Origin of the sequence: Streptomyces sp. NPDC050418, assembly GCF_044458745.1 — a bacterium.
In the GTDB taxonomy this organism is placed as follows: Bacteria; Actinomycetota; Actinomycetes; order Streptomycetales; family Streptomycetaceae; genus Streptomyces.
The window spans coordinates 165,824-223,494 of the sequence record NZ_JBITIG010000006.1 but is presented as its reverse complement, the minus strand read 5'-3'; the positions used below and the strand labels follow the sequence as shown (position 1 = coordinate 223,494).

46 protein-coding genes (2 of these 46 running past the window's edge) are annotated in these 57,671 nt (G+C 70.8%); 27 read left to right on the top strand and 19 right to left on the bottom strand.

Going from position 1 to position 57,671, the window contains the following annotated elements; translation table 11 throughout:
• Positions 1–238, top strand: partial view of a methyltransferase domain-containing protein gene (locus ACIBI4_RS16295; protein ID WP_399204537.1) — the final stretch only. Its footprint begins 557 nt before the window's first position; only the last 238 of its 795 coding nucleotides appear in the window; its start codon lies beyond the left edge, outside the window; its stop codon occupies positions 236–238.
• Positions 239–268: 30 nt separating this feature from the next.
• Here the strand turns inward: ACIBI4_RS16295 and ACIBI4_RS16290 are convergent, their stop codons facing one another.
• The 3 genes from ACIBI4_RS16290 to fdhA form a co-directional block, all read right to left on the bottom strand.
• Complete coding sequence (locus tag ACIBI4_RS16290) at positions 269–1,189, bottom strand: carbohydrate kinase family protein (protein WP_399204818.1); 921 nt, start codon at positions 1,187–1,189, stop codon at positions 269–271.
• Entirely contained in the window at positions 1,186–2,085 is a 900-nt protein-coding gene (locus tag ACIBI4_RS16285) for a pseudouridine-5'-phosphate glycosidase (protein ID WP_399204817.1), read from the bottom strand. The genes ACIBI4_RS16290 and ACIBI4_RS16285 overlap by 4 nt, the downstream gene beginning before the upstream one ends.
• 142 nt (positions 2,086–2,227) lie before the next feature.
• Positions 2,228–3,454 (bottom strand): formaldehyde dehydrogenase, glutathione-independent, encoded by a 1,227-nt coding sequence (gene fdhA, locus ACIBI4_RS16280; RefSeq protein ID WP_399204536.1) that lies wholly within the window; start codon positions 3,452–3,454, stop codon positions 2,228–2,230.
• A gap of 194 nt (positions 3,455–3,648) precedes the next feature.
• On the opposite strand from fdhA, the gene ACIBI4_RS16275 reads away from it, so the two are divergent.
• Complete coding sequence (locus ACIBI4_RS16275; protein ID WP_399204535.1) at positions 3,649–4,014, top strand: cupin domain-containing protein; 366 nt, start codon at positions 3,649–3,651, stop codon at positions 4,012–4,014.
• Positions 4,015–4,020: 6 nt separating this feature from the next.
• Here the strand turns inward: ACIBI4_RS16275 and ACIBI4_RS16270 are convergent, their stop codons facing one another.
• The 3 genes from ACIBI4_RS16270 to ACIBI4_RS16260 form a co-directional block, all read right to left on the bottom strand.
• Positions 4,021–5,373 (bottom strand): MFS transporter, encoded by a 1,353-nt coding sequence (locus ACIBI4_RS16270; protein WP_399204534.1) that lies wholly within the window; start codon positions 5,371–5,373, stop codon positions 4,021–4,023.
• A gap of 161 nt (positions 5,374–5,534) precedes the next feature.
• Positions 5,535–6,122, bottom strand: coding sequence for a methylated-DNA--[protein]-cysteine S-methyltransferase (locus tag ACIBI4_RS16265; RefSeq protein ID WP_399204533.1), 588 nt, complete (start codon positions 6,120–6,122; stop codon positions 5,535–5,537).
• An 86-nt stretch (positions 6,123–6,208) separates the two neighbouring features.
• The gene (locus tag ACIBI4_RS16260) at positions 6,209–7,090 is read right to left on the bottom strand and encodes a glycerophosphodiester phosphodiesterase (RefSeq protein WP_399204531.1); all 882 of its coding nucleotides are present in this window, start codon (positions 7,088–7,090) and stop codon (positions 6,209–6,211) included.
• 303 nt (positions 7,091–7,393) lie between these two features.
• Here ACIBI4_RS16260 and ACIBI4_RS16255 point away from each other — a divergent pair, with 303 nt between their 5' ends.
• From ACIBI4_RS16255 to ACIBI4_RS16235, 5 genes are all read left to right on the top strand, one after another.
• On the top strand, positions 7,394–8,230 hold the full coding sequence (locus tag ACIBI4_RS16255; RefSeq protein ID WP_399204530.1) for an MHYT domain-containing protein: 837 nt from the start codon (positions 7,394–7,396) through the stop codon (positions 8,228–8,230).
• A 39-nt stretch (positions 8,231–8,269) separates the two neighbouring features.
• Complete coding sequence (uvrB, locus tag ACIBI4_RS16250) at positions 8,270–10,432, top strand: excinuclease ABC subunit UvrB (RefSeq protein WP_399204529.1); 2,163 nt, start codon at positions 8,270–8,272, stop codon at positions 10,430–10,432.
• Positions 10,433–10,621: 189 nt separating this feature from the next.
• Positions 10,622–11,200, top strand: a complete 579-nt coding sequence (locus ACIBI4_RS16245; protein WP_399204528.1) for a TerD family protein — start codon at positions 10,622–10,624, stop codon at positions 11,198–11,200.
• 159 nt (positions 11,201–11,359) lie between these two features.
• Positions 11,360–13,342 (top strand): TerD family protein, encoded by a 1,983-nt coding sequence (locus tag ACIBI4_RS16240; protein WP_399204527.1) that lies wholly within the window; start codon positions 11,360–11,362, stop codon positions 13,340–13,342.
• Positions 13,343–13,653: 311 nt separating this feature from the next.
• Positions 13,654–14,676 carry a TerC/Alx family metal homeostasis membrane protein gene (locus tag ACIBI4_RS16235; RefSeq protein WP_399204526.1) on the top strand — a complete coding sequence of 341 codons (1,023 nt, stop codon included), beginning with the start codon at positions 13,654–13,656 and terminating at the stop codon, positions 14,674–14,676.
• A 69-nt stretch (positions 14,677–14,745) separates the two neighbouring features.
• Here ACIBI4_RS16235 and ACIBI4_RS16230 read toward each other — a convergent pair whose 3' ends face one another.
• From ACIBI4_RS16230 to ACIBI4_RS16220, 3 genes are all read right to left on the bottom strand, one after another.
• A complete protein-coding gene (locus ACIBI4_RS16230) occupies positions 14,746–16,062 on the bottom strand; it encodes an MFS transporter (RefSeq protein ID WP_399204525.1) in 1,317 nt (438 codons plus the stop codon).
• Between the two features lie 203 nt (positions 16,063–16,265).
• Complete coding sequence (locus ACIBI4_RS16225; protein ID WP_399204524.1) at positions 16,266–16,922, bottom strand: MBL fold metallo-hydrolase; 657 nt, start codon at positions 16,920–16,922, stop codon at positions 16,266–16,268.
• 72 nt (positions 16,923–16,994) lie between these two features.
• Positions 16,995–17,681: a maleylpyruvate isomerase family mycothiol-dependent enzyme gene (locus tag ACIBI4_RS16220; RefSeq protein WP_399204523.1), complete on the bottom strand. Its 687-nt coding sequence runs from the start codon at positions 17,679–17,681 to the stop codon at positions 16,995–16,997.
• 221 nt (positions 17,682–17,902) lie between these two features.
• Between ACIBI4_RS16220 and uvrA the strand changes: the two genes are divergently transcribed.
• Positions 17,903–20,971, top strand: a complete 3,069-nt coding sequence (gene uvrA / locus ACIBI4_RS16215; protein WP_399204522.1) for an excinuclease ABC subunit UvrA — start codon at positions 17,903–17,905, stop codon at positions 20,969–20,971.
• Between the two features lie 78 nt (positions 20,972–21,049).
• Complete coding sequence (locus ACIBI4_RS16210; protein ID WP_399204521.1) at positions 21,050–22,792, top strand: alpha/beta hydrolase; 1,743 nt, start codon at positions 21,050–21,052, stop codon at positions 22,790–22,792.
• Positions 22,793–22,803: 11 nt separating this feature from the next.
• On the opposite strand, the gene ACIBI4_RS16205 is transcribed toward ACIBI4_RS16210, so the two are convergent.
• Positions 22,804–23,232, bottom strand: coding sequence for a Rieske (2Fe-2S) protein (locus ACIBI4_RS16205; RefSeq protein WP_399204520.1), 429 nt, complete (start codon positions 23,230–23,232; stop codon positions 22,804–22,806).
• Between the two features lie 143 nt (positions 23,233–23,375).
• Positions 23,376–23,732 (bottom strand): LytR/AlgR family response regulator transcription factor, encoded by a 357-nt coding sequence (locus ACIBI4_RS16200; protein WP_399204519.1) that lies wholly within the window; start codon positions 23,730–23,732, stop codon positions 23,376–23,378.
• A gap of 281 nt (positions 23,733–24,013) precedes the next feature.
• Here ACIBI4_RS16200 and ACIBI4_RS16195 point away from each other — a divergent pair, with 281 nt between their 5' ends.
• The 6 genes from ACIBI4_RS16195 to whiA all read left to right on the top strand — a co-directional run bounded on the left by ACIBI4_RS16195 (position 24,014) and on the right by whiA (position 33,117).
• Positions 24,014–26,812 (top strand): nitrate- and nitrite sensing domain-containing protein, encoded by a 2,799-nt coding sequence (locus ACIBI4_RS16195; RefSeq protein WP_399204518.1) that lies wholly within the window; start codon positions 24,014–24,016, stop codon positions 26,810–26,812.
• A 584-nt stretch (positions 26,813–27,396) separates the two neighbouring features.
• Positions 27,397–28,098: a response regulator gene (locus tag ACIBI4_RS16190; protein WP_399204816.1), complete on the top strand. Its 702-nt coding sequence runs from the start codon at positions 27,397–27,399 to the stop codon at positions 28,096–28,098.
• 92 nt (positions 28,099–28,190) lie between these two features.
• Positions 28,191–30,158 (top strand): excinuclease ABC subunit UvrC, encoded by a 1,968-nt coding sequence (gene uvrC / locus ACIBI4_RS16185; protein ID WP_399204517.1) that lies wholly within the window; start codon positions 28,191–28,193, stop codon positions 30,156–30,158.
• A gap of 30 nt (positions 30,159–30,188) precedes the next feature.
• Complete coding sequence (gene rapZ, locus ACIBI4_RS16180; protein WP_399204516.1) at positions 30,189–31,124, top strand: RNase adapter RapZ; 936 nt, start codon at positions 30,189–30,191, stop codon at positions 31,122–31,124.
• Positions 31,121–32,137, top strand: coding sequence for a uridine diphosphate-N-acetylglucosamine-binding protein YvcK (yvcK, locus tag ACIBI4_RS16175; protein WP_399204515.1), 1,017 nt, complete (start codon positions 31,121–31,123; stop codon positions 32,135–32,137). Before rapZ ends, yvcK begins: the two co-directional genes overlap by 4 nt.
• Entirely contained in the window at positions 32,128–33,117 is a 990-nt protein-coding gene (gene whiA, locus ACIBI4_RS16170; protein WP_399204514.1) for a DNA-binding protein WhiA, read from the top strand. Before yvcK ends, whiA begins: the two co-directional genes overlap by 10 nt.
• Before the next feature lie 133 nt (positions 33,118–33,250).
• Here the strand turns inward: whiA and ACIBI4_RS16165 are convergent, their stop codons facing one another.
• Entirely contained in the window at positions 33,251–36,004 is a 2,754-nt protein-coding gene (locus ACIBI4_RS16165; protein WP_399204513.1) for a tetratricopeptide repeat protein, read from the bottom strand.
• A 77-nt stretch (positions 36,005–36,081) separates the two neighbouring features.
• Positions 36,082–36,540, bottom strand: coding sequence for a hypothetical protein (locus ACIBI4_RS16160; RefSeq protein ID WP_399204512.1), 459 nt, complete (start codon positions 36,538–36,540; stop codon positions 36,082–36,084).
• A gap of 321 nt (positions 36,541–36,861) precedes the next feature.
• Between ACIBI4_RS16160 and ACIBI4_RS16155 the strand changes: the two genes are divergently transcribed.
• From ACIBI4_RS16155 to ACIBI4_RS16110, 10 genes are all read left to right on the top strand, one after another.
• Positions 36,862–39,813 (top strand): M14 family zinc carboxypeptidase, encoded by a 2,952-nt coding sequence (locus ACIBI4_RS16155; protein ID WP_399204511.1) that lies wholly within the window; start codon positions 36,862–36,864, stop codon positions 39,811–39,813.
• 215 nt (positions 39,814–40,028) lie between these two features.
• The gene (gap, locus tag ACIBI4_RS16150; RefSeq protein WP_399204510.1) at positions 40,029–41,039 is read left to right on the top strand and encodes a type I glyceraldehyde-3-phosphate dehydrogenase; all 1,011 of its coding nucleotides are present in this window, start codon (positions 40,029–40,031) and stop codon (positions 41,037–41,039) included.
• A gap of 130 nt (positions 41,040–41,169) precedes the next feature.
• Complete coding sequence (locus tag ACIBI4_RS16145) at positions 41,170–42,381, top strand: phosphoglycerate kinase (RefSeq protein ID WP_399204509.1); 1,212 nt, start codon at positions 41,170–41,172, stop codon at positions 42,379–42,381.
• Positions 42,382–42,383: 2 nt separating this feature from the next.
• Positions 42,384–43,160 carry a triose-phosphate isomerase gene (gene tpiA, locus ACIBI4_RS16140; protein ID WP_399204815.1) on the top strand — a complete coding sequence of 259 codons (777 nt, stop codon included), beginning with the start codon at positions 42,384–42,386 and terminating at the stop codon, positions 43,158–43,160.
• A gap of 138 nt (positions 43,161–43,298) precedes the next feature.
• Positions 43,299–43,529 (top strand): preprotein translocase subunit SecG, encoded by a 231-nt coding sequence (secG, locus tag ACIBI4_RS16135; RefSeq protein WP_018848634.1) that lies wholly within the window; start codon positions 43,299–43,301, stop codon positions 43,527–43,529.
• A 334-nt stretch (positions 43,530–43,863) separates the two neighbouring features.
• Positions 43,864–44,151 carry an RNA polymerase-binding protein RbpA gene (locus tag ACIBI4_RS16130; RefSeq protein WP_214660934.1) on the top strand — a complete coding sequence of 96 codons (288 nt, stop codon included), beginning with the start codon at positions 43,864–43,866 and terminating at the stop codon, positions 44,149–44,151.
• Positions 44,152–44,281: 130 nt separating this feature from the next.
• A complete protein-coding gene (locus ACIBI4_RS16125) occupies positions 44,282–45,514 on the top strand; it encodes an MFS transporter (protein ID WP_399204508.1) in 1,233 nt (410 codons plus the stop codon).
• A gap of 146 nt (positions 45,515–45,660) precedes the next feature.
• Positions 45,661–47,313 (top strand): glucose-6-phosphate isomerase, encoded by a 1,653-nt coding sequence (gene pgi / locus ACIBI4_RS16120; protein WP_399204507.1) that lies wholly within the window; start codon positions 45,661–45,663, stop codon positions 47,311–47,313.
• A 121-nt stretch (positions 47,314–47,434) separates the two neighbouring features.
• Positions 47,435–47,920 (top strand): DUF2087 domain-containing protein, encoded by a 486-nt coding sequence (locus ACIBI4_RS16115; RefSeq protein WP_399204505.1) that lies wholly within the window; start codon positions 47,435–47,437, stop codon positions 47,918–47,920.
• Between the two features lie 125 nt (positions 47,921–48,045).
• Positions 48,046–48,930, top strand: coding sequence for a hypothetical protein (locus ACIBI4_RS16110; RefSeq protein ID WP_399204504.1), 885 nt, complete (start codon positions 48,046–48,048; stop codon positions 48,928–48,930).
• Between the two features lie 21 nt (positions 48,931–48,951).
• Here ACIBI4_RS16110 and ACIBI4_RS16105 read toward each other — a convergent pair whose 3' ends face one another.
• From ACIBI4_RS16105 to tkt, 6 genes are read right to left on the bottom strand one after another with little or no spacing between them, the layout of a single operon-like run.
• A complete protein-coding gene (locus ACIBI4_RS16105) occupies positions 48,952–49,305 on the bottom strand; it encodes a DUF1801 domain-containing protein (RefSeq protein WP_399204503.1) in 354 nt (117 codons plus the stop codon).
• A gap of 12 nt (positions 49,306–49,317) precedes the next feature.
• Positions 49,318–50,103: a 6-phosphogluconolactonase gene (pgl, locus tag ACIBI4_RS16100; protein ID WP_399204502.1), complete on the bottom strand. Its 786-nt coding sequence runs from the start codon at positions 50,101–50,103 to the stop codon at positions 49,318–49,320.
• Complete coding sequence (opcA, locus tag ACIBI4_RS16095; RefSeq protein ID WP_399204501.1) at positions 50,100–51,245, bottom strand: glucose-6-phosphate dehydrogenase assembly protein OpcA; 1,146 nt, start codon at positions 51,243–51,245, stop codon at positions 50,100–50,102. Before opcA ends, pgl begins: the two co-directional genes overlap by 4 nt.
• A complete protein-coding gene (gene zwf, locus ACIBI4_RS16090) occupies positions 51,242–52,771 on the bottom strand; it encodes a glucose-6-phosphate dehydrogenase (protein WP_399204500.1) in 1,530 nt (509 codons plus the stop codon). Before zwf ends, opcA begins: the two co-directional genes overlap by 4 nt.
• 4 nt (positions 52,772–52,775) lie before the next feature.
• A complete protein-coding gene (gene tal, locus ACIBI4_RS16085) occupies positions 52,776–53,894 on the bottom strand; it encodes a transaldolase (protein WP_399204499.1) in 1,119 nt (372 codons plus the stop codon).
• Between the two features lie 43 nt (positions 53,895–53,937).
• Positions 53,938–56,025: a transketolase gene (tkt, locus tag ACIBI4_RS16080; protein ID WP_399204498.1), complete on the bottom strand. Its 2,088-nt coding sequence runs from the start codon at positions 56,023–56,025 to the stop codon at positions 53,938–53,940.
• Between the two features lie 336 nt (positions 56,026–56,361).
• Here tkt and ACIBI4_RS16075 point away from each other — a divergent pair, with 336 nt between their 5' ends.
• The gene (locus ACIBI4_RS16075) at positions 56,362–57,312 is read left to right on the top strand and encodes a heme o synthase (RefSeq protein ID WP_399204497.1); all 951 of its coding nucleotides are present in this window, start codon (positions 56,362–56,364) and stop codon (positions 57,310–57,312) included.
• 88 nt (positions 57,313–57,400) lie between these two features.
• A protein-coding gene (locus ACIBI4_RS16070) for a hypothetical protein (RefSeq protein ID WP_399204495.1) crosses the window boundary here: on the top strand, positions 57,401–57,671 show its 5' portion. The gene runs 92 nt beyond the window's last position; only the first 271 of its 363 coding nucleotides appear in the window; it begins with the start codon at positions 57,401–57,403; the stop codon falls past the right edge of the window.

The following is a 57,671-nucleotide window of genomic DNA, read 5'->3' as shown; positions in this document are numbered from 1 at the left end:
GCCCCGGCTGCTGCGCGGGGCCGGACTCGCGCAGGTCGAGGCGGACGCGTACTTCCCGCTGGCCTCACCGGCCTGCACCGCGCTGGAGTCGGCGACGGTACGCCAGGTGCGCGACCGTCTGGTCGCGTCGGGCCACGCGACGCACGCGGAGATCGACCGCCACTTGGCGAATGTCGAGTCCGGCGCGATGGATGTGGCGACCTCGCCGATGATCTCGGCTTGGGGGCGGAAGGGGTGAGGGGAGCGATGTGAGGGGGCGGTGGTGCGTTCAGTCCCGCGGAGGCCGTCCGCCGACTCTCCCCACCGCCAGCGCCCCCGCCCGGCACCCTTCCTCCGCGGCCGTCAACGGGTCCGCGCCCGCCAGGCGTGCCGCGAGGAACGCGCCCGTGAACGCGTCGCCCGCGCCGGTCGTGTCCACCGCCTCGGCCGGGCGGGCCGCCGCCTCGCCGAGCACCGCGCCCGCGCTGCAGACCAGCGTGCCCCGGGCGCCCCGCTTGACCACGACGAGCGGGAAACGTGCGCTCAACTCCTGTGCGGACGCGGTCAGTTCGGAGCGCCCGCCGCGTCCGGCCAGCAGCAGCGCCTCGTCGTGGCTGGGCAGCAGGACGTCGACTCCTTCCGTCGCCTCCAGGAAGCGGTCCACGCCCGTCTCCTTCAGGAAGCCCGCCGACGCCGGATCGACGCTCACCGGAATGCCTCTCGCGCGGGCCATCCGCAAGGCCTCGAGTGCCGCCTCACGACTGGGAGTTCCGAAGAAGAGATAGCCGGAGAGGTGGAGGTGCGCGACGCCGTCGAGGAGCGCGGGGGAGATGTCGTCGGGGCCCAGACGCAGCACCGCGCCGCTGTCCGTGAGGAACGAGCGCTCCGCCCCGGCAGCCCCGTCCACCAGGCAGATCACCGTGCCCGTCGGCGCCTGCGCGTCCACCGTGAGGCACGCCCGTACTCCCGACGCGGCGAGCTCCTCGCGATGCCAGACGGCCGCGTCCGCGCCGACGCGGCCCGCGAGCCGCACGTCCGCACAGCCCCAACGGGCCGCCCAGCAGGCCACGTTCGCACCCGCGCCGCCCGGCTCCAGACGGATCTCCGCGGCCGTGTCGGTGCCGGTCACCAAGGGCGTACGGTGCCGGGCCACCACGTCGGTCACCACATCGCCGAGCACGAGCAGTCCGCCCGGCGCGGGCGGAGTCACGCCCACGCCGACGCGATCCTGGCCGCGAGCCGTACGTTGCCCCGTACCGCCGCGAGATTGGCGCGCAGCGAGGCGCCCTTGGTGCGCCGCACCAGGAAGTCAAGGAGGAACGGGGTGACGGCCTGCCCGGTCACGCCCTGCTCGTCGCACGCCCGCAGCGCCTCGTCGAGGACCCGTGCGTGCAGCTCGGGGTCGAGCTGCTCGGCGACCGGCACCGGGTTCGCGACGATCAACGCCGCGTCGGGGCCGCCCAGTTCGTCCTGGGCGCGCAGCACCGCCGCGACATCGGCGGGGGAGTGCAGCGACCAGTCGACGGGCTGCCCCGAGTCGGCCACGTAGAAGCCGGGGAAGCGCTCCGTGCGGTAGCCCGCGACCGAGACGCCGAGCGTCTCCAGGCGCTGCAGCGTCGCCGGGACGTCGAGGATGGACTTCACTCCGGCGCAGACGACGGCGATACGGGTCGTGGCGAGCAGTCCGAGATCGGCCGACTCGTCCTGGGTGACCGTCCATTCGCGGTGCACCCCGCCGAGCCCGCCCGTCGCGAAGATCCGGATCCCGGCCCGCGCGGCCAGGAACGCCGTGCCGGACACGGTGGTCGCCCCGGTCGCCCCCGTCGCGACGGCCAGCGGCAGATCGCGCCGGCCCAGCTTGCGGACGCCGTCACCGGCCGCGATCCGCTCCAGCTGCTGCTTGTCCAGACCGATCCTGGCCTGCCCGTCGACCACGGCGATCGTCGCGGGGACGGCGCCTTCCTCCCGTACCGACTGCTCGAATTCAAGGGCCACTTCGAGATTGCGCGGGCGCGGCAGCCCATGCGCGATGATCGTGGACTCCAGGGCCACCACAGGGCGTCGCCCCGCAATCGCGTCCCGTACCTCGGCGGACACCACCAGCACGCGTACGTCTCCCGTCATCGGCACTCCCGTCGTGTCCCCTTCATCCTTGGCGGGCCCGTGCCCGTGCCAAACCGCCCCGCGCAGATGCGGGTGCCCGCGCACCCGGTGGATACGCGGGCACCCGCCCTGCACGCGCGGTGCGTCAGACGGCCCGTACTCCGTCCAGCGCGCCATGCGGATTCAGTACGTACTTACGGCTCGCGCCCTGGTCGAACTCGGCGTAGCCGCGCGGGGCGTCCTCGATGCCGATCACGGTGGCGTTGACGGCCTTCGCGATGTGCACCTTGTCGTGCAGGATCGCCTGCATCAGCCCGCGGTGGTACCGCATCACCGGGCACTGTCCGGTGGTGAACCGGTGGCTCTTGGCCCAGCCCAGACCGAGCCGCACCTTGAGCGTGCCGCTGCGCGCGTCCTGGTCGATGCCGCCCGGATCGTCGGTCACGTACAGACCGGGGATGCCGAGGGCGCCGCCCGCGCGGACCAGGCCCATCAGGGAGTTGAGCACGGTCGCCGGCGCCTCGGGGGCGTCCGGCCCGTGGGCCCGGGCCTCGAAGCCGACCGCGTCGACAGCGGCGTCCACCTCGGGCTCGCCGAGGATCTGGGCGATCTGCTCCTCGACGCCGCCGCGGGTCAGATCGACCGTCTCGCAGCCGAAGCTCCGGGCCTGCGCGAGCCGTTCGGCGTTGAGGTCGCCGACGATGACGACCGCCGCGCCGAGCAGCTGCGCCGACGCGGCCGCCGCGAGCCCGACGGGCCCGGCCCCGGCCACGTACACCGTCGAACCGACCTGGGTGCCCGCGGTGACCGCGCCGTGGAAGCCGGTCGGGAAGATGTCGGACAGCATGGTCAGGTCGAGCAGCTTCTCGCGCGCCTGGTCGCGGTCGGGGAACTTCAGGAGGTTGAAGTCCGCGTACGGGATCATGGCGAACTCGGCCTGGCCGCCGACCCAGCCGCCCATGTCGACATAGCCGTAAGCCGCCCCGGGACGTGCCGGGTTGACGTTCAGGCAGATGCCGGTCTTGCGTTCCTTGCAGTTGCGGCAGCGGCCGCAGGCGATGTTGAACGGCACCGAGACGAGGTCGCCGACCTGGAGGGTCTCCACGTCGGGACCGCGTTCGACGATCTCACCGGTGATCTCATGCCCGAGCACCAGGCCCTCGGGCGCGGTGGTGCGGCCGCGGACCATGTGCTGGTCGCTGCCGCAGATATTGGTGGCGAGGACCTTGAGGATCACCCCGTGCCGGCACTTGCGGCCGACGTTCTCGGGGGCGACGCCCGGTCCGTCCTGGAGTTCAAGCGTCGGGTAGTCGATGGTCCTCACCTCGACCGCTCCCGGCTTGAGATACGCGACTGCCCTGTTTCCGCTCATGACTGCCTCGCCGTCCCTTCGGCTCTGTGCAGCGGATGCTCGGAAGACCGCGGACGGGGCGCGCCCGGGGCTTCCCTGGCCTGTGCGCAAGGCGGAGTCTGCTACCGGGGAGGGCGCTCGGCCAGAGGGTGCGGGCGGGTAACACGGCGGCCCGGCGCGGGAGGCCGTGGGACGGGTCTCTAGAGTGACCGGCCATGACGACTGATCTTGATGCCGCTCCCGCCTCCTTCGCCGTACACATCCCCGACGCCGAGCTCGAGGCCGAGCCGCTCGACCCCGCGCAGATCGTGTCGGGCACGCCCGAGGTGACCGGCAAGGTCCTGTGGGAGTCCGCTGACGGCAAGCAACTGCGCGGCATCTGGCAGATCACGCCCGGCGTGGTCACCGACACGGAGGCGAACGAGCTCTTCGTGGTGGTGAGCGGCCGGGCGACCGTGGCCGTCGAGGGCGGTGACGTCCTCGAACTCGGCCCGGGCGTCGCGGCCGTGCTGCGCGAAGGCGACCGTACGACCTGGACGGTGCACGAGACGCTGCGCAAGGCGTACCACATCAGCCTCTGAGGGACGTCAGTCCTTGGCAGCGGGTGCGTCCTCGGAGGGTGCGTCCCCGGCGTGTGCGTCCCTGGAGGATGCGTCCCCGGCGGGCGCATCCGCGGGCTTGCGTGCGCGTCGCGGGGTGAGGACGGCGAGTGCGGCGAGCGGGAGCAGCAGCGCGGCGGCGATCAGGTTGAGCCAGCCGTAGCTCGCCTGCGCGACGATCAGGCCCGCCACCGCGCCGCCGACTCCGGCCGCCGTGTTCATGGTCAGGTCGGAGAGCCCCTGGGCCGCGGCGCGTGCGGGCTGCGGCACGGAGTCGGTCAGGAGCGCGGACCCGGAGACGAGTCCGGCCGACCAGCCGAGGCCGAGCACGAAGAGACCGATCGCCGTCTGCGTGTGGTTCGGTCCCGCGGTGCCCGCGAGCAGGGCCGCGACGGCGAGCAGCGAGACCGAGAGCGCGATGACGGAGAGCCGGCCGATCCGGTCCGAGAGCCGTCCCATCACCGGCGAGAACGCGTACATGCCCGCGATGTGGCCGCTGATCACCAGGCCGATGAGATCGATGTCGGCGCCGTGATGGCCCAGGTCGACGGGGGTCATCGACATGATCGAGACCATCGCGGTGTGGGCGACGGCCACCGTCACCAGGGCGAGCCGCGCACGCGGCGAGGCCGCGACGGCGGCGAACCCGGCGCGCAGGGACCGGCCGTGCGGTGAGTCCTCCGTGTCGGGCTCCAGCGCGCGGGCGGTGAGCAGGGGGTCAGGGCGCAGCATGACGGAGACGACGACGGCCGAGATCACGAAGACCCCCGCCGCCCACAGGAACGGGCCCGCCGCCTCGGGTATGCCAAGACCTGCGACGCTGCGGCCCGCGGGCGCCGCGATGTTGGGGCCGAGCACGGCCCCGATCGTCGTCGCCCAGACCACGTTGGAGATCGCCTTCGCCCGGTGCTGCGGCTCGGCCAGGTCGGCCGCCGCGAAGCGGGCCTGCAGATTCGCGGAGGACGCGGCACCGAAGCCCGCCATGCCGACGAGCAGCAGCGGGAAGTTCCCGATCGCGGCCGCGAGCACCACGACGCCCGCGCCCAAGGCGCCGATCGCATAGGCCAGGACGAGCCCCGGCCGCCGTCCGCGCCGGGTCATCAGGGCGGCCAGCGGCATCGACAGGATCGCGGTGCCCGCAACGGTCGCCGTCGGCGCGAGCCCGGAGAGTGCCTCGGTGCCGCTGACCTCCTGGGCGAGCACGGCGGCCAGCGCGATCCCGGTGGCGACCCCCAGGCCGCCGAGGATCTGGCTCGCGATGAGCACGGCGTTGGTCCGCCGCCGCAGCGCGGGCAGCTGCTCGGGCGCGACGGATATGCGGGACGGATCGGTGGTGGTCACCGGCGCAGTGTGCCAGGCGGCACGGTCCGTACGGCAGGGCGGGGACCGCCCGCTTCACCTTGTCGCACCCCGCGGAAGGGAATGCACCTCACTGCCCCCGCCCGCGGACGCCCGGCTCGCCACGTCATCCCCGTCGCGCTCGCACCCCCCGCACGCCCCGCTCAGAACAGCGGCTCCGGCAGGACGCCCTCCAGGGCGAGCAGCTTCCGCTTCGTCTCCAGACCTCCGCCGAAGCCGCCGATCCCGCCGTCGCTCTCCACGACCCGGTGGCAGGGCACGACCACCGGCAGCGGATTGGAGCCCATCGCCATGCCCACCGCCTGCGCGGCGCCGGGCTGCCCGACCCGCCGGGCCAGGTCGCCGTACCCCACGACCATCCCGAACGGCACGCCCTCGTACAGCTCGCGCAGCACCTGCCGGTTGAAGCCGGAGGTCAGCGACCAGTCGAGGGGGAGCGTGAACTCCCGCAGCTCTCCCGCGAAGTACGCACGGAGCTGACGTATCGGCTCGGCGAGGCGTGCCCCGCCGGACGCCCCGCCGGACGCCTCGACGGCGCTGCCGCCGAAGCGCGCGGCGAGACCCGCCACTGCCTTGTCGCGCACCTTCTCGTGCGCATGGAAGACGACATTGACCAGACCGGCGCCGGTCGCGGCGAGCAGCAGCGGCCCGATGCCGCTGTCGGTCACCACCCACTCGACGCCGCCCGGCCCGCCGTCCGCGGTCGGTGCGCTGTGCGCTTCGATGTCCACGCGACCACGGTACGGCGGCCCACTGACAACGCCGCCGGAACAACTGCCCGACGCCGCCGGACTCAGCTGCCCGACGGCGCCGGACCTCAGTCGCTCACCGCGTTCCGTACGACATCGGGCTTGTTCGTGATGATCCCGTCGACCCCGAACCCGGCCACGCGCTGCGCGTTGGCCGCGTCGTCGACCGTCCAGGTGTAGATCTCGAGCGGCCGGCCGTGCGGGCCGCGCTGGGCGTGGATCGCGGCCACGTAGTCCGCCGTGATCGTCCCGTGGTTGGAGTTGATCTGGTCGGCGAACTTCGCGTATGCGGGCAGATCGGCCGCTGCCGGGGTGCCCAGAAAGCCGGTCTTGATGTCAGGGCGCTTCGCGTGTACGGACTTCACCGAGTCCGCGCTGAAGCTCTGGATCACCAGCTTGTGCTTGACGTGGTGCCGGTCGAGCCAGCCCGTCCTGCGCAGCACCTTGAGGGTGTCGTTCTCGATCCCGGGGTAGAGCTCGGGCTTCTTGATCTCCAGGACGAGCTTCTGGTGGTTGCGCTCCACCCGGTTCATGTACTGCTTGAGCGTCGGTACGCGTGCGCCCTTGTACTTTGCGTCGAACCAGCTGCCCGCGTCGAGGCGGGAGATCTCCGCGGCCGTGAAGTCCGCGACCTTCCACGGCGCGCGCTCGGGGAAGACCTGCTCCACGTCCGTGGTCCGCGCCAGGCTGTCGTCGTGCATGATCACCAGCTCGCCGTCCTTGGTGCGCTGGACGTCGTTCTCGACCCAGTCGAAGCCGAGTTCGCGGGCCTTGTCGATGGCGGCGAGGGTGTTCTCCGGGGCGTACGCGGAGGCTCCGCGGTGCGCCACGACCACCGGATCGTCCGTGGCGGCCACCCCGGGGGCGGCCTGTGCGGGAGCGGCTGACAGGACGAGCGCTCCCGCACCCATGAGCGCGGCGGCGGTGACGGCTGCAGTGCGTGCGTGCACCAGGACTCCTCACGTAGTGCGATCAAAGACCGACCGAGCGTGGCAGGAGAGGTGCAACAGAGGACAGGTGCGGGATGGCCACAAGTTGAACGGCGTCACTCCATACGGCACATGAGTCGTCCACGGCGCCCGCACATCAGGTGTCCGCCATTGGCGAAGAGCATGATTTTTTGCCGGAGAATCGTTCGTACGTTCCGCTTGGCGCTTTAATCTCTGCTCAGCACCGGCCACTTGTCCGGCCGTGCGGTGGGGCTGCGGGGGCGCCCCTGGGGCTAACTAATGGGGCGGAAAGGTCATCCCACCATGCAGGGCACCGTCGACGGTTTCAGTTACGGGTTGGTCACCCCGATCGCCGCGTACGTCATGGCGTGCGTGGGCGGGGCCCTCGGCCTGCGCTGCACGGCGCGGTCGCTGGTGGTGGGCAACAGCTGGCGTCCCGGCTGGCTGGCGCTCGGCGCCGCCGCCATCGGCTCCGGCATATGGACCATGCACTTCATCGCGATGATGGGCTTCACGGTCAAGGAAGCACCCGTCAGTTACGAACCGTCGCTCACCTTCGCGAGCCTCGGCGTCGCCATCGTGATGGTCGGCATCGGCGTCTTCATCGTCGGCTACCGCGGACCGACGGTCATGGCCCTGTTCACCGGCGGCACCATCACCGGACTCGGCGTCGCCTCCATGCACTACCTGGGTATGGCGGCCATACGGGTGCGCGGCACTCTGCAGTACGACACCTTCACGGTGGCCGTTTCGGTCGTCATCGCCATGGTCGCGGCCACCGCGGCGCTCTGGGCGGCCGCCCAGGTCCGCGGCTTCGCGTGGAGCCTCGGGGCGAGCCTGGTCATGGGGCTCGCGGTGAGCGGCATGCACTACACGGGCATGGCGGCGCTCAGTGTCCATCTGCACGGGACGGCCGGCGCCGTCGGCGGCGACTCGCCGGCCGAACTGCTCGCACCCATGATGATCGGCCCACTGGCCTTCCTGCTCCTGGCCGGGGTGGTCGTCATGTTCGACCCCCTGATGATCATGGGCAAGGAGGACTGGCGGTCCGCGGCCCCGGCCCGCGACGGCGTCCCGGCCACGCCGCCGCGCAGTGTGAGCACCCCGCGCCGCAGCGCCCAGTACCGGCAGGACTGGTAACGCGGCCCCGATGTCAGTGCCGGGTCGTACGGTGGTTGCATGCGGCCCGAGACCACCATCCAGAACATCCAGCGCAGCGAGCGGCCCTTCGAGGTCGTCAGTCCGTTCCAGCCCAGCGGCGACCAGCCGGCGGCCATCGCCGACCTGGAGCGCCGCATCCGCGCCGGCGAGAAGGATGTCGTCCTGCTCGGCGCGACCGGCACGGGAAAGTCGGCCACCACGGCCTGGATGATCGAGAAGCTCCAGCGCCCCACGCTCGTGATGGCGCCCAACAAGACCCTCGCGGCCCAGCTGGCCAACGAGTTCCGCGAGCTCCTGCCGAACAATGCGGTGGAGTACTTCGTCTCGTACTACGACTACTACCAGCCCGAGGCGTACGTCCCGCAGTCGGACACCTACATCGAGAAGGACTCCTCGATCAACGAGGAGGTGGAGCGCCTGCGCCACTCCGCCACCAATTCGCTGCTCACCCGCCGCGATGTCGTCGTGGTCGCCTCGGTCTCCTGCATCTATGGTCTCGGCACGCCGCAGGAGTACGTCGACCGCATGGTGCACCTCACGGTCGGCGAGGAGGTCGACCGCGACCAGCTCCTGCGCCGCTTCGTCGACATCCAGTACACGCGCAATGACCTGGCCTTCACCCGGGGCACCTTCCGCGTGCGCGGCGACACCATCGAGATCTTCCCGGTCTACGAGGAACTGGCCGTGCGGATCGAGATGTTCGGCGACGAGATCGAGGCGCTCTCCACGCTGCACCCGCTCACCGGCGAGGTCATCAGCGACGACCAGGAGCTGCATGTCTTCCCGGCCACGCACTATGTGGCGGGCCCGGAGCGTCTGGAGCGCGCCGCCAACGACATCGAGAAGGAGCTGGGGGAGCGTCTCGCCGAGCTGGAGAAGCAGGGCAAGATGCTGGAGGCCCAGCGCCTGCGCATGCGCACCACGTACGACCTGGAGATGCTCCGCCAGATCGGCTCCTGTTCCGGCGTCGAGAACTACTCGATGCACTTCGACGGACGCTCGCCCGGCACCCCGCCGCACACCCTGCTCGACTACTTCCCCGAGGACTTCCTGCTCGTCCTCGACGAATCGCATGTCACCGTGCCGCAGATCGGCGCGATGTACGAGGGCGACGCGTCGCGCAAGCGGACCCTCGTCGACCACGGCTTCCGGCTGCCGTCCGCGCTCGACAACCGCCCGCTGAAGTGGGAGGAGTTCAAGGAGCGCATCGGGCAGACGGTGTATCTGTCGGCGACCCCCGGCCAGTACGAGCTCTCGCGCGGCGACGGCTTCGTGGAGCAGATCATCCGCCCCACCGGCCTCGTCGACCCCGAAGTCGTCGTCAAGCCCACCGAAGGGCAGATCGACGACCTGGTGCACGAGATCCGGCAGCGCACCGAGAAGGACGAGCGCGTCCTGGTCACCACCCTCACGAAGAAGATGGCCGAGGACCTCACGGACTACTTCCTCGAGCTGGGCATCCAGGTCCGCTATCTGCACAGCGATGTCGACACACTGCGCCGTGTCGAGCTCCTGCGGGAGCTGCGCGCGGGTGAGTTCGACGTCCTCGTCGGCATCAACCTGCTGCGCGAGGGCCTCGACCTGCCCGAGGTCTCGCTCGTCGCGATCCTCGACGCCGACAAGGAGGGCTTCCTGCGCTCGGGCACCTCCCTGATCCAGACCATCGGCCGCGCGGCGCGCAATGTGTCCGGCCAGGTCCATATGTACGCGGACAAGATCACCCCGGCGATGGAGAAGGCCATCGACGAGACCAACCGCCGCCGGGCCAAGCAGATCGCGTACAACAAGGAGCGCGGCATCGACCCGCAGCCGCTCCGCAAGAAGATCAACGACATCGTCGCGACCATCGCCCGCGAGGAGGTCGACACCGAGCAGCTGCTCGGCTCCGGCTACCGCAAGGGCCAGAAGGACGGCAAGGGCGCCAAGGCGCCGGTGCCCTCGCTGCGGACGAAGGACACCGACGGGAAGACCAAGGCCGCCAAGGGCAAGGCGAAGAAGGGCGAGCCGGTCACGCCCACGGACCGTCCCGCGGCCGAGCTGGCGGAGCAGATCGAGGAGCTGACCGAGCGCATGCGCGCGGCAGCCGCCGACCTGCAGTTCGAGATCGCGGCGCGGCTGCGCGACGAGGTCTCGGAGATGAAGAAGGAGCTGCGCCAGATGCGGGAGGCCGGGCTGGCCTGAGCCCTGTGGGCGGGCAAATCGCCCACAGGGCGGCCCAAGTCGCCCGGCGGGGGCCGCGAGTGTTGCAAGACCGACACAAACCCGAGGCCCGGGGGTGGGCTTGTCGGTCCTACTGCGTAGGGTTCAGGGCAACCGCATCACGCACAGGCGGTGGGCGGGGATGAGTAAGGCGATGAGAGGGGACAGCGCGTGACGGTCAACATGACCAAGGGTCAGGCCATCAGCCTGCAGAAGAGCGATGGGGGCACGCTGACCGCGGTGCGCATGGGTCTCGGCTGGCAGGCGGCCCCGCGCCGCGGCCTGTTCGGATCCCGTACGCGCGAGATCGACCTGGACGCGTCGGCGGTGCTGTTCGCCGACAAGCAGCCGGTCGACGTGGTGTTCTTCCGCCACCTGGTCAGCGACGACGGCTCGGTGCGGCACACCGGTGACAACCTGGTCGGCGGCGCCGGTCAGGGCGGCGACGACGAGTCGATCCTTGTCGACCTGGCGCGCGTCCCGGTCCACATCGACCAGATCGTGTTCACGGTCAACTCGTTCACGGGCCAGACCTTCCAGGAGGTGCAGAACGCGTTCTGCCGGCTGGTCGACGAGACCAACGGCCAGGAGATGGCGCGTTACACCCTCGACGGCGGCGGCCAGTACACCGCCCAGATCATGGCGAAGGTGCACCGCACCGGCGGCGGCTGGACGATGACGGCGCTCGGTCAGCCGGCCAACGGCCGTACGTTCCAGGACCTGATGCCGGCGATCCTGCCGAGCCTCTGAGGCAGTTCGCGGTACGCGGCTCCCGGGCGCCCGAAGGGCCACCGGGAGCCGTCCGCGTCCGCGCGCATCTGCGCGCACCACGCAAGCGCGTCGGCACCGAGCCGCGCCATCCGGCACGGAGCCGCGCCATCGAACGCAGCGACGAGGGGGACCAACACCATGGCGGTCGAGCTGGTACGGGGTCAGAACGCCCCGCTGCCTCAAACCCGTCTGGAGATCCGGGTATCCGCGGGCAAACCCATCGTGGCGGGCGCCACGCTCGGTGACGCGCAGGGCAAGGTGCGCGGCGCCGAATGGATCGCCCACCCGGGGGCGCCGCAGCTGCCGGGCCTCGAAGTGTCCCAGCAGGCCGCGGCGGACCACCGCCTCGCCGTGGACCTGGAGGCGCTGGCCGACGGAGTGGAGCGGGTGACGGTCCTGCTCGCGCTGCCCGTCGGCGTCGGCGGCCCGGTCCGCTTCGGCGCGGTCGCGGCCCCCTTCATCGCGGTCACCGGACTCGACGGTACGGAGGTCGCGAGCTACACGATCACCGACCTGGACCCCGAATCGGCCGTCGTGGCCCTGGAGTTGTACCGCAGGAACGACGCCTGGAAGGTCCGCGCCGTCGGCCAGGGCTATGCGGGCGGGCTGGCCGAGATGCTCGCCGACCAGGGCCTCGCCCAGGCGCGCGAGATCGCCGGCCAGATCCTCGACGCGGTGGCCCGCGGGATGGCCCGCTCGGTCGCGCCGCCCCCGCCGCGTACGGCCGAGTCCGACCGGGTGCGCCGCACCGCGGCCGCCGGTTCGGCGGGCGAGCACGGCGTGCCCGCCGCTCCGCAGCCCGCCTCGCCGGCCCAGCCCGCCACCGGGCCGCAGCCCGCTTCCACGGGCGGTCCCGGAGCCTCCGTACCGCCCGAGCAGCAGTCCGGCGCCGGCGGCGTCAACTACGCGCACCCGTCCCGTCGTCCCGCGGCCGCGGCCCCGCCCACCCCGCCGCCCACGGCGCCGCCCGCGCAGCCGGGACAGCCCGCGCAGCCGGTGGCCGGTGACGCGACCGGCTGGTCGATGGAGGAGCGGCTGTACAACCAGGTCTGGGGCATGTTCGAGGACCTGGCCCGCACCACGGCCGCGTACCGCAGCGCCGTGGACTTCGCGGAGTCGCGGATGGAGCAGGAGCTCGACAAGGTCCTCTCCGACCCGCGCAGCCGCATCGGCGGCACGGGCGACGCCGCACGCGAGGCGGCCCGCGCCAAGCAGGCCCGACTCGTCGACCAGGCACGCGAGGTGCTCGACCGCGATCTGGCCCAGCTCCGGGCCGAGGCCGAGGTCGTCGAGCCGGCCCTGCCGCCCGCGTTCGCGGCCTGGGACAACCCGGTCTGGCACGCGTACCGCCCGCCGATGGAGGTCCCCATGGCGCTGCGCCTGGGCGATCTGCATCTGCCGGAGAGCGCGGACGTCCGGATTCCGCTGCTGATGCGGCTGCCCCTGGAGCGCGGACTGTGGATCGACGCGGGCCGTTCGTCCTCCGGGAGCATGAGCTTCCACGACAGCGGTGAGCTGCAGCGGCTCGCCCTGGAGACGGCGGTCGCGCACGCCTCGCGGCTGCTCGCGGTCTACCCGCCGGGTGACTTCGCGGTCCACGCGATCGACGCGGGCGGCAGCGCGGCCGGCCCGCTGGCGCCGCTGCTGCAGTCCGGTGTGATGCCGCACCAGCCCGGCTACGGGGCCGCGGGCGTCACCGAGGTCCTCGCCCGGCTGACCAAGCGCGTCGAACTGGTGCAGATGGCGATCCGCGGCGGTGCCACGGACGCGCTGCCGCCGGACCTCGACACGGCCGAGCAGCTCCTGATCGTGAACGGCTTCCCGCACGGCTTCGACGACCGCGCCGTGACCCAGCTCCGCTATCTCGCGGACGAGGGCCCGGCCGTCGGCGTGCATCTGATGCTCGTCGCCGACCGGGAGGACGCCTCGGCGTACGGACCGGTCCTCGACCCGCTGTGGCGCTCCCTGCTGCGTCTCACGCCGGTGCCGGACGACCACCTGGCCGACCCGTGGATCGGGCACGCCTGGACGTACCAGCCGGCGCTGGTCCCGCCCGGCAGCGCCGTGCTCCAGCAGGTGCTCACCCAGGTGGCGCAGGCGCGGCGCGAGTGGGGCCGCTGACGGTCCCGTACTCCTGACGTCTCGTGAAGGGCTCCCCGTGGAGGGGGGCCCTTTGCCATTTCTTTCCCTGTCGTCAGCCTCTTGACCTGCGAACTTGGGGTGTGCTTTACCTCACCCTTTACCTTCTCTTGGGTTTACCGCTAGTCTTCTGCGTGCGGAGGGGAGTACTCCCGACTGCGACGATCCCGTCAATACGGACCCACAGGGGTTCCGGGACGTCGGCCCGACCGAGAGGTGAACGACCTCGGGTGGAGGAGACCTCCGGCAGCGACGACGCTGGATTTGTGCCGTTACGTACTGCCGGAGGCGCAGTGGATGTTTCCATGACCCTTTGGGTCCTCACGATTCTGGGCCTCAGTGCCCTCATCGCCGTTGACTTCTTCATCGGGCGCAAGCCCCACGACGTGTCCATCAAGGAAGCCGGGATCTGGACGGTCGTCTGGGTCGTGCTCGCCGTGCTCTTCGGAATCGGCCTGCTCATCTGGGGCAACAGCCAGGCCGCGGGCGAGTTCTTCGCGGGCTACATCACCGAGAAGTCGCTCAGCGTCGACAACCTCTTCGTCTTCATCCTGATCATGGCGAAGTTCTCGGTGCCGTCCCATCTGCAGCAGCGCGTGCTGCTCGTCGGTGTGCTGGTGGCCCTGGTGCTGCGCGCGATCTTCATCGCCGCGGGCGCCGCGATCATCGCCAGCTTCTCGTGGGTGTTCTACATCTTCGGCGCGTTCCTGATCTACACCGCCTGGAAGCTCATCCAGGAGGCGCGGGCCGACGAGGACGAGGACGACTGGGAGGAGAACAAGCTCCTCAAGTCGATCGAGAAGAAGTTCGGCGTCGCGGACAAGTACCACGGCACCAAGCTCTTCATCGTGCAGCACGGCAAGAAGGTCATGACGCCGCTGCTCGTCGTCATGCTGGCGATCGGTATGACCGACATCCTCTTCGCGATGGACTCGATCCCCGCGATCTTCGGTCTGACCCAGGACCCGTACATCGTCTTCACCGCCAACGCGTTCGCCCTGATGGGCCTGCGGCAGCTGTACTTCCTCATCGGCGGCCTGCTCAAGAAGCTGGTCCACCTCTCGTACGGCCTGTCGGTCATCCTCGGCTTCATCGGCGTGAAGCTGGTGCTGCACGCCCTGCACGAGAGCGGTGTGCACGTACCGGAGATCTCCATCCCGGTCTCGCTCGCCGTCATCTGCGGTGTCCTGGTGATCACCACGATCACCAGCCTCATGGCATCCAAGAAGATCGCCGCGGCCGAGGCGGAGGCCGAGGCGCGCGCCGCGGCGAAGCCGGCCGCGGGTCCCGACGAGAAGGCGGGCATCGACGCCTGATCCCGCCCGCGTCCTTCCGCAGCCCGTCCGCACTCCGGTGCGGGCGGGCTGCCGTCGTTCACACCCCGGCTACGCGGAGGCGGGTTCCCGCACGGCCGCCGGCCGGGTCTCCGGCAGCAGCGCGAAACAGCCCAGGCTGAGCAGCGCGATCACCGTGAGATACGCGGCCACGGTCCACGGCGGCCCGTCACTGTGCCCCGCCACGGCCGTCGCCACGATCGGGGTGAGCGCGCCGCCGAGCACCCCGCCCAGGTTGTAGCCCACGGCGGCGCCCGTGCAGCGCACCCTCGGCTCGTACAGCTCCGGCAGATACGCCGCCAGGACGGAGAACATGGTGATGAACGCGAGCAGCGCCACCAGGAACCCGCAGAACATCAGCAGCGGCTCCCCGGTGCTGAGCAGACCGATCAGCGGGAACATCCACAGCGCCGCGGCCCCCGCCCCGGCCATGCACAGCGGCCGCCGTCCGAAGCGGTCGCCGAGCATCGCCGCGAACGGGGTCAGGGCGCCCTTGATCGCGACCGCGGCCATGATGCAGGTCAACATCACGGTGCGGGCGACGCCGAGTTGTTCGGTGCCGTACGCGAGCGCCCAGGTCGAGACGGTGTAGAAGATCGCGTACCCGATCGCCATCGAACCGGCCGTGAGCAGCACGAGCCGCCCGTGTCCGCGCACCACTTCGAACAGCGGCACGCGTGCGTGCTCCTGTACACCGAGGAAATGCGGTGTCTCGGTGACGGCGTGCCGCAGCCACAATCCGGCCACCGCGAGCAGCCCCGCCGCCCAGAACGGCACGCGCCAGCCCCACGCCGCGAACTGGGCGTCGCTCAGGCCGGCGGTCAGCGCGAGCATCACGCCGTTGGCCAGGAGGAAGCCGACGGAGGGGCCGATCTGCGGGAAGCTCGACCACAGCCCGCGCTTGGCGGCGGGAGCGTGCTCGGCCGTCAGCAGCACCGCGCCGCCCCACTCTCCGCCGAGGCCGAGACCTTGCAGGAAGCGCAGCACGAGCAGCAGGAGCGGTGCGAAGACACCGATCGCGTCATACGTGGGGACGCAGCCCACGGCCACCGTCGCGCCGCCCGTCAGGAGCAGTGAGCCGATCAGGACCGGGCGTCGGCCGCGCCGGTCACCGATGTGGCCGAAAAGCACCGAGCCGAGCGGTCGTGCGATGAAGCCGATGCCGAAGGTGCCGAACGCGGCGAGCGTGCCGGCCAGCGGCGAGAAGGTCGGGAAGAACAGCGGGCCGAGGACCAGGGCGGCCGCCGTGCCGTAGATGAAGAAGTCGTAGAACTCGATGGCCGTGCCCGCCAAGGAGGCGGCTGCCAGGCGGGTCATGGAGACGGGCGGCGGGGGTGGCTGGGCGGGGCCCGTGGGTGCGTCGTGCATGACGCGTCAACTGCCCGTCGCCGCGGGCGGTTACGCAGCGTGGCCGGTTGTCCGTGCGCGGGGCGCGGTGGGTTCACGACGTCCGCCACGGACCTCGCCCTAGGGCGCTGAGCTGCGCAAACGGTCGATTGTCAGTGGCAGGTGCCACGATCGGACGCATGGACATCTGTCACGACGGCCGTACGACCCTCACGGGACCGGTCTCACCAGCCGCGGCGGCGCCACTCCGGCAGCTGCGGGCGCTCGGCGCCCAGCGTGGTGTCGTCGCCGTGTCCGGGATAGACCCAGGCCTCGTCCGGCAGCGCGCCGAAGATCTTGGTCTCCACGTCGTCGATCAGGCTGGCGAAGGCCGCCGGGTCCTTCCAGGTGTTGCCCACGCCTCCGGGGAAGAGGCAGTCGCCGCTGAACACATGGGGGTGGCCGTGCGGATCATCGAAGATCAGCGCGATCGAGCCCGGGGTGTGGCCGACGAGGTGGCGCGCGGTGAGCTCGCACCGGCCCACACGGACGGTGTCGCCGTCCCCGACGAGCACGTCGGTCGGCACCGGGATGCCCTCGGCGTCGTAGGTCCCCGCGTAGGTGCGCGCACCGGTCGCGTCCACGACCTCGCGCAGCGCCTGCCAGTGGTCACCGTGCCGGTGCGTGGTGACCACGGAGGCGATGCCGTCGTCGCCGATCAGGGTGAGCAGCGTGCCGGCGTCGGCCGCCGCGTCGATCAGGAGCTGCTCGCCGGTGGCCCGGCAGCGCAGCAGATAGGCGTTGTTGTTCATCGGGCCGACCGCGACCTTGGAGATCATCAGATCCGCAAGTTCATGCACATCCGCAGGTCCGCCGACCGTCACCGCTCCGCTGTACGTCATGAGCTCAGCGTACCGAGCGGGTCCGGCGGCCCACAGCGGCCGCCGGCTGCCCGCCCGGTGGGCTGCGGTCCGCTACAGGGCGGGCAGTACGGGCAGCAGGCCCGCGTCGCACTCCAGGCCCGCGCCTTCGCGGCGGCCGGCGAGCCAGCCGAGCAGCGCGGGCGCGGGGCCGATCACGGAGACGGCCTCGCCGTCCGCGCGCCCGGTGGTCCACTGGCGGCCGTCGGTCGCCGTGATGGCGATCCGGGGTACGGCGGCGTTGCCGGCGAAGCGGTCCGCGAGGAAGGCGATCTCCCGGTCGGTGAACTCCGCGGGCAGGTCCTCGAGCTCGTAGCCGACGCCGAGGTCGACGTGGTGCAGTTCCACCTCGACGAGGCGGCGGAACGGGACGCGGGAGGCCACATCCGTGATGCCGTTGCGCAGCTCCACGGTGCGCGACCAGTCGGCGGGCTCGGCGGCCTGTGCCGCGAAGCGGGCCGCGCTGTCACGGACGTCGTCGACCTGGACGGCGGCCGGGCGCGGCGCGTCCCGGTCGATGTCCGCGTCGCGCGCCTCGGCGCTGACGTACATGGGGCGGCCGGAGAAGACGTTCACCAGGGCGTCGGCATTGCGGGCGACATGCGCCAGCACATGACCACGGGTCCACCCAGGAAGGCGTGACGGTCCGGCGAGGGCGGCGTTGTCCAGCTTGGCCGCCGCGGTCAGCAGCCGGTCGGTCGCTTCCTGCAGGAGACGAAGGTCGTGCTCATGATCATTCATGGCCTCGACGATAGTCCTGCCACTCCTTCGGGTGAAGGTGGTGGAGCATGACCGTAAATCGAATGTGCGTGCTATAGGCTCGACCGAGGCATCCTTGACAGTCGGGCCCTCATCGCAATCCCGCTGTCTCGGCAGTTACCAGTCCATCGCTGAGGCGGCCCTCGTACTCTGAGAAACGGGGCCCCGCCCCCGCTCTCCCATCAAGAAAGGTGCGGACCGGCGTGGCCGACCGTCTCATCGTCCGTGGCGCGCGCGAGCACAACCTGAAGAACGTCTCGCTCGACCTCCCGCGCGACTCCCTCATCGTGTTCACCGGCCTGTCCGGCTCCGGCAAGTCCTCGCTCGCGTTCGACACGATCTTCGCCGAGGGCCAGCGCCGCTATGTCGAGTCGCTGTCGTCGTACGCACGGCAGTTCCTCGGCCAGATGGACAAGCCGGATGTCGACTTCATCGAGGGCCTGTCCCCGGCGGTGTCCATCGACCAGAAGTCGACCTCGCGCAATCCGCGCTCCACGGTCGGCACCATCACCGAGGTCTACGACTACCTGCGGCTGCTCTTCGCGCGCATCGGCAAGCCGCACTGCCCCGAGTGCCGCCGCCCGATCTCGCGGCAGTCGCCGCAGGCCATCGTGGACAAGGTGCTCGAGCTGCCCGAGGGCAGCCGCTTCCAGGTGCTCTCGCCGCTCGTGCGCGAGCGCAAGGGCGAGTTCGTCGACCTCTTCGCCGACCTGCAGACCAAGGGCTACAGCCGGGCGCGGGTCGACGGCACGACCATCCAGCTCTCCGAGCCGCCCACGCTCAAGAAGCAGGAGAAGCACACCATCGAGGTGGTCATCGACCGCCTCACGGTGAAGGACAGCGCCAAGCGCCGCCTCACCGACTCCGTGGAGACCGCGCTCGGCCTGTCCGGCGGCATGGTCGTGCTCGACTTCGTGGACCTCCCCGAGGACGACCCCGAGCGCGAGCGGATGTACTCGGAGCACCTCTACTGCCCGTACGACGACCTGTCGTTCGAGGAGCTGGAGCCGCGCTCCTTCTCGTTCAACTCGCCGTTCGGCGCCTGCCCCGACTGCACCGGCATCGGTACGCGCATGGAGGTGGACCCCGAGCTGATCGTGCCCGACGAGGACAAGTCGCTCGACGAGGGCGCCATCCACCCCTGGTCGCACGGCCATACCAAGGAGTACTTCGGGCGGCTCACCGGCGCGCTCGCCGACGCCCTGAGCTTCAGCGCGGACATGCCGTTCGCGGCGCTGCCGCAGCGCGCCAAGAAGGCACTCCTGTTCGGGCACAAGACCCAGATCGAGGTGCGCTACCGCAACCGGTACGGCCGAGAGCGGGTCTACACCACGCCCTTCGAGGGCGCGGTGCCCTTCGTGAAGCGCCGGCACTCGGAGGCCGAGAGCGACGCGAGCCGTGAGCGCTTCGAGGGCTATATGCGCGAAGTGCCCTGCCCGACGTGCCAGGGCACGCGCCTCAAGCCGATCGTGCTCGCGGTCACCGTGATGGAGAAGTCCATCGCCGAGGTCTCCGCGATGTCGATCTCGGACTGCGCGGACTTCCTGGGGCAGCTGAAGCTCAACGCCCGTGACAAGAAGATCGCCGAGCGGGTCCTCAAGGAGGTCAACGAGCGGCTGCGCTTCCTCGTCGACGTCGGCCTCGACTACCTCTCCCTGAACCGCGCGGCGGGCACCCTCTCCGGCGGCGAGGCCCAGCGCATCCGCCTCGCCACACAGATCGGTTCGGGCCTGGTCGGTGTGCTCTACGTCCTGGACGAGCCGTCCATCGGCCTGCACCAGCGCGACAACCACCGCCTCATCGAGACGCTCGTGCGCCTGCGCGACATGGGCAACACGCTCATCGTCGTCGAGCACGACGAGGACACCATCAAGGTCGCCGACTGGGTCGTCGACATCGGCCCGGGCGCCGGTGAGCACGGCGGCAAGGTCGTGCACAGCGGCTCGCTCGCCGAGCTGCTCGGCAACGACGAGTCGATGACCGGCAAGTACCTGTCGGGCAAGAAGTCCATCCCGGTGCCGGACATCCGCCGTCCCGTCGACCCCGGGCGGCAGCTCGTGGTCCACGGTGCGCGCGAGAACAACCTCCAGGACATCGACGTGGCCTTCCCGCTCGGGGTGCTCACGGCGGTCACCGGAGTCTCGGGCTCGGGTAAGTCGACGCTGGTCAACGACATCCTGTACACGCACTTGGCGCGTGAGCTGAACGGGGCGCGGTCCGTGCCCGGGCGGCACACCCGCGTCGAGGGCGACGATCTCGTCGACAAGGTCGTGCACGTCGACCAGTCGCCCATCGGCCGTACGCCGCGGTCCAACCCGGCCACGTACACCGGTGTGTTCGACAACATCCGCAAGCTGTTCGCGGAGACGACCGAGGCGAAGGTGCGCGGCTATCTGCCCGGGCGCTTCTCGTTCAACGTCAAGGGCGGCCGCTGCGAGAACTGCTCGGGCGACGGCACGATCAAGATCGAGATGAACTTCCTGCCGGACGTCTATGTGCCGTGCGAGGTCTGCCACGGGGCGCGGTACAACCGCGAGACGCTGGAGGTCCACTACAAGGGCAAGTCCATCGCCGAGGTCCTTGACATGCCGATCGAGGAGGCCCACGGCTTCTTCGAGGCCGTGCCCACGATCGCCCGCCATCTCAAGACGCTCAACGAAGTGGGCCTGGGATACGTGCGGTTGGGGCAGTCCGCGCCGACGCTCTCCGGCGGTGAGGCACAGCGCGTGAAGCTCGCCTCCGAGCTGCAGAAGCGCTCCACGGGCCGGACGGTGTATGTGCTCGACGAGCCGACCACCGGTCTGCACTTCGAGGACATCAGCAAGCTGATCAAGGTGCTCTCGGGCCTGGTCGACAAGGGCAACACGGTCATCGTCATCGAGCACAACCTCGATGTCATCAAGACCGCGGACTGGCTGGTCGACATGGGTCCCGAAGGCGGCTCCGGCGGCGGTCTGGTGATCGCCGAGGGCACGCCGGAGGAGGTGGCCGGGGTGCCGGCCAGCCACACCGGCAAGTTCCTCGCGAACATCCTCGAAGCCGAGCGGATCAGTGACGCGGGGGTGCCGCAGGCCCGTAAGCCCGCGCGCAAGGCGGCGGCGAAGAAGACGGTCGCGGCCGCGAAGTCCCCGGCGAAGAAGGCGGTCTCGGCGAAGGCGGGCGCGACGAAGAAGACCGCTCCCGCAGCCGCGAAGAAGACGGCGTCCGCGAAGAAGGCGGCTCCCGCCAAGAAGGCGCCCGTGAAGAAGGCGACCGGGGCGCGCAAGAGCTGAAGTCGAGTGCGAGGTGTCAGGGGCAGGCAGGCGGGTAATCCCAGCTGTCCCTGACACCCCGCCAACTACAGTTGCCCCATGCGTCACACGGGGCAAAAGCTGAGAGAACTGGGCAAGCGGTTCGTCACGCAACCCTTCTGGGAGCGGCCCGACGAGACCTACCTCGTACGGCGCTGGCCCGATCTCTTCGCCCTCTGTGTCGCCACGGTCTTCTTCTGGCTGTCCCTGACGCCCTCGCTCGTGCCCCGGCCCTGGCTGCTCCAGGGCGTCATCGGCGGGATCACCGCAGCGATCGGCTACGCGGTGGGCAGCGTGCTCAGCTCGCTGTTCCGCTGGATCGTCAAATGGCGCCCCAGCGCGAAGGCCAGGGTCCGGTGCTGGCTCGCGTACTGGGTGCTCAGCCCGGTTCTCGCGGGCTGGCTGATCTCCGAGAGCGCCCAGATGCAGCGCCAGCTGAGGCAGTTGCAGGGCCTGCCGCCGTCCCTGACCTGGCACACCCCGATGATCGGCCTGATCACTGTCGCGCTCTGGCTTCTCATCCTGCTGCTCGCCCGCTCGGTACGGCTCGGGTCCAGCCGGTTCATCCACTGGCTCGGCCGCCGTCTTCCCCGGCCCGTCGCCATCGGCGTCGGACTTCTCGTGAGCGGCATCGTGGTGTCCACGGCCCTGCAGGACGTGGTCTTCCAGCGCGGCATCATCGACGTCGCGGACCGGATCGCCAAGGCGACCAACGGCGACACCAAGGACGGCATCCACCGCCCGACGTCCCGCCTCGTCTCCGGAGGCCCCGGCTCGGCGGTCGAATGGGGCGAACTCGGTCTGCAGGGGCGGAACTTCACGGGTTCCACGCTGAGCGGCGACCGGATCACGGAGTTCACCGGCAAGCCCGCCAAGGACCCCGTCCGCGTCTACATCAGCTCCTCGGCCCCCGCTGCCTTCGCGGACGAGGAGCCCTTCGCGGCCCAGGCCCAGCTGGCCCTGCGCGAACTGAAGCGCACCGGCGCCTTCGAGCGCGAGGTACTGGCCATCGCCGGTACCACCGGCTCGGGCTGGATCGACGCGACCGTCATCGAGAGCCTGGAGTACATGTACGGCGGGGACACCGCGACCGTCGCCGTGCAGTACTCGTATCTGCCCAGCTGGGTCTCCTTCCTCGTCGACAAGGAGAAGGCGGGCAAGGCCACCCGCGCCCTCGTCGACGCCGTACGCACCGAGCTCGACGCGATGCCGGCCGAGCGCCGCCCCAAGCTCGTCGTCACGGGGGAGAGCCTCGGCGCGTACGCCATCGAGGCCACGTACGGAACTGTCGATGAACTGCTCGGTGAGACCGATGGCGCGCTGCTGCTCGGCGTGCCCAATTTCTCGCCGATCGCCCGTGAGCTGCGCGAACGCAGGGACGAGGGAAGTCCCGTATGGCGGCCGGAGTTCGAGGGCGGCCGCAATGTGCGCTTCGCCCAGTTCCCGGAGGAGGACCTCCGGCGTCCGCGGGCCGAGTGGGGGCATCCGCGGACGGTCGTGCTGCAGAACGCCTCCGACGCGATCGTCTGGTGGTCACCGGATCTGCTGCTCGAACGGCCGGAATGGCTGGACGAGCCGCTGGGCCCGGACATCACGCCGGAGATCAACTGGTTCCCGTTCGTGACCTTCTGGCAGACCACGGTCGACATGGCCGTCTCGTACGGGGTGCAGGCACCGCACGGCCACCGCTACGGCACGGGTTCCGTGGACGGCTGGGCCGCGGTCCTGCCGCCGAAGGGCTGGACCGCGAAGGACACCGCCCGACTCCGCGCGTACCTCGACGCGCGCCCCTCGCCGTACTGAGAGCGCGGCGACTACGCCTTGGGCCCGGCGATCAGCTTGCCGTCGACGACCCGCACCGGGACCTTCGGCAGGGGTACGGAGGCCGGGCCCTCGACCGCGGCGCCGTTCGTGACGTTGAAGCGGCTGCCGTGGCAGGGGCAGTGCCCGTGGTTGTCCTCGATCTTGTCGAGGACGCAGCCGGCGTGGGTGCACTGGGCGCTCAGGGCCGAGTACTTACCGTCCTTGGAGCAGGTCACGATGAGCCGCTGCTCGCGGAAGAGCTTCGAGGAGCCCGCGGGTACGGCCGAGGCCGCGCCCAGGTCGACCGGCGCGGTCGGGGTGGGCTCCTTGGCCTTGCCGAGATCGGAGTCCGTGGAGCAGGCCGCGGCGCCGAGCCCGGCGGTCCCCGCGAGGGCGGCGCCCTTGAGGACGGTACGACGGGTGGTGGCCTTGCCGGGCATGGAGACTCCACAGCTCAGGAGGTACGGCTGACCCGCTCGACGATACCGGCACAGATCACCCGGTCCGGAGCCAGGGTTCACCCGCCTCGGAGCCAGGGTTCACCCGCCCCGGCGTCAGGGTCCGCCCGCACCTGCGCCAGGTTTCAGCCTTCCGCGCCCACCATCTCGCCGACCGCCTCCGCCGACAGGAGCGACTTCGGCAGCAGCCCGAGGACCGGGCTCTCCGCGATGAGCTCCTCGAAATCCTCCTGCGCATGCGTCGAGATCATGATCAGGTGCGGGACGATCCCGGAGAGCAGCTCGGCCACGTCGAAGCCGCTCTCCCCGTCGAGGTCGATGTCGAGCAGCGCGACATCAGGTCGCAGCTCCCTGGCGAATGCGAGCGCATCGGTGCTCGAACCGGCGAGAGCGACCACGCTTGCACCGCCCCGCTCGAGCAGCGCCTTCGCTGCCTCGAGGAAGCGGGCGTTGTCGTCCACGAGGAGACAGCGCATCGCCATGCGCCCAGCGTCCCAAGGCGGTGCCCCCGCCCGCCTTCCTGCTAGCGGGAATCCTTGCGGCCGGACACCGCCTGACACCGCCGGAGACCGCCGACACCTCCGGTACGGATCCGCCCCGGCCCCCTCAACCACCGCGCCCGCTCCCTGAGTTGCCCCGCGGCCCCTCCGTATCCGCCCACCTCCGTACACATCGGCATCCGTCCGCCCCGGCGCTACCATGACCGTGGCCGAGGCGGCGCCATTCCGTCGGCGGCGCATGGCGGAGGGGCCGGGGGTGCGCCATGGGTGTGCGCGAGCGGTGGGCGCGGGGGAGCAGGAACGATCCTTCAGGTGCTCCTCCTGGCAGCGCCGCAAACCGTCCCTCAGGCCGCCTCTCAGACCACCCCTCAGGCCGCCCCTCAGTCCGCGGCACCCCCCTCTTCGCCCGGCTCCGCGTAGGCACCAAGCTGCTGCTGCTCGCCCTGCTGCCCGTCGGCGTCCTGCTCGCGCTCACCGTCTTCTCCGCCGCCGGGCAGTGGCGCGAGGCCGAGCGGCTGCGGGACTTCGACCGGTCCACGCGGGTGTCCTTCGCCGCGGGAGCGCTCGCCGACGCCCTCGCCGAAGAGCGTCTCGCCAGCATGTTCGACGCGCTCAGGGCCGGGCCCGAGGCCGAGGAGCGGCTCGCCGCAGCCCGCCGTACGACCAATGCCGCCGCCACCGAGGCCGGCCGCCGGGCCGCCGAGGAGGGCCGCTTCACGGCACGGATGGACGCCATCGCCCAGGACCTCGCGGCCCTGCGCCGCAACCACGACACCCGCGCGGTCACCGTCGACCATGTCGCGGCGGGCTTCGGCGCCGTCGTGATGAAGGTGGTGGACCTGGTCGCGGTCGTCGACGTACGGGAGCCGGGTGAGCCGTCGGGCGGCGTCGCCGTCGCCCATCTGTCGATGATCCAGGCGACCGAGGCCGCCGGGGCGGAGCGCTCCGAGCTCGTCATCCTGTTCGCCGAGCCGCCCGACCGCTCGAACACCACCGCGAGCCGCTGGCCCGCCCTGGAGGGCGCCCGCCTCGACACGTTCCGGCGCACCGCGTCAGAGCCCCTCAAGTCCCGTCTCGCGGACGTCCTCTCCCGGCCCGATTCCGCGTTCGTACGGGATGTGCGGGCCCAGCTCGCGAAGGGCGAATCCACCCCGCATCCGACCCCCGAGCGCTGGGCCGAGGCCTCCTCGACCCGGATGGACGGACTGCGCACGGTCAGCCGCGCCGCCGAGGACGCCCTGCGCGCCTCGGCCGCCGACGGCGTGCACAACGCGGAGGCCAGGGCCTGGCGCGACCTCGTGCTCTTCCTCGTCCTGCTCGCCGTGGTCACCGCCTTCGCGCTCGCCCTGCGGCGCTCCATCGCCCGGCCCCTCGCCGAAGTCGCCGACGGCGCGCAGGCCCTGGCGGCCGGCGACCTCTCCTACGACATCCGGCACCGCGGCCCCGACGAGATCGGCTCCCTCGCGGAGGCCTTCCGGCAGCTGCGCGGCACCGTGGAGCGGCTGACCGCGCAGGTGCGCGCCATGACCGAGGCCATCGACGAGGACCGGCTCGACCACCGGGCGGAGGCGGGCGCGTTCGAGGGGACCTGGGCCCAGCTGCTCGACGGCCTCAACGGCACCATGGCCTCGTTCGGCAATCTGCACGGGCGCCGCCAGGAGGCCGAGCACGAGGTCGACAACCTGTTCACGCTCTCCGCCGACCTGCTGTGCATCGCGGATCAGGAGGGCTACTTCCACCGGGTCAACCCCGCCTTCGAGGAGGTGCTCGGCCATCCGCCCGAGGTGCTGCTCGGCCGTCCGTTCCTGGACCTCGTCCTGCCGGAGGACCGTGAGCGCACGGTCGAGGCGCTCGGCCGGCTCTCCGAGGGCCAGGAGGTCCTCCGCTTCGAGAACCGCTATCTGCGCGCCGACGGCTCCTTCTGCTGGCTGCAGTGGAACGCGCGGCCTGTCCCCGAGAAGGGCCTGATCCACGCCGCGGCCCGCGATGTCACCGAGCGCCGCCGTGTGCAGGGCGAGCAGAGCGCGCTGCGCCGGGTCGCCACCCTCGTCGCCCAAGGAGTGCCGCCGCAGCGGCTGTTCGGCGAGGTGGCACGCGAGGTGGGCCTGCTCCTGGAGACGCCCTCGGCGGCTGTCGTACGGTACGGGCCCGACGGCCGCGTCACCGCGCTCGGCGATGCGGGTGCGGCACTGGTCGCCCTGCAGGACGAGGCGGCCGTCACCGAGGTGGCGCGCACCGGGGAGCCGGTCAGCGAGGGCGGTACGGCCGGTGCGCCGATCGTCGTGGAGGGACGGCTGTGGGGCGCGGTGATCGCGGCGGCCGCGGGCGGGCAGGAGCTGCCGCCCGGTACCGAGACCCGGCTCGCCGCGTTCACCGAGCTGATCGTCAGCGCCATCGCCAACGCCGACAGCCGGGCACAGCTCGCCGCGTCCCGCGCCCGCGTCGTCGCCGCCTCCGACGCCTCACGCCGCCGGATCGAACGCGATCTGCACGACGGCGTCCAGCAGCGTCTCGTCTCGCTCCAGCTGGAGCTGCGCACCGCCGAGACGCTCGCCCCCGACGGCTCCGGCGAGCTCCTCGGCCTGCTCGACCACATCGGCCACGGACTGCAGGAGACCTTCGACGAGCTGCAGCGGCTGTCCCGCGGCATCCACCCGGCGATCCTCTCGAAGGGCGGGCTCGGCCCCGCCGTGCGCGCCCTGGCCCGCCGCTCGGCCGTGCCCGTAGAACTCGATCTGCGCATCCCGCGCGACCGGCTGCCCGAACCGGTGGAGGTCGCCGCGTACTACGTGGTCTCCGAGGCCCTCGCGAACACGGCGAAGCACGCCCGCGCCTCCGTCGTGACCGTCCGGATGACCCGCGGCACGGAGTCCGTCGAGCTCGCCATCGCCGACGACGGTGTGGGCGGCGCCGAACCGGCGCACGGTTCGGGCCTTGTCGGCCTCGCGGACCGCGTGGAGGCGATCGGGGGCACGCTGCGGGTCAGCAGCCAGGCGGGGGAGGGGACTTCACTGGCGGTACGGCTGCCTGCGCCGAGGAGGCCACCGGAGGAGCCGGGCTGAGCGCGCGGCAGGAGTCGGACTGAGCGCGCGGCAGGAGACGGACCGGGCGCGCGGCAGCCGAAGGGACGGCACGCCGGCCGCCCGGCGAACGCGAGGGGGCCAAGTGGGGGGCCTTGGACTTAACAGAACGCGTTCGCCAGTGGGCGGCCGGGCGGCCGGACGGACCGGGGGTTCCGTCCGGTCTGAGGGCGCGCAATGGTGCGCACGGTCCGCCGGCTGCGGACGAGGCCGGGGTCCCGCGGGCCGATGGAGAGCGGATGCCCACCGTCGGGCGGGACCCCGCCCCGCTCGGCGGCGGAGCGGTCACGGGCCGACCACCGCCGACTGCGCTCGAACCGTGACTGCCGCATGACATCCGCCTCATCGACCCGTACGTTCCGGGTTTCTCCCGAGACCTCCAGCATCACCGACCCGGCCTGCGGTGTCGTCCTGGCCAACCCCCAACTCGCGGTCAGGGACGCCCCCATGGTCCGGTTACCGCCAGCACCTCCCGGTTCTTCCGGCTAGCAGGAAGACCCCCTGGTCGGGCAGGCTGTCCCAGGACCGTCCGGTGGACGCCGCAGGGGGAGGGGCCGGCCATGGGGATGCCACACGGCGCAGCCGTGCCGGAGGGCACGGGTGCGCGACGCAGCACACCGAAGGGACGGATCGTCCTCGCCGACGACGACGTCCTGCTCCGCGAGGGCCTGGCGAGCCTGTGCGAGCGCGTGGGCTACGCGGTCGTCGGCCAGGCAGGCGACGGCGAGGCGCTGCTCGCCCTGGTCGCCGAGTACCGCCCGGAGCTGGCGGTGGTCGACATCCGGATGCCGCCCGAGCACTCCACGGAGGGGTTGCGGGCCGCCTCGGTGATCCGCGAGAAGTTCCCCTCGACGGGCATCCTCGTGCTCTCCGCGTACGTGGAGGTGGAGGACGCCCTCGCGCTGCTCGCCGGCGGCCGCCGCATCGGCTATCTGCTCAAGAGCCGGATCACGGACGTGGACGAGTTCCTGGAGACCCTCGACCGGATCGCGAAGGGCGGCTCGGTGGTCGACCCGTCCCTGGTGCAGGAGCTGGTCGCCGCGCAGCGCCGCGACGATCCGCTCGCGCTGCTCAGCGCCCGCGAGCGCGAGGTCCTCGAACTGATGGCGGAGGGCCGCTCCAACGCCGGTATCGGACGGCGTCTTTGGGTCACCGAGGGCACCGTCGAGAAGCACGTCCGCTCGATCATGAGCAAGCTCCGGCTCCCGGAGGACACCGACGACCACCGCCGGGTCCTGGCCGTCCTCACGTTCCTCGAATCGCGGTAGGCGGGCGGGAGCGGGCGGCACCGGACCGGCGGCGCGGGCGGACCCCCGTGCGGCCGCCCGGTCTGTCGGTGCCCGCCAGTAGGGTGGATGCCATGGCCGACCCCTCCAGCTACCGCCCCAAGCCGGGACAGATCCCCGACTCGCCGGGGGTCTACAAATTCCGCGACGAGCACCGCCGGGTGATCTACGTCGGCAAGGCCAAATCCCTGCGCCAGCGGCTTGCGAACTACTTCCAGCCGCTCGCGAGCCTGCACCCGCGCACGGCCACGATGGTGACCACCGCCGCCTCCGTGGAGTGGACGGTCGTCGCCACCGAGGTCGAGGCGCTGCAGCTGGAATACAGCTGGATCAAGGAGTTCGACCCGCGGTTCAACGTCAAGTACCGCGACGACAAGAGCTATCCGTATCTCGCGGTCACCCTCAATGAGGAGTTCCCGCGGGTCCAGGTGATGCGCGGCGCCAAGAAGAAGGGCGTGCGCTACTTCGGGCCGTACGGCCATGCCTGGGCGATCCGCGAGACCGTCGACCTGATGCTGCGCGTCTTCCCGGTGCGCACCTGCTCCGCGGGCGTCTTCAAGAACGCCGCGCGCACCGGCCGCCCCTGCCTCCTCGGCTACATCGGCAAGTGCTCGGCCCCGTGCGTCGGCCGCGTCGACGCGGAGGAGCACCGCGAACTGGCCGAGGACTTCTGCGACTTCATGGCGGGCCGCACGGGCGCGTACATCCGCAGGCTCGAGAAGGACATGCGGGAAGCCGCCGAGGAGATGGAGTACGAGCGGGCGGCGCGCCTGCGCGACGACATCGAGGCCTTGCGGCGCGCGATGGAGAAGAGCGCCGTCGTCCTCGCCGACGCCACCGACGCCGACCTGATCGCGCTCGCCGAGGACGAGCTGGAAGCGGCCGTGCAGATCTTCCACGTGCGCGGCGGACGCGTGCGCGGCCAGCGCGGCTGGGTCACCGACAAGGTCGAGGCCGTCACCAGCGCCGATCTGGTCGAGCACGCCCTGCAGCAGCTGTACGGCGAGGAGAGCGGCGACGCCGTACCGAAGGAGGTCCTCGTCCCTGCACTGCCCGAGGACGAGGCGGCCGTCACGGCCTGGCTGACCGACAAGCGCGGTGCGGGCGTCAGCCTGCGCATCCCGCAGCGCGGCGACAAGCGGGCCCTGATGGAGACGGTGCAGCGCAATGCCCAGCAGTCCCTCGTCCTGCACAAGACCAAGCGCGCCTCCGACCTGACCACCCGCTCGCGGGCCCTGGAGGAGATCGCGGCCGCGCTCGACCTCGACAGCGCCCCGCTCCGTATCGAGTGCTTCGACATCTCCCATCTGCAGGGCGATGACGTGGTGGCCTCGATGGTGGTCTTCGAGGACGGTCTCGCGCGCAAGAGCGAGTACCGGCGCTTCCAGATCAAGGGCTTCGAAGGGCAGGACGACGTCCGCTCGATGCACGAGGTGATCACCCGCCGCTTCCGCCGCTATCTCGCGGAGAAGGAGAAGACGGGGGAGTGGGCGCCGGACGAGGACGGTTCCGTCGCGGCGGGGCCCACCGAGGAAGACGGGCGCCCCAAGAAGTTCGCGTATCCGCCGCAGCTCGTCGTCGTCGACGGCGGGCAGCCGCAGGTCGCGGCCGCCAAGCGGGCCATGGACGAACTGGGCATCGACGATGTCGCGGTCTGCGGTCTCGCCAAGCGCCTGGAGGAGGTCTGGCTGCCGGGCGAGGACGATCCCGTCGTGCTCCCGCGCTCCAGCGAAGGGCTCTATCTTCTTCAGCGGGTACGGGACGAGGCGCACCGTTTCGCGATCCAGTACCAGCGCAGCAAGCGCAACAAGAGGATCCGGAGCAGCCCGCTCGATGCCGTGCCGGGCCTGGGCGAGACACGTAAGCAGGCGCTCATCAAGCACTTCGGTTCGGTGAAGCGGCTCCGGTCCGCCACAATTGACCAGATCTGCGAGGTTCCGGGCATAGGGCGCAAGACCGCGGAGACCATCGTGGCGGCCTTCGCCACGGCGGAGCCCGCCGCGCCCGCGGTGAACACCGCGACCGGAGAGATCATGGAATAAGACCGATCACGACCGACGGGGGCAGGACAGATGACCGAGCACGACGATGGAGCACAGGTGAGTACGGGCAACACCACGATCGTGGCCGGAGAGGCGGCCGAGGCCGCCATCCCCGAGCTGGTGATCATCTCCGGTATGTCGGGTGCGGGCCGCTCCACCGCGGCCAAGTGCCTGGAGGACCTCGGCTGGTTCGTGGTCGACAACCTTCCGCCCGCCCTGATCCCCACCATGGTGGAGCTGGGCGCCCGCTCGCAGGGCAATGTCGCGCGGATCGCCGTCGTCGTCGATGTGCGCGGCCGGCGCTTCTTCGACAACCTCCGCCAGTCCCTCGCGGACCTGGAGGCGAAGAACGTCACGCGCCGCATCGTCTTCCTGGAGTCCTCCGACGAGGCCCTGGTGCGCCGCTTCGAGTCCGTGCGCCGCCCGCACCCGCTGCAGGGCGACGGCCGGATCGTCGACGGCATCGCCGCCGAGCGCGAGCTCCTGCGCGAGCTGCGCGGCGACGCCGACCTGGTGATCGACACCTCCAGCCTCAACGTGCACGAACTGCGCGCCAAGATGGACGCCCAGTTCGCGGGCGACGACGAGCCGGAGCTGCGCGCCACCGTCATGTCGTTCGGCTACAAGTACGGCCTGCCGGTCGACGCCGACCTCGTGGTGGACTGCCGCTTCCTGCCGAACCCGCACTGGGTCCCCGAGCTGCGGCCCTTCACCGGCCTCAACGAGGAGGTATCGGGCTATGTCTTCAACCAGCCCGGCGCCAAGGAGTTCCTCGACCGCTACGCCGAGCTGCTCCAGCTCATCGCCACGGGCTACCGCCGCGAGGGCAAGCGCTATGTGACCATCGCGGTCGGCTGCACCGGCGGCAAGCACCGCTCCGTCGCGATGTCCGAGAAGCTGGCCGCGCGCCTGGCCGCCGAAGGCGTGGAGACGGTGGTCGTCCACCGGGACATGGGGCGCGAGTGAAGCCGACTCCCCGGCTGGGGCGTCTGAACCGTCTGAGCCGCAAGCGAGGCGCCCAGCCCAAGGTCGTGGCGCTGGGCGGCGGCATGGGTCTGTCCGCCTCGCTCGCTGCGCTGCGCCGCATCACCGGCGCGCTGACCGCGGTGGTCACGGTCGCCGACGACGGCGGCTCCAGCGGCCGGCTCCGTGACGAGCTGGGCGTCCTGCCGCCCGGCGACCTGCGCAAGGCCCTCGCGGCCCTGTGCGGGGACGACGACTGGGGCCAGACCTGGTCGAGGGTCATCCAGCACCGCTTCCAGTCGCAGGGCGAGCTGCACGACCACGCGGTCGGCAATCTGCTGATCGTCGCCCTGTGGGAGCAGCTCGGCGACCACGTCAAGGCACTGGACCTGGTCGGCAGGCTGCTCGGCGCGCACGGCCGTGTGCTGCCGATGTCCGCCGTGCCGCTGGAGCTTGAGGCCCTGGTCAAGGGCCATGACGCGGCACACCCCGACGCCGTGGACACGGTCCGCGGCCAGGCGAACGTGGCGCTCACCCCGGGCGAAGTGCAGTCCGTGCACCTCGTCCCGCACGACCCGCCGGCCGTCCCCGAGGCGGTCGCGGCGGTCCTCGACGCGGACTGGGTGGTGCTCGGTCCGGGCTCCTGGTTCTCGTCCGTGATCCCGCATCTTCTGGTGCCTGAACTGCTCGATGCGCTCGTCGAGACGAAGGCCCGGCGTGTCCTCTCGCTCAACCTTGCGCCCCAACCCGGCGAAACCGATGGCTTCTCACCGCAGCGTCATTTGGAGGTTTTGGCCCGACACGCCCCTAAACTCGCCCTGGACGTGGTGCTGGCCGACCAGGCCGCCGTGCCCGACCCGGAGTCTCTGACGCACGCTGCGAAGCGGCTCGGAGCCGAGGTCGAGCTGGCGCCGGTGGCCGCTGCCGACAGCTCCGCCAAGCACGATCCGGTGCTGCTGGCCGCCGCGTACGACCGTATTTTTCGGATGCATGGAAGGATCGGCCCATGGCGATGACGGCAGCGGTGAAGGATGAGATCTCCCGGCTCCCCGTCACCCGGACCTGCTGCAGGAAGGCGGAGGTCTCGGCGATTCTTCGGTTCGCGGGCGGCCTCCACCTGGTCAGCGGGCGCATTGTGATCGAGGCGGAGCTGGACACGGCGATGGCCGCGCGCCGCCTCAAGAAGGACATCCTGGAGATCTTCGGGCACGGCTCGGAGCTGATGGTGATGGCCGCGGGCGGTCTGCGCCGCGGTTCGCGTTTCGTCGTACGGGTCGTCGCGGGCGGCGACCAGCTGGCGCGCCAGACCGGCCTGGTGGACGGCCGCGGCCGTCCGATCCGCGGGCTGCCGCCGCAGGTGGTCTCCGGCGCGACCTGCGATGCCGAGGCCGCGTGGCGCGGCGCGTTCCTCGCGCACGGCTCGCTCACGGAGCCCGGCCGCTCCTCGTCCCTCGAGGTGACCTGCCCCGGCCCGGAGGCCGCGCTCGCCCTCGTGGGCGCCGCACGCCGGCTCTCCATCGCGGCGAAGGCCCGCGAGGTGCGCGGCGTGGACCGCGTCGTCGTCCGCGACGGTGACGCGATCGGCGCGCTGCTCACCCGCCTCGGCGCGCACGAGGCCGTGCTCGCCTGGGAGGAGCGGCGCATGCGCCGCGAGGTCCGCGCCACCGCCAACCGCCTCGCGAACTTCGACGACGCCAACCTGCGCCGCTCGGCCCGTGCCGCGGTCGCGGCCGGCGCGCGCGTGCAGCGGGCCCTGGAGATCCTCCAGGACGAGGTCCCCGAGCACCTCGCGGCCGCGGGCCGGCTGCGCATGGAGCACAAGCAGGCCTCCCTGGAGGAGCTGGGCGCGCTCGCCGACCCGCCGCTCACGAAGGACGCGGTCGCGGGCCGGATCCGCCGTCTCCTCGCGATGGCGGACAAGCGGGCCTCGGACCTGGGGATCCCGGGTACGGAGTCGAATCTGACGGAGGAGATGGCCGACAACCTGGCGGGTTGAGGTCCCTCACAGGTTCCTCGCACGTCGCATGCCGAAGGGGCGGAGCGCTTGCTCCGCCCCTTCGGCATGTCCGCCGAGCAGGGCGACGTCGAGATCACCACGACCGACCCGCGCGGTCCTGTTCGCCGAGGCCTCAGCCCCGCCGCCGCCCACGGGCGGCTCCGCCGATCACCTGGCCCAACGTGCGCAGCGTCGCACCGACCCGCCGCACCTTCCGGTACGCGATCGCCAGCGCGGCGCGCGTCTCCAGGGTGAGCTCATGGCCGGGCCCGTGCTGCCGTACGGTCTCCTCGGCCAGCTGCTCAAGGACCTCCACGGCCTCCTCGGGCGCGCCCGCCCGCTGCAGCGCCGCGGCCACGTTGATCCAGGCGCGGACGGCGGCGTGGTCCTGGCCGTTCGCCGCGGCCTCGCAGTCGGCGGCGAACCGTTCGAGGTACGGGACGGCATCCTGCGCGCGCCCCGCCTCCAGATAGGCCGCGCCCAGGTTCCCGCGGGCGTCGCTCGTATCGGGATGGTCCTCGCCGAGCACCCGCTCGCTGTCCTCGACGACCTGTTCGAGGACCGCCACGGCCTCGTCGTACCGCCCCGTTCTCGTATACGTGTCACCGAGGTTGTTCCGCACCATCAAGGCGTACGGGTCCTCGGCGCCCAGGACGCGTTCGGCGTCCGCGGCGGCGCGCTCCTGCAGGGGCAGCGCCCGCTCCCACTGCCCCGACTGTGCGTACCCGGCGGCCAGGTTGCCGCGGAAGAGGACCGTGGTCGGATGGTCCGCGCCGAGCGCCCGCTCGGCGTCGGCGAGGACCTGTTCCTGCAGTGCGACGGCCTCGCTGATGCGGCCCGTCCCGTAGTAGTGGCCGGCGAGACTGCCGCGGTTCTCCAGCGTGGTCGGATGGTCCGCGCCCAGGACCCGCACCCGGTCGTCGAGCACGCGCTCCTCGAGCGCGATTCCTTCGTCGTCCCGGCCGGTCGACACATACCCCGCGGCCAGGACGCTGCGCGAGGTGAGGGTCGCCGGATCGTCCTCGCCCAGGAGCCGTTCGCGCAGCGGCAGGATCTCCTCCTCGATCGCGACGGCCTCCTCCGCCCGCCCCACCTGCGTGTAGAAGGCCGCCACGTTGTGCCGTGCGGTGAGCGACTCCGGATGGTCGGCGCCGAGCAGCCGGACAAGGTCGCCGGCCGTGCGCTCCGCCAGGGCGACCGCCTCGGCGGCGCGCCCGGCCAGCCAGTAACAGATGGCCAGCGTGCCGCGGGCGGACGCGGTGTCGACGGAGTCCTCCCCCGCGAGCCGCTCGTAGTCGGCGACGAGCCGCTCGGCGGCCGAGGCCGCCTCGGCGACGCGCCAGTCGAGCCGGAGGACGTCCACCAGCTTGTCGCGGGCGTACAGCGCGCCGGGCTGGTCCGGGCCGCTCCGCCGTTCCACGTCGGCGATCAGCCGCTGCCAGTGAGTGATCGCGGCCCCATATGCTCCTGCCTCCGTCAGGCTGTGCCCGAGCACGTACGGGAGCGGGTGGTCGTCACCGCCGCGCCACAGCAGCTCGCCCGCCAGGGCGGTGAGAGTCTGGGCGTTGGCCCGCAGGGCAGCCGCCAGTTCGCGGTCGGTGTGTTCCTGGTCGGGCCAGGTGAGGACGAGGGCGTCGGCGGCGGCCAGGATCGCCATGCCGGAGAGCTCCTCGGAGGTGTTCTCGCGGGTGGCGCGTGCGGTGAGGGCGTGGATGCGGACGGCGCGGGCGTTCTGTTCCGGGTCGCTCGCGAGCAGTCCGTAGCGGTGCAGCAACCGCACGGCGCCGCGCGCCTCCTGCTCGGTGACGAGAGCGGTCCCGCCGTCCGCGTCGCCCGAGCCGCCGGCCTGCTCGCGCAGTCTCCCGAGGTACTCCCGCACGGCCTCGTCCGCCCACAGGCTCAGCGGATGGCCCGACGGGTCCAGATGGGCGGACAGGCACAGGGCAGGTGCCGCCAAGCCCAGCGGCGCGCGGCGCTGGGCGGCGTCCAGGGTCAGGAGCAGGGCCGCGGCGACCGGACGGCCGTACCCCTCGGTGTCGGCCTCGGGCGGCAGCAGCGCGTCCAGGCGGGAGCGCTGATCCGTGAACAGCCGCAGGTAGTCCGCGCAGGTCACCTCCTCGTTGATCAGGTAGGCCGCCGCGTGCGAGACCGCGAGCGGCAGCGACCCCAGCGCGTGCAGGAGTTGCCCGGCCGCCGTGTCGGCCAGGTGCCCTCGGCCCGCGCCGCCGAGTCGTTCGCGCAGATACGCGGCTGCCTCGCCGGGTTCGTAGACGTCCACGTCGACGGTCGCGCGGCCTCCGCCGGACAGCACCGCGTCCCGCAGACGGGTCGTCGCCAGGACCCGTCCGCGCCCGGAGGCGGGCCGCGGCGGCCACCAGGCGACGAGGTCCGAGCCGTCCGCGAGCTGGTCGAGGACGACAAGCCACGACCGGGTCGTGGTGGCCAGCCAGTCACGGAAGGCCGCCGCGTCCGCCGCCGTGTCCTGCCCTTCCGCTCCGTTCGCGCCGACCCGGTACGCGGCCTCCGCGAACTCCGCCTCGATCCGCTGCGGGTCGGCGGCGTCCACCCACAGCACCAGGTCGGTGCCGTCGGCCAGGGCCTGATGGGCGCAGGCGGCCGCCAGATGGGACTTGCCGACCCCGCCGCCCCCGCTGAGCACGACGGCGGGACCCGCCGCGTCGATCCGCTCGCGCAGGTCCGTACGCGGCTGGAAGGCGGAGGCGAGTGGCGGCACCGCGCCCATCCGGACCGGCCACACCGTCGCGGGGCGCGGCGGGAGGTACTGGTTCAGGTTGTTGATGATCGCGGCCCCGACCCCGCCGGACGGGGCGACGACGTTCACGTCCTGCACGATGAAGGGCTGCCGCGCCGCCAGGGGCCGCCCCACGGACAGGGGCTGCCCCGGGGCGGCGAAGCGAGGAGCCTGCAGGGCCCGACGCGTCGCGCCGGGCCCGCCGGGCGCGGTCAGCTCCCGTCCGTGCCCGGCTGACGAGGGTTTCCGAGGGTCACGTTCCCGATCCTGAGCCCCGCCACCGAGCCGTCCTGCGCATCGATGTGCACATCGCCCGTCACCGTGATGCCCTCGCCCACGACCTGGCCGCCCGACTCCCTTGCCAGGGCGACAAGTTCACGCAGCTGCTGCGCGACCTCGGCGCGCTCGGCGTCCCCCGCGTCCGCGAGCAGATCGCGGAACCGGGTCTCCCAGGCGGCCGCCACGGCCTCCTCGGATGCCGTGCCCTCCAGCTCCGCCGCCGTACGGTCGAGGCGTGCAAGCGCCGCGTCCTCGCCGGCCTCCGGCGCGGGACCCCGGCCGAAGAGCCTGGCCACGCGCTCGCGGATGCCCTGCCAGGCGTCCGTGCCCGCCGCCTGCGCCACCGCGACCCCGGCCGCCGAGGCCAAGGCGATCAGTGCTTGGTCCAGCATGCTGTCCCCCGTACGCGAAGAAGCCGCAGTGCCCCGTGAACGGCTCGTGCCCTGCGAAGCCTCGTATCCGAAGAAGCCTCGTATCCGAAGAAGAGGTGAATGCCCGATTCGGCAGGGGAAGCATACTGCCGCCCGAGTCTGGTGAGCGGGGCTTTTCCGACCGTCGGTACCGCCCAACACCTGGGAGCATCCAAGGAGTTGGCGCGCATTCCACTTCATGGCGGCGCAATCCGAGTGCGACCGGCCATATTGACATGATCATGGAGTGTCATGAGCCTGTCGTCCGTGCACAAATGTGCCGGACAACCGCAAGGGGGGCTCATGAGACGAAGAGCGAACGCGGTGCTCGCCGCGGCTGCACTCCTGGCGGGCGGCTTACTCGCCGCCCCGACGGCCCAGGCGAAAGCGCCGGGCGCCGAGGATCCCGCCGCGGACGCCATCAAGGTGTTCCGTGCCGAGGTCACCAAGGAGCAGGTGCCGCTCCTGCTGAAGGCGGGTCAGGACGGTCATGAACTGGCCGAGCGGGCACCGCAGAAGGGCACCGCGAGTGTCGAGCTGTATCTGACCGACAAGCAGGCGGACGGGCTGCGCGAGCAGGGCGTCGAGATGTCCGAGCAGAAGATCTCCGCCCAGACCCGGAAGAAGCTCGCGGCCGCCGGGGACGGGGTCTTCCGTCCGTACAGCGGCGAGGGCGGCCTCAAGGAAGAGATCGTGCGGACCGGTCAGGCGAACGACAGCCTGACGAAGGTCGTCTCCATCGGGAAGACCGTCAAGGGCCAGGACATCCTCGCCCTCAAGATCACCAAGGGTGCGGACAAGTACCGCGACGGCGCCAAGCCCGCCACGCTCTACATGTCCAACCAGCACGCCCGCGAGTGGATCACGCCCGAGATGACCCGCCGCCTCATGCACCACTACCTCGACAACTACGGCAAGGACCCGCGGATCACCAAGCTCGTGGACCGCACCGAGCTGTGGTTCGTCCTCTCCGCGAACCCGGACGGCTACGACTACACGCACGCCCCCGACGGCGACCGCGAGTGGCGCAAGAACATGCGGGACAACGACAAGGACGGCAAGCACACCGCCGCCGACGGCGTGGACCTCAACCGCAACTTCGCCTACAAGTGGGGCTACGACAACGAGGGTTCGTCGCCCGACCCCTCCAACGAGACTTTCCGCGGCGCCTCCCCGGGCTCGGAGCCCGAGACCGTCGCGATCGACCGCTTCCAGAAGCGCATCGGCTTCACGTACGGCATCAACTACCACTCCGCCGCCGAGCTGCTGCTCTACGGGGTGGGCTGGCAGGTCGCGACGCCCACGCCGGACGACGTGCTCCTCAAGGCGCTGGCCGGCACGCCGGAGAACTCCGCGATCCCCGGCTACCGCCCGCAGCTCTCCTCGGAGCTGTACACCACCAACGGCGAGGCCGACGGACACGCGGGCAACGTCAACGGCATGGCGATGTTCACGCCGGAGATGTCCACCTGCCAGACCATCTCCGAGCTTGACCCGGACGACCCGTGGATCCCCGAGGACTGCGGCTCCGGCTTCACCTTCCCGGACGACGAGAAGCTCATCCAGGACGAGTTCGCCAAGAACATCCCGTTCGCGCTGGCCGTCGCCGAGACCACGCTGCACCCCGACCAGCCCTCCTCGCCGGTCGGCATCGACGCGCCCGACTTCACGGTCGACAAGTTCACCACCTCGTACGCGCGCGGCCGTGACCAGGAAGTCTCCGTGACCGTCCGCAAGTCGGTACGCGACAAGGAGCTCAACTACCGCGTCAACGGCGGCCGTACGCACGACGAGGACCTCAAGGCGTGGCGCGGCGGTGAGCGCTTCGGCGGCGAGGACAACCACTACTTCGACGAGTACCGTGCCGAGGTCGAGGACGCGGACCCGGGCGACGAGGTCGAGGTCTGGTACACGGGCCGTACGGCGAAGGGGGAGCGGGTCTCCAGCGAGCACTTCACGTACACCGTCGCCGAGCGGCCCCGCGCCTCCATGCTCGTCATCGCGGAGGAAGGCGCCGCGCAGCAGCACGCGCAGAAGTACGTGGACGCGCTGAAGGCCAACGGCCGCAGCGCCGTCGTCTGGGACGTCGCCACCCAGGGCGCCCCGCACCCGCTGGGCGTCCTCGCGCACTTCGACGCGGCCGTCCACTACACCGGCGACCCGGCACCCGGCGGTCCCACCACCCTCGCCGTCCGCTCCTACCTCAACGAGGGCGGCAAGCTGATCGTCGCCGGTGAGCGCGCGGGCGGGAACGTGCGGGTGGGCCGTGCGAACTCCGACGACTTCGCGCAGTACTACCTCGGTGCGTACGAGCGCCTCACGGCGCCCGGGGCCACCACCTTCAAGGGGGACGGCGCCCTCAAGGGCATCGACACCCCCGTGGCCGGCGCCGAGGGCAACCCGCTCGACAAGGCCGGCCGCTACACCGTCACCTCGGACTCGCTGCCCGCGAAGGACTTCCCGCTGTTCCGCAGCGCGCAGGCCGGAACGTACCCGGGCGTTGCGAATCCGTACGCGCCGTACGAGGGCTCGGGCATGGCCTCCGCGGTGCACGCGGACCGCGACTGGCAGCGGCTGACCCGCACGATCGACCTCACCGGGGTCACCGCGGCCGACGCTCCCGAGCTGCGGCTCGTCATGAACTGGAACGTCGAGCCCGGCTACGACCACGCGCTGCTCGAGGCCCGTACGGACGGCGGCGACGACTGGACGACGCTGCCCGACAAGAACGGGAACACCGCGCAGACCGTGCCCGCCGAGTGCGGGGCCGGCTTCTTCATGAAGGGGCACCCGTTCCTGGGCCGCTATCTCACCCGCACCGGTACGACGTGCACGGCGGGCGGAACCAGCGGAGCATGGAACAGTCTGACCGGCGCCTCCGACGGCTGGAAGCCGCTGGCCTTCGACCTCTCGGCCTACGCGGGCAAGAAGGTCGAGGTCTCCATCAGCAATGTCACCGACCCGGCCTCGGGGCTGCGCGGCGTCTTCGTCGACAACGCCCAGGTGATGATCGGCGGCCAGGCGGCCGAGACGGAGGGCTTCGAGTCCTCGCTCGGTACCTGGGCCGTGTCGGCAGCACCGGCCGGAAGTCCCAACATCGTGGGCGACTGGTCCCGGACCGGTGAGCTGTACCGGCCCTACGCGGCGGTCACCACGCGTGACACCGTCCTCGTGGGCCTCGGTCTGGAACACCTGCCTGGCCAGGCGACACGCAATCAGGTCATGGGCAAGGCCCTTGCCGCACTGAGGCATTGACAGTCTGTTGAATTCTTTGGTCCCGGCTACGGTCCGTAGCCGGGACCAAAGTCCCGAAGGCCCGTATCCGGCGAACCGGTGCGGGTCCTCCTTACTCGTACGGACCTGCTCGATGTCACCCGAAGGGCTCCGGAGAGGTAGGGTCGAAGGCGGTCGGGGACATCCCATACAGCTCGCCGGCGGACAGTCCGGCGTACCAACGAGGAGATCGGTTCGTGACGATCCGCGTAGGCATCAATGGCTTTGGTCGTATCGGCCGCAACTACTTCCGGGCGCTTCTCGAGCAGGGCGCGGACATCGAGGTCGTCGCGGTCAACGACCTGGGTGACACCGCGACCACCGCACACCTCCTGAAGTACGACACGATTCTGGGCCGCCTCAAGGCCGAGGTGACCCACACCGCCGACACGATCACGGTCGACGGCCACACCATCAAGGTGCTCTCCGAGCGCAACCCTGCCGACATCCCGTGGGGCGACCTGGGCGTCGACATCGTGATCGAGTCGACCGGCATCTTCACGAAGAAGGAGGACGCCGCCAAGCACATCGCGGGCGGCGCCAAGAAGGTCCTCATCTCGGCTCCGGCCAAGGACGAGGACATCACCATCGTGATGGGCGTCAACCAGGACCAGTACGACCCGGCGAACCACCACGTCATCTCCAACGCCTCCTGCACCACCAACTGTGTGGCGCCGATGGCCAAGGTGCTCGACGAGAACTTCGGCATCGTCAAGGGTCTGATGACGACGGTCCACGCCTACACCAACGACCAGCGCATCCTGGACTTCCCGCACAAGGACCTGCGCCGCGCCCGGGCCGCCGCGGAGAACATCATCCCGACGACCACCGGTGCCGCGAAGGCCACCGCCCTCGTGCTCCCGCAGCTCAAGGGCAAGCTCGACGGCATCGCCATGCGCGTGCCGGTCCCGACCGGCTCCGCCACGGACCTGGTCGTCGAGCTGCAGCGCGAGGTCACCAAGGACGAGGTCAACGCCGCGTTCAAGAAGGCCTCGGACGACGGCCCGCTCAAGGGCCGCCTGTTCTACACCGAGGACCCGATCGTGTCCTCGGACATCGTGAGCGACCCGGCCTCCTGCACCTTCGACTCCTCCATGACCATGGTCCAGGAGGGCAAGACGGTGAAGATCCTCGGCTGGTACGACAACGAGTGGGGCTACTCCAACCGCCTCGTCGACCTGACGGAGTTCGTCGGCGGCCAGCTCTGAGCTGTCGCTGATCCTCCATCAGGCACCTCGAAGTGAGCAACGGGGCTCGGGCGGCGCGCGGATCGCGTGCCGGCCGGGCCCCGTTGGCCTGTAGTTTTCCCTTGTTGTTCTCCCAAGGAGTCCTTGAGTCATGAAGACGATCGACGAACTGCTCGCCGAAGGGGTCGCGGGGAAGCGGGTTTTCGTCCGCGCCGACCTCAACGTGCCGCTGGACGGCACCACCATCACCGACGACGGCCGCATCCGCGCCGTGACGCCCACCGTCAAGGCGCTGGCCGACGCGGGCGCCCGCGTGGTCGTCGCCTCGCACCTGGGCCGCCCCAAGGGCGCCCCGGACCCCGCCTTCTCGCTGGCCCCCGCCGCCACGCGCCTCGGTGAACTCCTCGGCGCCGACGTCGCGTTCGCGACCGACACGGTGGGCGAGTCCGCCCAGGGCGTCGTCGCAGGCCTGGCCGACGGCCAGGTCGCCGTCATCGAGAACCTGCGCTTCAACGCCGGCGAGACCTCCAAGGATGACGCCGAACGCGGCGCCTTCGCGGACCAGCTCGCCGCACTCGCCGACATCTACGTCGGCGACGGCTTCGGCGCCGTGCACCGCAAGCACGCCTCGGTCTTCGACCTGCCGGCCCGCCTCCCGCACGCCGCCGGCTATCTGATCGCCACCGAGGTCGGCGTCCTCAAGAAGCTCACGGACGACGTGAAGCGCCCGTACGTGGTCGTGCTCGGCGGCGCCAAGGTCTCCGACAAGCTGGCCGTCATCGACAACCTCATCGAGAAGGCCGACCGCATCCTCATCGGCGGCGGCATGGCGTACACCTTCCTCGCCGCCCAGGGCTACGAGGTCGGCCTGTCGCTGCTGCAGAAGGACCAGATCCCGGCCTGCCAGGACTACCTGAAGCGCGCCGCCGACAAGGGCGTCGAGTTCCTGCTCCCGGTCGACGTCCGGGTCTCGGCGGACTTCCCCGACCTGAAGAACCAGGTCGACGTGCACCCCGACACCGTCGCCGCCACCGCCATCCCGGCGGACCAGGAGGGCCTCGACATCGGCCCGAAGACCGAGGAACTGTACGCTGCCAAGCTGCAGGACGCCGCCACCGTGTTCTGGAACGGCCCGATGGGCGTCTTCGAGCACAAGGACTTCGCGAACGGCACCCGTGCCGTGGCCCGGGGCCTCGTCGAATCCGACGCGTTCTCCGTGGTCGGCGGCGGCGACTCGGCCGCGGCGTTCCGCATCCTCGGCTTCAGCGAGGACAAGGTCGGCCACATCTCGACCGGCGGCGGCGCCTCCCTTGAGTACCTCGAGGGCAAGTCCCTCCCCGGCCTCGTAGCACTGGAGAAGTGAAGATCATGACGCGTACGCCCATCATGGCGGGCAACTGGAAGATGAACCTCAACCACCTCGAGGCCATCGCCCACACCCAGAAGCTCGCCTTCGCGCTCGCCGACAAGGACTACGAGGCCGTCGAGGTCGCCGTCCTGCCGCCCTTCACCGACCTGCGCGGTGTCCAGACGCTGGTCGACGGCGACAAGCTCAAGATCAAGTACGGCGCCCAGGACATCTCGGCGCACGACTCCGGCGCCTACACCGGCGAGATCTCGGGCCCGATGCTCTCGAAGCTGAAGTGCACCTATGTGGCCATCGGCCACTCGGAGCGCCGTCAGTACCACAACGAGACCGACGAGATCTGCAACGCCAAGGTCAAGGCCGCCTACAAGCACGGCATCACGCCGATCCTGTGCGTCGGCGAGGGCTTGGAGATCCGCAAGGCCGGCCAGCAGGTCCAGTACACGCTGAACCAGGTCGACGGCGCCCTGAAGGACATCCCGGCCGAGCAGGCCGAGTCCATCGTGATCGCGTACGAGCCGGTCTGGGCCATCGGCACGGGCGAGGTCGCCACCCCCGAGGACGCCCAGGAGGTCTGCGGTGCGATCCGCGGGCGCCTGGCCGAGCTGTACTCGCAGGAGCTGGCCGACGCCGTCCGGATCCAGTACGGCGGCTCCGTGAAGTCCGGCAACGTCGCCGCGATCATGGCGCAGCCCGACGTCGACGGTGCCCTGGTGGGCGGCGCGGCGCTGGACGCCGACGAGTTCGTCAAGATCGTCCGGTTCCGCGACCAGTAAGGTCCGGTACCCTGACGGGGGTCTGCTCCCTCTGCGAGGGGCGGCCCCCGTCGTCGCGTATGTTGCTCCGTACGCGATGTCGTACGGCATCGCGTACGCGTTCTGTCCGAATCCGAGGAAGTTGGTCCAGCCGTGGTTATGGGCTTCTCGATCGCCCTGATCGTCTTCAGCCTGCTGCTGATGCTCCTTGTCCTGATGCACAAGGGGAAGGGCGGCGGCCTCTCCGACATGTTCGGTGGCGGTATGCAGTCCTCCGTCGGTGGCTCCTCCGTCGCGGAGCGCAACCTCGACCGGATCACTGTCGTGGTCGGTCTGCTCTGGTTCGCCTGCATTGTGGTGCTCGGCCTGCTGATGAAGCTGGACAGCTGACGCGGAATTCTGCGGCTTTTCTCCGCGGACTTCGCTCTTCGGGCAGCCTGCCTCGTTTTTCGAGGCGGCTGCCCGTTTTGCTGTGCCCCCTTGTCGGGTGGGACTTGGTCTCCCTGTCCACACCGGAACTTACGTGTGCTTAATATGGGGCGTACGTCTCGGGGTGGGGGTGTAACTCCAATCACTGGACGCGCGTTGGGCCTTCATAGACTGGCTCAGGCTGGTGGCACCCGCGGCGCAGCCGCCGGTGGGCAACTGCAGCACCGTTACGCAGGGAGTTACGACCGTGGCAAGTGGCAACGCGATCCGTGGAAGTCGGGTCGGGGCGGGGCCGATGGGCGAAGCCGAGCGAGGCGAGTCAGCGCCCCGCCTGCGCATCTCCTTCTGGTGCTCCAACGGACATGAGACGAAGCCCAGTTTCGCCAGCGACGCGCAGGTCCCCGACACCTGGGACTGCCCACGCTGCGGCTTCCCCGCGGGGCAGGACCGGGACAATCCGCCGGACCCGCCGCGCACCGAGCCGTACAAGACGCACCTCGCCTATGTGCGCGAGCGGCGCAGCGATGCGGACGGCGAGGCGATCCTTGCCGAGGCGCTCGCGAAACTGCGGGGCGAAATCTAGAACTCGAGGTCCGGCCGGTCTCCTTCGGAGTGCCCGGCCGGACCTGTTTTGTACCGCTTGGGGCGTGCGCCCGGGCCGATTGTCAGTGGCGGCCTCTACGGTTTCGATCCATGGAACCGAAGGGGGAGTTGTGACGGCAGTCGAGGCCATGGGCGTGCAAGTGCCCACGTGGCGGGGCGGGTTCGGACGGCTGTGGACGGCCGCGGTGCTGTCCAAGTTCGGTGACTCTCTGCGGACTGCTGCCCTGCCGCTGCTCGCCGCCTCGCTCACCGACGATCCGCTCCTGATCACGCTCGTGAGTGCGTGCGGCTATCTGCCGTGGCTGCTGTTCGGGCTGCTCGGCGGCGCGGTGGCGGACCGCGTGGACCAGCGGCGTGCGATGTGGGCCGTCGATGTCGTACGGGGCGTCCTCATGGCGGCCTTCGCCCTGGCCGTCGCTCTCGGTCACGCCTCGATCGCGCTGCTCATCGCCCTCGCCTTTCTGCTCACCACCCTCCAGACGCTCTTCGACAACGCCGCCACGGCCCTGCTGCCCTCCCTCGTGCCCGAGACCGCGCTCGGCAGCGCCAACGCGCGGCTGATGACCGGGCAGCAGATCGCGGGCGGTTTCGTGGCCGCGCCGCTGGTGCCCGTGCTGCTCGCGGGCGGGATCGCGCTGCCGTACGGGGTGGACGCGGCCACGTATGTGATCGGGGCGTTCCTGATCGCCTCCCTGCGGATACCGGCCCCCGCGCGGGCGCGCCGCCCCGCGGGCGCGACCCTGCGCGGGGACATAGCCGAGGGCGTACGGGCGCTGTGGCGGGACCGGACGCTGCGGGCCCTGTGCTGGGCGACCACGCTCAGCAACATCGGCATGGGGGCGCTGATCGCCACCCTGGTCCTGCACGTGAAGTGGTGGCTGGACGCCGGGGACGGCGGCTATGCGGCCGCCCTCACCGCGTTCTCGGCGGGCAGTGTGGCCGGCGGCCTCGTCGCCGGGCGGCTCGCGGCGCGGCTCGGACGGTTGCGGAGCGTGCTCGTCGCCGGGATCGTGCAGTTGGCCTGCCTGCTCGCAATGGGACTGGTCAGAGCCCTGTGGGCGGCGCTGGTGAGCCTGGCGGTCTTCGGCGTCATGAGCATTGTATGGAACGTCAGCCAGCGCACCCTGATGCAGGAGCGCAGCCCGCGGGAGATGCTGGGCAGGATCAGTGCCGCCTACCGCACCCTCGCGGTGGCCGGGGCACCGCTGGGCGCCCTGCTCGGCGGAGTGGTGGCCACGGCCTGGGGTCTGAACGCGCCGGTGCTGCTCGCGGCGGCGGTGTTCGTGGCCGCGGTCGGAGTGCTGCTTCCCGTCCGGACCGAGGTCACCGGCTCCGGGGAGTGATCACCGGCGTCCCCGACCCCGGGGCGTAACCCCCACGCCACCGGACAGACGTCTCAAACCGACGGCTGATCAATTAGGTTGGGGAGGCAGCGGGGCGCAGCACTTCGACGGAGTGCTCAGGACGAGAAGAAGGCTGGAAGTCCGAGATGAACGCAAGTGACCGTACGCGACTGAACCAGACGCCCGAGTGGGCCGCGCTGGCCAAGCACCGGGACCAGCTGGGCGAGACGCATCTGCGCGATCTCTTCGCGAACGACCCCGGGCGCGGCACCGGTTACACCCTGCAGGTCGGTGATCTGCACCTGGATTACTCCAAGCACCTCGTCACCGACGAGACCCTCGCGCTGCTGCGCGAACTGGCCGTGGCCACGGACGTGTCCGGGCTGCGCGACGCGATGTTCCGCGGTGACAAGATCAATACGACCGAGGACCGCGCCGTGCTGCACACGGCGCTGCGCGCCCCGCGTGACGCCGTGATCGAGGTCGACGGCGAGAACGTCGTGCCGCAGGTGCACGCCGTCCTCGACAAGATGAGCGCGTTCTCCGAGAAGGTCCGCTCCGGCGCGTGGACCGGCCACACCGGCCGCCGCATCAGGAACATCGTCAACATCGGCATCGGCGGCTCCGACCTCGGCCCCGCGATGGCGTACGAGGTGCTGCGCTCCTTCACCCAGCGCGACCTCACGGTCCGCTTCGTCTCCAACGTGGACGGCGCCGATCTGCACGAGGCCGTACGGGACTTGGACCCGGCCGAGACGCTCTTCATCATCGCCTCGAAGACCTTCACCACCATCGAGACGATCACCAACGCCACCTCGGCGCGCGACTGGCTGCTCACCGGGCTGCAGGCCGGCCAGGAGGCCGTTGCCAAGCACTTCGTGGCCCTGTCGACGAACGCCGAGAAGGTCGCCGAATTCGGCATCGACACGGCGAACATGTTCGAGTTCTGGGACTGGGTCGGCGGGCGCTACTCGTACGACTCGGCGATCGGTCTCTCGCTGATGATCGCGATCGGCCCGGAGAACTTCCGCGCGATGCTCGACGGCTTCCACCTCGTCGACGAGCACTTCCGCACCGCGCCCGCCGAGGCCAACGCACCGCTGCTGCTCGGCCTGCTGGGGGTCTGGTACGGGGCGTTCTTCGACGCGCAGTCGCATGCGGTGCTGCCGTACTCGCACTACCTGTCCAAGTTCACCGCGTACCTCCAGCAGCTGGACATGGAGTCCAACGGCAAGTCCGTGGACCGCGACGGCAACCCCGTCGACTGGCAGACCGGCCCGGTCGTCTGGGGCACGCCCGGCACCAACGGGCAGCACGCGTACTACCAGTTGATCCACCAGGGCACGAAGGTCATCCCGGCCGACTTCATCGGCTTCGCCAAGCCGGTCGACGATCTGCTGCCGGGCCTTGTCGCCCAGCACGACCTCCTGATGGCCAACTTCTTCGCCCAGACCCAGGCGCTGGCGTTCGGCAAGACGCCCGACGAGGTGCGGGCCGAAGGGGTGCCGCAGGAGCTGGTCGCGCACAAGACGTTCAAGGGCAACCACCCGACGACCACGATCCTGGCCTCCGAGCTCACCCCGTCCGTGCTCGGCCAGCTGATCGCCCTCTACGAGCACAAGGTGTTCGTGCAGGGCGCGGTCTGGAACATCGACTCCTTCGACCAGTGGGGCGTCGAGCTCGGCAAGGTGCTCGCCAAGCGGGTCGAGCCCGCCCTGACCGAAGGCGCCGCGGTGCCCGGTCTGGACGCCTCGTCGCAGGCCCTGGTCGCCAAGTACCGCGAGCTGCGCGGGCGCTGACCGAGGGCCCGGTCCGCCGGGCCGATCGCGCCGCCGCCGCGTGCCCGGTTTAATCGGGTGCGCGGCGGCGCGCCGCCGGGTGAGACTGCTGCGGTCCTCTGCCTCACCAGGAAGGCCCGCCATGAGCCGGCAGCTGCTGTCCGCCCTCGCCGATCCCGACCGTCTGAAGCTGTACGCGAGCATCGTCCGCTTCGGGGACGCGGCCGAGGCCGCCGCGGGGAAACACGGGCAGAAGCAGCTCGCCCGGCTGATCAAGGCCGGGCTGATCGAGCCGCTGCCCGACGGGTCGTACAAGGCGGACGCCGCCGTCTTCCAGGAGGCCCTCGCGGCCGAGACGCAGGGCGAGGACCAGGGCATCCCCAAGGAGCTGCGCCCCTTCTTCGTGGAGGGACGGCTCCGCTCCATGCCCATGCGGCCCGCCGTGCGGCATGAGCTGCTCGCGTACCTGGTGCGGACTCTCTTCGAGGAGGCGCATCCGTACACCGAGCCCGAGGTGAACCAGCGCTTCGCCACCGTGCACGACGACATCGCGATGCTGCGCCGGTACTGCGTCGAGGGCGGGCTGTTGCAGCGTACGAAGGACGGCGCGAGCTATCAGGCGGCCTGAAGCCTGAGCGCGTGCGGGCCGGCAAGCGCGTCTCCTGGATCCGGAGTCCACCCTTCCCCGTGGACCGCTAAGATCGCGGACCTGTGATCTGTGATCTTCAGGGAACGACGCTCGGGGGAGTGAGCATGGTGCGACGGCGGTACGGGTATCGGCGCAGCGCGGCGGAGACGTCGCGTTGGTGGCCCAGAGGTGCGGCCTACGCCCTCTTCCATCCGTCCTGGATCCCGGACTCGATCGATCCGCTCGCCGACCGGCTGAAGCGCTACCGGATCATCGCCGGAATGATCGCGACGGTCGGCGTGTACATGTTCGTGGTGCGCGGCTTCGATTTCGAGCAGGTCATGGAGAACGTGCTCATCGCCGGCCTCGTCCTCCTGGTCATCACCCCGGTCACGGTCGGTGCGATGCTGCTCGTGTGGCGCCGCAGCGGACCGGTGGGTGCCTTGAGGTCCCCGCTCCTGGGCTCACTGCGCGTGTTGCTCTCCTTCGTCGCCGCGCTGGTCGTGATTCTCGGCGTGCTGTCGCTGGCCGCTGCGTACAGCAACCGCAACGGTGGCGGTGGCCTGGCGTTCTCGTTCTTCATGGCGTTCGGCGGCATCTGGTCGCTGATCTTCCTCGCCCAGGCGGCCATCCAGGTCAACGGCAACTTCTTCGGTACGGCGGCCATCCACCGCTGTCTGCCGCCGCTGCTCGCCACGGTCACCAGCTGGCTGATGGCCCTGCCTGATCTGCTCACCGGCGACCTGCACGGTCTCGGTCTCGCGGCGGGCGTCCTGTTCATCCTGGGCGCGCCCCTGACGGTGACGGGGATCGCCTGGTTCGAGATGAGCCGCCTGCGCCGCCACCACGGCATCCGGCTGCGCGCCCACCCGCATGTACGGACCCAGCCGACGGTCCCGCCGGCGCGCCCGCCGTACGGGCCGGGACAGGGTGCTCCGTACGGTCCGCCTCCGGGGAATCCCTATGGGGTCAACGCCGGGCCCAACGCCCGTAATCCGTACGGAAGTTGATGCGGCGCGGCCGGAGGGGGCTCAACCCCGCCGCGCCACGGCCTCACCCATCACCGCACGCAACGCCGGACGGTCCACGTCCGCAGCGGCGTGCAGCTTCACATGACGGTGGACCCTGCCCTTACCCTGGAGGAGTCCCTCCGGGTCCGGCAGCGCCGCGCCGTTCGCCAGGCCCAGGGTCACCCACGCGGTGTGCGGGGAGACCACGAAGACCAGGCCCTTGTAGCCGCTGCCCGCGCCGAAGCCGATGTCGCCGCCGTCCACGGTGACCACCGCGTCCGGATACAGCTCCAGGATCAGCCCGACCACCCGCCAGGCGGTCTCCGCGACCGCGGGGGACTGCCTGGCGAGCAGCGACTGGACGTCGGGGTTCATCCGGGCGTCACGTCACGCCAGCGACGGCGGGTAGAGCTCGCGTGGCAGCTGGGAGGCCGCCGCCGCGTCGAGCAGCCACAGGGTGCGCGCCCGCCCGTAGGCACCGGCGGCCGGCGCCTGGATCTCGCCCGCGCCGGACAGTGCGATGGCCGCGGCCTTCGCCTTGTCCTCGCCCGCCGCGAGCAGCCAGACCTCGCGGGCCGAGCGGATCGCGGGAAGCGTCAGCGAGATCCGGGTGGGCGGCGGCTTCGGAGCGCCGTGCACCCCGATCACCATCCGCTCGGTCTCGCGCACGCCCGGGTGCTCCGGGAAGAGCGAGGCCACATGCGTGTCCGGTCCGACGCCGAGCAGCAGCACGTCGAAGGACGGGACCTCGGAGTGGTTCTCGGGCCGGGTGGCGGCGGCCAGTTCGGCGGCGTAGGCCTCGGCGGCCGTGTCCGCGTCGTCGCCGTACTCTCCGTCCGACGCGGGCATCGCGTGCACCCGCGCCGGGTCGAGCGGCACCGCGTCGAGCAGGGCCTCACGGGCCTGCGTGACATTACGGTCCGGGTCGCCCTCGGGGAGGAACCTTTCGTCGCCCCACCACAGATCGAGCCGCGACCAGTCGATCGCGTCCCGTGCGGGTGAGGCGGCGAGCGCGGCCAGCAGACCGTTGCCGTTGCGTCCGCCCGTGAGGACCACGGACGCGGCGCCGCGGGCGGCCTGCGCGTCCACGATCTTCGTGAGCAGCCGGGCCGCGGCGGCCTGCGCCATCAGGTCCTTGTCCCGGTGGACGACCAGCTGCGGGGAGACGGTCACTTCGCCTTCGCCCCCGAGGCCTTCCGGGGCTCCTGCGGCAGCGGAGGCTGCGGCTTGGGCGCCGCCTCGTCCGAGGCCGCCTGCTGCGCGGAGTCCGCCTGCTGCCTCGGACGCGAGGAGCCCTCCGCACCGGACGGAGCGGAGCCGTTCGAAGTGGTCGAAGGCGAACCGGAGGCCGAGTCGGCCAAAGCCGATCCGGTTCCGCCCGCGGGCACGACCGCCCCGAGCCGCTCCACACCGAACCTCAGCGCCGAGGCGTAGGTGTCGTCCGGGTCGAGGCGCCGCAGCTCCTCCGCGATCAGCTCGGCCGTCTCGCGGCGCTTCAGCGCCACGGCACGGTCGGGCTGGCCCTGCATGGACAGCGTCGCGAGCGAACCGTCGGCGCGGTCGAGCGTGATCGGACCGCAGTCCGTGCTCATCCGTACCGCCGTGAGCCCGGGTCCCGCCGACAGCGAGCGCCGCACGGGCACCTGCAGCCGGTCCGCGAGCCACATCGCGAGCAGTTCGCAGCTCGGGTTGAACTCCTCGCCCTCGACCTCGACCTCGTTCACCTTGCAGGTGACCTGGTCGAGCGCGGCGGCCAGCATCGAGCGCCACGGCGTGATGCGGGTCCACGACAGATCCGTGTCGCCGGGGGTGTACGTCTCGGCGCGCGCGGTCAGTTCGTGGATCGGCTGCTCCGCCGCGTACGTGTCGGTGACACGACGCTGGGCCAGCGCACCGAGCGGGTCGGTGGCGGGCGACAGCGGTGCGTTGACCGGCCACCAGACGACCACGGGGGCGTCCGGGAGCAGCAGCGGGAGCACCACGGACTGGGCGTGGTTGATGATCTCGCCGTGCAGCCGGAGCACCACCGTCTCGCCCGTGCCCGCGTCCGCACCGACCCGTACCTCCGCGTCGAGGCGGGAGGTGGTGCGGTCGCGCGGGGTGCGCGAGACGCGCTTGATGACGACGAGCGTGCGCGAGGGGTGCTCGCGCGACGCGTCGCTCGCGGCCTTCAGCGCGTCGTAGGCGTTCTCCTCGTCGGTGACGATGACGAGGGTGAGGACCATGCCGACGGCCGGCGTGCCGATCGCGCGGCGGCCCTGCACGAGCGCCTTGTTGATCTTGCTGGAGGTGGTGTCCGTGAGGTCGATCTTCATGGCCGACGCCAGCTCCGTCCGTCTCGTTCGAGCATTTCGTCCGCCTCGGCGGGACCCCAGGTGCCCGCCTGGTACTCGGCGGCCTTGCCGTTGGTGTCCCAGAACTGCTCGACCGGGTCGAGGATCTTCCAGGACAGCTCGACCTCCTCCGTACGCGGGAAGAGGTTGGAGTCGCCGAGCAGGACGTCGAGGATGAGGCGCTCGTACGCCTCGGGGCTCGACTCGGTGAAGGACTCGCCGTACGCGAAGTCCATGGACACGTCCCGTACTTCCATCGACGTGCCCGGCACCTTGGATCCGAAGCGCACGGTCACGCCCTCGTCCGGCTGGACGCGGATGACCAGGGCGTTACGGCCCAGCTCCTCGGTCGCCGTGTGGTCGAACGGGGAGTGCGGCGCCCGCTGGAAGACCACCGCGATCTCGGTGACGCGGCGGCCGAGCCGCTTGCCGGTGCGCAGATAGAACGGCACACCCGCCCAGCGCCGGTTGTCGATCTGCAGCTTCACCGCGGCGTAGGTGTCGGTCTTCGAGGCGGGGTTGATCCCGTCCTCCTGCAGATACCCGATGACCTTCTCGCCGCCCTGCCACCCGGCCGTGTACTGGCCGCGGACAGTGCCGGTCGCGAGGTCCTCGGGCAGCTTCACCGCGCCGAGCACCTTGGTCTTCTCCGCCGCGAGCGCGTCCGCGTCGAAGGAGGCGGGCTCCTCCATCGCGGTCAGCGCGAGCAGCTGCAGCAGGTGGTTCTGGATGACGTCGCGGGCGGCGCCGATGCCGTCGTAGTAGCCGGCGCGGCCGCCGATGCCGATGTCCTCGGCCATCGTGATCTGCACGTGGTCGACGTACGACCGGTTCCAGAGCGGCTCGAAGAGCGTGTTGGCGAAGCGGAGCGCCAGGATGTTCTGGACGGTCTCCTTGCCGAGGTAGTGGTCGATCCGGAAGACCTGGTCCGGCTTGAACACCTCGTGCACGATCGAGTTGAGCTCCTTGGCGGAGGCCAGATCGTGCCCGAAGGGCTTCTCGATGACGGCACGCCGCCACGAGTCGCCCGCCTGGTCCGCGAGCCCGTGCTTCTTGAGCTGCTGGACGACCTTGGGGAAGAACTTCGGCGGTACGGACAGATAGAACGCGAAGTTCCCGCCCGTGCCCTGCTTCTTGTCCAAGTCCTCGATGGTCGCCTTCAGCGTCTCGAAGGCGTCGTCGTCGTCGAAGTCGCCCTGGACGAAGCGCATCCCCTGGATGAGCTGCTGCCAGACCTCCTCGCGGAACGGGGTCCGCGAGTGCTGCTTGACGGCGTCGTGCACCTCCTGCGCGAAGTCCTCGTCCTGCCATTCGCGCCGGGCGAAGCCGACGAGCGAGAAGCCCGGCGGCAGCAGACCGCGGTTGGCCAGGTCATAGACGGCGGGCATCAGCTTTTTGCGCGACAAATCGCCCGTGACGCCGAAGATCACCAGGCCCGACGGCCCCGCGATACGCGGGAGCCGTCGGTCCGCTGCGTCACGGAGCGGATTCGCTCCGAGTGCGGTCAAGGTGTCAGCCCTCCGAAGGGGCGAGCTTGGCGAGCTCCGCCTCGGTCGACTTGAGTAGATCGTTCCAGGACGCCTCGAACTTCTCGACGCCCTCGTCCTCCAGGAGCTGGACGACGTCGTCGTACGAGATCCCGAGCTTCTCGACGGCGTCGAGCTCGGCGCGGGCCTGCTCGTAGGTGCCGGCGATGGTGTTGCCGACGATCTCGCCGTGGTCGGCGGTCGCGTCGAGCGTGGCCTCCGGCATGGTGTTCACCGTGCCGGGCGCGACGAGGTCGTCCACGTACAGCGTGTCCTTGTACGCGGGGTCCTTGACGCCGGTCGAGGCCCACAGCGGGCGCTGCTTGTTGGCGCCGGCCTTCTCCAGGGCGCCCCAGCGGTCCGTGCCGAAGACCTCTTCGTACGCCTGGTACGCGAGCCGCGCGTTGGCGAGCGCGGCCTTGCCCTTGAGGGCGGCGGCCTCGTCGGTGCCGAGCGCGTCGAGGCGCTTGTCGATCTCGCTGTCCACGCGGGACACGAAGAACGAGGCCACCGAGTGGATCTTCGAGAGGTCGAGGCCCTTGGCCTTGGCCTGCTCCAGACCCGTCAGGTAGGCCTCCATGACCTCGCGGTAGCGCTCGAGCGAGAAGATCAGCGTGACGTTGACGCTGATGCCCTTGCCGATCGTCTCCGCGATGGCCGGCAGACCCGCCTTCGTGGCCGGGATCTTGATGAGCGTGTTCGGCCGGTCGACCAGCCACGCCAGCTGCTTGGCCTCGGCGACCGTGGCCGCCGTGTTGTGCGCCAGGCGCGGGTCGACCTCGATCGAGACCCGGCCGTCCTGGCCGTCGGTCGCGTCGAAGACCGGGCGCAGGATGTCGGCGGCGTCCCGCACATCCGCGGTGGTGATCATGCGGATGGCCTCGTCGACGGTGACCTTGCGGGCGGCGAGGTCGGCGAGCTGCTGCTCGTACCCGTCACCGGAAGAGATCGCCTTCTGGAAGATCGACGGGTTGGTCGTGACGCCCACGACATGGCTCTGGTCGATGAGTTCGGCCAGGTTGCCGGACGTGATGCGCTTGCGCGACAGGTCGTCCAGCCAGATCGCGACGCCCTCTTCGGAGAGGCGCTTGAGTGCGTCTGTCATGGAAATTGCATCTCCTACGTGTCGTATGAAGCGTCTATGGGCGTCAGCGCTGAACGGCTGCGAGAGATTCCTTGGCGGCGGCGGTGACCGCGTCGGCGGTCAGACCGAACTCCTCGAAGAGCACCTTGCCGTCGGCCGAGGCACCGAAGTGCTCGAGCGAGACGATGCGGCCGGCGTCCCCGACGAAGCGGTGCCAGGTGAGACCGATGCCGGCCTCGACCGCGACCCGGGCCTTCACGGACGGCGGCAGCACGCTGTCGCGGTACGCCTGGTCCTGGGCCTCGAACCACTCGACGCACGGCATCGAGACGACGCGCGTGGCCACACCCTCGGCCTCCAGGGCCTCGCGCGCGCCGACGGCGAGCTGGACCTCGGAACCGGTGGCGATGAGCACGACGTCCGGGGTCTCCTTGGAAGCCTCGAACAGGACGTAACCGCCCTTGGCGGCATCCTCGTTGCGCTCGTACGTCGGCACACCCTGACGGGTCAGGGCCAGACCGTGCGGGGCGCTGACCGGGTACTCGCGCTTGCCGCGGCGCAGGATCTCGCGCCAGGCGATCGCGGTCTCGTTGGCGTCCGCGGGGCGTACGACATTGAGGCCGGGGATGGCGCGAAGGGCAGCCAGGTGCTCGACCGGCTGGTGCGTCGGGCCGTCCTCGCCGAGACCGATGGAGTCATGCGTCCACACGTACGTGACGGGCAGGTGCATCAGGGCCGACAGGCGCACCGCATTGCGCATGTAGTCCGAGAACACCAGGAAGGTGCCGCCGTAGATACGGGTGTGGCCGTGCAGCGCGATGCCGTTCATGGCCGCGGCCATCGCGTGCTCGCGGATGCCGAAGTGGATCGTGCGGCCGTACGGGTCGGCCTCCGGCAGCGGGTTGCCCGCGGGCAGGAAGGAACTCGTCTTGTCGATCGTGGTGTTGTTGGAGCCCGCGAGGTCGGCCGAACCGCCCCACAGCTCTGGGATCACCGCGCCGAGCGCCTGCAGGATCTTGCCGGAGGCGGCACGCGTGGCGACACCCTTGCCGGTCTCGAACTCGGGGAGCTTCGCCTCCCAGCCGGCCGGCAGCTCGCCCGCGTTGATCCGGTCGAACTCGGCGGCGCGCTGCGGGTTGGCGGTGCGCCACGCGTCGAGGGTCTTCGCCCACTCGGCCTTGGCCTGGGCGCCGCGCTCAAGTGCCTTGCGGGTGTGGCCGATGACCTCGTCGGCCACCTCGAAGCTCTGCTTCGGGTCGAAGCCGAGGACGCGCTTGGTGGCGGCCACCTCGTCGTCGCCGAGCGCCGAGCCGTGCGCGGCCTCGGTGTTCTGCGCGTTGGGCGCGGGCCAGGCGATGATCGAGCGCATCGCGATGAACGACGGCTTGTCGGTCACCGCCTTCGCGGCCTCGATCGCGTGGAACAGCGCCTCGGGGTCCAGGTCGCCGTCGGCCTTCGGCTCGACGCGCTGGACGTGCCAGCCGTACGCCTCGTAGCGCTTGACGGTGTCCTCGGAGATCGCGGTCTCCGTGTCACCCTCGATGGAGATGTGGTTGTCGTCCCACAGCAGCACCAGATTGCCGAGCTTCTGGTGGCCCGCGAGCGAGGAGGCCTCGGCGGAGATGCCCTCCTGGAGGCAGCCGTCACCGGCGATGGCGTAGACGAAGTGGTCGAACGGCGACTCGCCGGCCGGCGCCTCGGGGTCGAACAGACCGCGCTCGTAGCGGGCGGCCATCGCCATGCCCACGGCGTTGGCGACACCCTGGCCCAGCGGACCCGTGGTGGTCTCGACGCCGGCGGTGTGGCCGTACTCCGGGTGGCCGGGGGTCTTCGAGCCCCAGGTGCGGAAGGCCTTCAGGTCGTCGAGCTCCAGGCCGAAGCCGGCCAGGTAGAGCTGGACGTACAGGGTCAGCGACGAGTGACCCGCGGAGAGCACGAAGCGGTCGCGCCCCACCCACTCGGGGTCGGCCGGGTCATGCCGCATCACCTTCTGGAAGAGGGTGTACGCGGCGGGGGACAGACTCATGGCCGTACCGGGATGGCCGTTGCCGACCTTCTGTACGGCATCCGCGGCCAGGACACGTCCCGTGTCAACGGCACGCTGATCAAGGTCGGTCCACTCGAGGTCTGTGGTGGTCGGCTTGGTGCTCACCCTGGGTCAGGGCTCCTCTCCACATGCTCCACATGTCGAATCCGGCGGCGTGCGCGCGGCCGGGTACGGAGCCCGGCGTGCTGCCCGCCAGGCCCCGCGGTCGAGCCTACAGGCGTTAAGCCGTGCATCTTTTCGACTTATTCCAGGGTGCGGGGGACCGGCGGGATCCGCCTCCGGAAGGCCGCCGGACCGCCGAATGCGCCCGTGGGCCAACACGACCCACCCCCGCGAAGGCCGAGGTATGGCCAACCTCTACAGTGGCCTGGTACGCGCGAGCCTTTACCGGGTGTTCACATCGACGGATGCCCAGGTGCTCGCTGGGAGTCTCTGTCAGGGGTGTGCGTGACGGCCGTCGAATCCCGTCCTGCGGGAGCACTGGACGCATCCGGTGCGAACCACCGGCCGTTCAAGGCCCGCGTCATGGCGTTCATTGCGCTGACGAAGCCGCGGATCATCGAGCTGCTGCTCATCACGACCGTGCCGGTGATGTTCCTCGCCGAGCAGGGTGTGCCGGATCTGTCGCTGGTCCTCGTGACCTGCCTCGGCGGCTATCTGTCGGCGGGCGGGGCCAACGCCCTGAACATGTGGTACGACCGCGACATCGACGCGCTCATGGAGCGCACGTCGCAGCGTCCGCTGGTCACCGGCATGGTGAGCCCGAACGAGTGCCTCGCCTTCGGTATCGCCCTCGCCATCGGCTCCACACTGCTCTTCGGCTTCGCGGTCAACTGGCTCTCGGCCTGGCTGGCGCTCGGCGCCCTCGTCTTCTACTCGGTCGTCTACACGATGATCCTGAAGCGGCGGACCTCGCAGAACATCGTCTGGGGCGGCATCGCGGGCTGTATGCCCGTCCTCATCGGCTGGTCCTCGGTCACGAACTCGCTGTCGTACGCGCCGGTCATCCTCTTCCTCGTCATGTTCTTCTGGACGCCGCCGCACTACTGGCCGCTGTCCATGAAGGTCAAGGACGACTACGCCCGCGCGGGCGTGCCCATGCTCCCGGTGCTCGTCTCCAACAAGGTCGTCGCCCGGCAGATCGTCCTCTACAGCTGGGTGATGGTCGGCGCCTCGCTGCTCCTGACCCCCCTCGGCTACACCGGCTGGTTCTACACGCTGGTCGCGCTGCTCGCGGGCGGACTGTGGCTGTGGGAGGCGCACGCCCTGCAGAACCGGGCGAAGGCCGAGGTCACCGGCGCGAAGCTCAAGGAGATGCGCCTCTTCCACTGGTCGATCACGTATGTGTCGCTGCTGTTCATCGCGGTGGCCGTGGACCCCTTCCTGCGCTGACGCTTTTTTCCGGGACGCCCGGGCACGTGGTCCAGGCCACGTGGCCCGGGCGTCGCGCGTTGAACTACCCGTCGGTAGCATCCTGTTCATGGCAGAGACCAAGACGGAGACGGCGGGTACGGACGCGGCGGTCCGGAACACCAAGGAAGAGCGCACCGCGGCCAAGCTGGCCAAGCGGATCGGCGCCTTCGCCAAGCAGCATGGCGGGGCCGAGGCGCAGCTCGCCCACGTGGGCGAGCGCGGCACGCGGATCGTGCTCGTCGGACAGGACGGCGCATGGGGCGACGCGTTCGCCACGAGCCACGACGTGGCCCTGAGCGCGGTGGAGAAGGCCGGGGTCACCGTGCACGAGGACTTCG

Bases quoted from the DNA above. Each gene is read 5' to 3' on its own strand.
- fdhA (WP_399204536.1), bottom strand. From the start codon at position 3,454: ATGAGCGGAAACAGGGCAGTCGCGTATCTCAAGCCGGGAGCGGTCGAG.
- ACIBI4_RS16275 (WP_399204535.1), top strand. From the start codon at position 3,649: ATGACGACTGATCTTGATGCCGCTCCCGCCTCCTTCGCCGTACACATC.
- ACIBI4_RS16255 (WP_399204530.1), top strand. From the start codon at position 7,394: ATGCAGGGCACCGTCGACGGTTTCAGTTACGGGTTGGTCACCCCGATC.
- uvrB (WP_399204529.1), top strand. From the start codon at position 8,270: ATGCGGCCCGAGACCACCATCCAGAACATCCAGCGCAGCGAGCGGCCC.
- ACIBI4_RS16240 (WP_399204527.1), top strand. From the start codon at position 11,360: ATGGCGGTCGAGCTGGTACGGGGTCAGAACGCCCCGCTGCCTCAAACC.
- ACIBI4_RS16230 (WP_399204525.1), bottom strand. From the start codon at position 16,062: ATGCACGACGCACCCACGGGCCCCGCCCAGCCACCCCCGCCGCCCGTC.
- ACIBI4_RS16225 (WP_399204524.1), bottom strand. From the start codon at position 16,922: ATGACGTACAGCGGAGCGGTGACGGTCGGCGGACCTGCGGATGTGCAT.
- ACIBI4_RS16220 (WP_399204523.1), bottom strand. From the start codon at position 17,681: ATGAATGATCATGAGCACGACCTTCGTCTCCTGCAGGAAGCGACCGAC.
- ACIBI4_RS16210 (WP_399204521.1), top strand. From the start codon at position 21,050: ATGCGTCACACGGGGCAAAAGCTGAGAGAACTGGGCAAGCGGTTCGTC.
- ACIBI4_RS16205 (WP_399204520.1), bottom strand. From the start codon at position 23,232: ATGCCCGGCAAGGCCACCACCCGTCGTACCGTCCTCAAGGGCGCCGCC.
- ACIBI4_RS16200 (WP_399204519.1), bottom strand. From the start codon at position 23,732: ATGGCGATGCGCTGTCTCCTCGTGGACGACAACGCCCGCTTCCTCGAG.
- ACIBI4_RS16195 (WP_399204518.1), top strand. From the start codon at position 24,014: ATGGGTGTGCGCGAGCGGTGGGCGCGGGGGAGCAGGAACGATCCTTCA.
- ACIBI4_RS16190 (WP_399204816.1), top strand. From the start codon at position 27,397: ATGCCACACGGCGCAGCCGTGCCGGAGGGCACGGGTGCGCGACGCAGC.
- uvrC (WP_399204517.1), top strand. From the start codon at position 28,191: ATGGCCGACCCCTCCAGCTACCGCCCCAAGCCGGGACAGATCCCCGAC.
- rapZ (WP_399204516.1), top strand. From the start codon at position 30,189: ATGACCGAGCACGACGATGGAGCACAGGTGAGTACGGGCAACACCACG.
- whiA (WP_399204514.1), top strand. From the start codon at position 32,128: ATGGCGATGACGGCAGCGGTGAAGGATGAGATCTCCCGGCTCCCCGTC.
- ACIBI4_RS16160 (WP_399204512.1), bottom strand. From the start codon at position 36,540: ATGCTGGACCAAGCACTGATCGCCTTGGCCTCGGCGGCCGGGGTCGCG.
- ACIBI4_RS16155 (WP_399204511.1), top strand. From the start codon at position 36,862: ATGAGACGAAGAGCGAACGCGGTGCTCGCCGCGGCTGCACTCCTGGCG.
- ACIBI4_RS16145 (WP_399204509.1), top strand. From the start codon at position 41,170: ATGAAGACGATCGACGAACTGCTCGCCGAAGGGGTCGCGGGGAAGCGG.
- secG (WP_018848634.1), top strand. From the start codon at position 43,299: ATGGGCTTCTCGATCGCCCTGATCGTCTTCAGCCTGCTGCTGATGCTC.
- ACIBI4_RS16130 (WP_214660934.1), top strand. From the start codon at position 43,864: ATGGGCGAAGCCGAGCGAGGCGAGTCAGCGCCCCGCCTGCGCATCTCC.
- pgi (WP_399204507.1), top strand. From the start codon at position 45,661: ATGAACGCAAGTGACCGTACGCGACTGAACCAGACGCCCGAGTGGGCC.
- ACIBI4_RS16115 (WP_399204505.1), top strand. From the start codon at position 47,435: ATGAGCCGGCAGCTGCTGTCCGCCCTCGCCGATCCCGACCGTCTGAAG.
- ACIBI4_RS16110 (WP_399204504.1), top strand. From the start codon at position 48,046: ATGGTGCGACGGCGGTACGGGTATCGGCGCAGCGCGGCGGAGACGTCG.
- ACIBI4_RS16105 (WP_399204503.1), bottom strand. From the start codon at position 49,305: ATGAACCCCGACGTCCAGTCGCTGCTCGCCAGGCAGTCCCCCGCGGTC.
- opcA (WP_399204501.1), bottom strand. From the start codon at position 51,245: ATGAAGATCGACCTCACGGACACCACCTCCAGCAAGATCAACAAGGCG.
- tal (WP_399204499.1), bottom strand. From the start codon at position 53,894: ATGACAGACGCACTCAAGCGCCTCTCCGAAGAGGGCGTCGCGATCTGG.